41 protein-coding genes and 1 pseudogene are annotated in these 56,435 nt (G+C 56.6%); 22 read left to right on the top strand and 20 right to left on the bottom strand.

Features of this window, described 5'->3' with window-relative positions; all coding sequences use genetic code 11:
* Window positions 1-491 (top strand): annotated as a pseudogene (locus tag RBH20_RS17945) (hypothetical protein); the annotation flags it as partial.
* 201 nt (window positions 492-692) lie between these two features.
* Window positions 693-1,244, top strand: coding sequence for a hypothetical protein (locus tag RBH20_RS17940; RefSeq protein WP_306711209.1), 552 nt, complete (start codon window positions 693-695; stop codon window positions 1,242-1,244).
* Window positions 1,245-1,250: 6 nt separating this feature from the next.
* Here RBH20_RS17940 and RBH20_RS17935 read toward each other — a convergent pair whose 3' ends face one another.
* Entirely contained in the window at window positions 1,251-1,754 is a 504-nt protein-coding gene (locus tag RBH20_RS17935) for a GbsR/MarR family transcriptional regulator (RefSeq protein ID WP_306711207.1), read from the bottom strand.
* A 146-nt stretch (window positions 1,755-1,900) separates the two neighbouring features.
* Between RBH20_RS17935 and RBH20_RS17930 the strand changes: the two genes are divergently transcribed.
* Window positions 1,901-2,254, top strand: a complete 354-nt coding sequence (locus tag RBH20_RS17930) for a transcriptional regulator (RefSeq protein ID WP_306711205.1) — start codon at window positions 1,901-1,903, stop codon at window positions 2,252-2,254.
* A 121-nt stretch (window positions 2,255-2,375) separates the two neighbouring features.
* The gene (locus tag RBH20_RS17925; RefSeq protein ID WP_306711203.1) at window positions 2,376-3,251 is read left to right on the top strand and encodes a fructosamine kinase family protein; all 876 of its coding nucleotides are present in this window, start codon (window positions 2,376-2,378) and stop codon (window positions 3,249-3,251) included.
* 42 nt (window positions 3,252-3,293) lie between these two features.
* Here RBH20_RS17925 and RBH20_RS17920 read toward each other — a convergent pair whose 3' ends face one another.
* The 4 genes from RBH20_RS17920 to RBH20_RS17905 form a co-directional block, all read right to left on the bottom strand.
* Window positions 3,294-4,673: a sugar porter family MFS transporter gene (locus RBH20_RS17920; protein WP_306711201.1), complete on the bottom strand. Its 1,380-nt coding sequence runs from the start codon at window positions 4,671-4,673 to the stop codon at window positions 3,294-3,296.
* Window positions 4,674-4,782: 109 nt separating this feature from the next.
* Window positions 4,783-5,988 (bottom strand): ABC transporter substrate-binding protein, encoded by a 1,206-nt coding sequence (locus RBH20_RS17915; protein ID WP_306711199.1) that lies wholly within the window; start codon window positions 5,986-5,988, stop codon window positions 4,783-4,785.
* Entirely contained in the window at window positions 5,985-7,166 is a 1,182-nt protein-coding gene (locus RBH20_RS17910) for an ABC transporter substrate-binding protein (protein ID WP_306711197.1), read from the bottom strand. The genes RBH20_RS17915 and RBH20_RS17910 overlap by 4 nt, the downstream gene beginning before the upstream one ends.
* Window positions 7,163-8,203 (bottom strand): ABC transporter substrate-binding protein, encoded by a 1,041-nt coding sequence (locus RBH20_RS17905; protein WP_306711242.1) that lies wholly within the window; start codon window positions 8,201-8,203, stop codon window positions 7,163-7,165. Before RBH20_RS17905 ends, RBH20_RS17910 begins: the two co-directional genes overlap by 4 nt.
* Window positions 8,204-8,708: 505 nt before the next feature.
* On the opposite strand from RBH20_RS17905, the gene RBH20_RS17900 reads away from it, so the two are divergent.
* From RBH20_RS17900 to RBH20_RS17890, 3 genes are all read left to right on the top strand, one after another.
* On the top strand, window positions 8,709-9,182 hold the full coding sequence (locus RBH20_RS17900; RefSeq protein WP_306711195.1) for an Lrp/AsnC family transcriptional regulator: 474 nt from the start codon (window positions 8,709-8,711) through the stop codon (window positions 9,180-9,182).
* A gap of 423 nt (window positions 9,183-9,605) precedes the next feature.
* Window positions 9,606-11,093 (top strand): proton-conducting transporter membrane subunit, encoded by a 1,488-nt coding sequence (locus RBH20_RS17895; protein WP_306711193.1) that lies wholly within the window; start codon window positions 9,606-9,608, stop codon window positions 11,091-11,093.
* Window positions 11,083-13,488 carry a DUF2309 domain-containing protein gene (locus RBH20_RS17890; RefSeq protein WP_306711191.1) on the top strand — a complete coding sequence of 802 codons (2,406 nt, stop codon included), beginning with the start codon at window positions 11,083-11,085 and terminating at the stop codon, window positions 13,486-13,488. The genes RBH20_RS17895 and RBH20_RS17890 overlap by 11 nt, the downstream gene beginning before the upstream one ends.
* Window positions 13,489-13,773: 285 nt before the next feature.
* On the opposite strand, the gene RBH20_RS17885 is transcribed toward RBH20_RS17890, so the two are convergent.
* From RBH20_RS17885 to dgoD, 3 genes are all read right to left on the bottom strand, one after another.
* Window positions 13,774-14,802, bottom strand: a complete 1,029-nt coding sequence (locus tag RBH20_RS17885; protein ID WP_306711189.1) for an LLM class flavin-dependent oxidoreductase — start codon at window positions 14,800-14,802, stop codon at window positions 13,774-13,776.
* A gap of 429 nt (window positions 14,803-15,231) precedes the next feature.
* Window positions 15,232-16,263: an NAD(P)-dependent alcohol dehydrogenase gene (locus RBH20_RS17880; RefSeq protein ID WP_306711187.1), complete on the bottom strand. Its 1,032-nt coding sequence runs from the start codon at window positions 16,261-16,263 to the stop codon at window positions 15,232-15,234.
* A gap of 69 nt (window positions 16,264-16,332) precedes the next feature.
* Entirely contained in the window at window positions 16,333-17,484 is a 1,152-nt protein-coding gene (gene dgoD, locus RBH20_RS17875; protein ID WP_306711185.1) for a galactonate dehydratase, read from the bottom strand.
* Between the two features lie 120 nt (window positions 17,485-17,604).
* Here dgoD and RBH20_RS17870 point away from each other — a divergent pair, with 120 nt between their 5' ends.
* Window positions 17,605-18,378: an SDR family NAD(P)-dependent oxidoreductase gene (locus RBH20_RS17870; RefSeq protein ID WP_306711183.1), complete on the top strand. Its 774-nt coding sequence runs from the start codon at window positions 17,605-17,607 to the stop codon at window positions 18,376-18,378.
* Between the two features lie 5 nt (window positions 18,379-18,383).
* On the opposite strand, the gene RBH20_RS17865 is transcribed toward RBH20_RS17870, so the two are convergent.
* The 6 genes from RBH20_RS17865 to RBH20_RS17840 form a co-directional block, all read right to left on the bottom strand.
* Window positions 18,384-19,859, bottom strand: coding sequence for a rhamnulokinase family protein (locus RBH20_RS17865; RefSeq protein WP_306711181.1), 1,476 nt, complete (start codon window positions 19,857-19,859; stop codon window positions 18,384-18,386).
* Window positions 19,860-19,885: 26 nt separating this feature from the next.
* A complete protein-coding gene (locus RBH20_RS17860) occupies window positions 19,886-20,539 on the bottom strand; it encodes a class II aldolase/adducin family protein (protein ID WP_306711179.1) in 654 nt (217 codons plus the stop codon).
* Between the two features lie 60 nt (window positions 20,540-20,599).
* On the bottom strand, window positions 20,600-21,760 hold the full coding sequence (locus RBH20_RS17855) for an ABC transporter ATP-binding protein (RefSeq protein ID WP_306711177.1): 1,161 nt from the start codon (window positions 21,758-21,760) through the stop codon (window positions 20,600-20,602).
* A 91-nt stretch (window positions 21,761-21,851) separates the two neighbouring features.
* The gene (locus RBH20_RS17850; RefSeq protein ID WP_306711175.1) at window positions 21,852-22,730 is read right to left on the bottom strand and encodes a carbohydrate ABC transporter permease; all 879 of its coding nucleotides are present in this window, start codon (window positions 22,728-22,730) and stop codon (window positions 21,852-21,854) included.
* Window positions 22,730-23,662, bottom strand: coding sequence for a carbohydrate ABC transporter permease (locus tag RBH20_RS17845; protein ID WP_306711173.1), 933 nt, complete (start codon window positions 23,660-23,662; stop codon window positions 22,730-22,732). The genes RBH20_RS17850 and RBH20_RS17845 overlap by 1 nt, the downstream gene beginning before the upstream one ends.
* A 36-nt stretch (window positions 23,663-23,698) precedes the next feature.
* Entirely contained in the window at window positions 23,699-25,141 is a 1,443-nt protein-coding gene (locus RBH20_RS17840; RefSeq protein WP_306711171.1) for a sugar ABC transporter substrate-binding protein, read from the bottom strand.
* 342 nt (window positions 25,142-25,483) lie between these two features.
* Here RBH20_RS17840 and RBH20_RS17835 point away from each other — a divergent pair, with 342 nt between their 5' ends.
* Both RBH20_RS17835 and RBH20_RS17830 read left to right on the top strand, forming a co-directional pair.
* A complete protein-coding gene (locus tag RBH20_RS17835) occupies window positions 25,484-26,518 on the top strand; it encodes a galactitol-1-phosphate 5-dehydrogenase (protein ID WP_306711169.1) in 1,035 nt (344 codons plus the stop codon).
* A 365-nt stretch (window positions 26,519-26,883) separates the two neighbouring features.
* Window positions 26,884-27,651 (top strand): IclR family transcriptional regulator, encoded by a 768-nt coding sequence (locus RBH20_RS17830; protein ID WP_306711167.1) that lies wholly within the window; start codon window positions 26,884-26,886, stop codon window positions 27,649-27,651.
* 592 nt (window positions 27,652-28,243) lie between these two features.
* Here RBH20_RS17830 and RBH20_RS17825 read toward each other — a convergent pair.
* Window positions 28,244-29,248 (bottom strand): hypothetical protein, encoded by a 1,005-nt coding sequence (locus tag RBH20_RS17825; protein ID WP_306711163.1) that lies wholly within the window; start codon window positions 29,246-29,248, stop codon window positions 28,244-28,246.
* Between the two features lie 352 nt (window positions 29,249-29,600).
* On the opposite strand from RBH20_RS17825, the gene RBH20_RS17820 reads away from it, so the two are divergent.
* Together RBH20_RS17820 and RBH20_RS17815 are read left to right on the top strand one after the other, a co-directional pair.
* Window positions 29,601-30,122, top strand: a complete 522-nt coding sequence (locus tag RBH20_RS17820; RefSeq protein ID WP_306711161.1) for an LUD domain-containing protein — start codon at window positions 29,601-29,603, stop codon at window positions 30,120-30,122.
* Between the two features lie 2 nt (window positions 30,123-30,124).
* Window positions 30,125-32,305 (top strand): LUD domain-containing protein, encoded by a 2,181-nt coding sequence (locus RBH20_RS17815; protein WP_306711159.1) that lies wholly within the window; start codon window positions 30,125-30,127, stop codon window positions 32,303-32,305.
* Between the two features lie 213 nt (window positions 32,306-32,518).
* On the opposite strand, the gene RBH20_RS17810 is transcribed toward RBH20_RS17815, so the two are convergent.
* From RBH20_RS17810 to RBH20_RS17800, 3 genes are all read right to left on the bottom strand, one after another.
* Window positions 32,519-33,868 (bottom strand): DUF362 domain-containing protein, encoded by a 1,350-nt coding sequence (locus RBH20_RS17810; RefSeq protein WP_306711157.1) that lies wholly within the window; start codon window positions 33,866-33,868, stop codon window positions 32,519-32,521.
* A gap of 127 nt (window positions 33,869-33,995) precedes the next feature.
* The gene (locus RBH20_RS17805) at window positions 33,996-35,330 is read right to left on the bottom strand and encodes a glycerate kinase (RefSeq protein ID WP_306711155.1); all 1,335 of its coding nucleotides are present in this window, start codon (window positions 35,328-35,330) and stop codon (window positions 33,996-33,998) included.
* Between the two features lie 926 nt (window positions 35,331-36,256).
* Window positions 36,257-37,186, bottom strand: coding sequence for an NAD-dependent epimerase/dehydratase family protein (locus tag RBH20_RS17800; RefSeq protein WP_306711153.1), 930 nt, complete (start codon window positions 37,184-37,186; stop codon window positions 36,257-36,259).
* 349 nt (window positions 37,187-37,535) lie between these two features.
* On the opposite strand from RBH20_RS17800, the gene RBH20_RS17795 reads away from it, so the two are divergent.
* The 6 genes from RBH20_RS17795 to RBH20_RS17770 all read left to right on the top strand — a co-directional run bounded on the left by RBH20_RS17795 (window position 37,536) and on the right by RBH20_RS17770 (window position 45,812).
* Window positions 37,536-38,855, top strand: a complete 1,320-nt coding sequence (locus RBH20_RS17795) for a glycosyltransferase family 2 protein (protein WP_306711151.1) — start codon at window positions 37,536-37,538, stop codon at window positions 38,853-38,855.
* A 219-nt stretch (window positions 38,856-39,074) separates the two neighbouring features.
* Window positions 39,075-40,355 (top strand): nucleotide sugar dehydrogenase, encoded by a 1,281-nt coding sequence (locus RBH20_RS17790; RefSeq protein ID WP_306711149.1) that lies wholly within the window; start codon window positions 39,075-39,077, stop codon window positions 40,353-40,355.
* A gap of 170 nt (window positions 40,356-40,525) precedes the next feature.
* Complete coding sequence (gene wecB, locus RBH20_RS17785) at window positions 40,526-41,641, top strand: non-hydrolyzing UDP-N-acetylglucosamine 2-epimerase (RefSeq protein WP_306711147.1); 1,116 nt, start codon at window positions 40,526-40,528, stop codon at window positions 41,639-41,641.
* A gap of 300 nt (window positions 41,642-41,941) precedes the next feature.
* Window positions 41,942-42,919, top strand: coding sequence for a DUF1616 domain-containing protein (locus tag RBH20_RS17780; RefSeq protein WP_306711145.1), 978 nt, complete (start codon window positions 41,942-41,944; stop codon window positions 42,917-42,919).
* 646 nt (window positions 42,920-43,565) lie between these two features.
* Window positions 43,566-44,534 carry a glycosyltransferase family A protein gene (locus RBH20_RS17775; RefSeq protein WP_306711143.1) on the top strand — a complete coding sequence of 323 codons (969 nt, stop codon included), beginning with the start codon at window positions 43,566-43,568 and terminating at the stop codon, window positions 44,532-44,534.
* 69 nt (window positions 44,535-44,603) lie between these two features.
* Entirely contained in the window at window positions 44,604-45,812 is a 1,209-nt protein-coding gene (locus RBH20_RS17770; protein ID WP_306711141.1) for a glycosyltransferase, read from the top strand.
* 17 nt (window positions 45,813-45,829) lie between these two features.
* Here the strand turns inward: RBH20_RS17770 and RBH20_RS17765 are convergent, their stop codons facing one another.
* Entirely contained in the window at window positions 45,830-47,047 is a 1,218-nt protein-coding gene (locus tag RBH20_RS17765) for a glycosyltransferase family 4 protein (protein ID WP_306711139.1), read from the bottom strand.
* Between the two features lie 350 nt (window positions 47,048-47,397).
* Between RBH20_RS17765 and RBH20_RS17760 the strand changes: the two genes are divergently transcribed.
* From RBH20_RS17760 to RBH20_RS17745, 4 genes are all read left to right on the top strand, one after another.
* A complete protein-coding gene (locus RBH20_RS17760) occupies window positions 47,398-48,258 on the top strand; it encodes a hypothetical protein (protein ID WP_306711137.1) in 861 nt (286 codons plus the stop codon).
* 239 nt (window positions 48,259-48,497) lie between these two features.
* On the top strand, window positions 48,498-48,704 hold the full coding sequence (locus tag RBH20_RS17755) for a hypothetical protein (protein ID WP_306711135.1): 207 nt from the start codon (window positions 48,498-48,500) through the stop codon (window positions 48,702-48,704).
* On the top strand, window positions 48,701-51,568 hold the full coding sequence (locus tag RBH20_RS17750; protein ID WP_306711133.1) for an Ig-like domain-containing protein: 2,868 nt from the start codon (window positions 48,701-48,703) through the stop codon (window positions 51,566-51,568). The genes RBH20_RS17755 and RBH20_RS17750 overlap by 4 nt, the downstream gene beginning before the upstream one ends.
* A gap of 256 nt (window positions 51,569-51,824) precedes the next feature.
* Entirely contained in the window at window positions 51,825-53,633 is a 1,809-nt protein-coding gene (locus RBH20_RS17745) for a hypothetical protein (RefSeq protein ID WP_306711131.1), read from the top strand.
* A gap of 132 nt (window positions 53,634-53,765) precedes the next feature.
* Here RBH20_RS17745 and RBH20_RS17740 read toward each other — a convergent pair whose 3' ends face one another.
* On the bottom strand, window positions 53,766-55,244 hold the full coding sequence (locus tag RBH20_RS17740; protein WP_306711129.1) for a chitin-binding protein: 1,479 nt from the start codon (window positions 55,242-55,244) through the stop codon (window positions 53,766-53,768).
* Window positions 55,245-56,435: the final 1,191 nt, after the last annotated feature.

The following is a 56,435-nucleotide window of genomic DNA, read 5'->3' as shown; positions in this document are numbered from 1 at the left end:
AGCAGATCCAGAGCGATACTGAGTGGGAACTCCTCCAAGAGGACCAGACTGAGGGGGGCGTCACGTTCATTGTCAAACAGGATACAAACGATCTGGCGGACAAGGTCTCGGGAGCGGCGTCGGTCGTTGTCAGGAGCCTATATGTCAGTAGATACGAGCGGGAAGCCGACACCTCTCAAGACGTGACCGTCTACAAGCCGAAAAACGGCTGGTACGAAGGAGTGGAACCGTACCACATCACCGGGACTACGGGGACAGTGCGAACAGTCGGTGACACGACTGCCGTTCGCTCCGCGACGGTTACGTGGGACCAGACGAGGCCCGCGGGGACGTATGCAGAACTCGCTCTGGTCAGGCTGACAGGCGATGCCCCGAAAACGTTCGACATCTCTTTCGAGTTCAAGTCGGGCGAGACGACAGTGACTCGGCCGGCGTGGGTCACCAAGGTCCGAACCGGACCGGAGGCCGGACAGTCACGGAACGCATCGTAACGGGAAGGCTATCTTGTACGGTCTGTGTAGAGCCGTCACCCCCTACGAACTGTCCGAGAGTGACGACGAGGCGTCGAGACTGGAGATGCAGGCAGCAGGGTGGCAAACTGTGCTTCGGCGTTCGCTCCACGGGCTGAAAGTGTCCTGTCTGCTGTCTGTATGGTCGGTTTTTATTTCTCTCCCTGTGAACGCTCCGATAGAATGGCATCCTACGACGCGTTTGACCCGGCCGTCGAAGTTAACGGGCAAACGGTACTCACGATAGTTGAGGCGGCGATGGGGAAGTTCTCAGACGAGTACCGAGACCGGGCGCTAACGGCGCTCGCTTCGGAGGGGATCACCGAACCGGCGGCTGATGAGTGGTACCCACAGCAGGCCTGGCTGAACGCGTTCGAGACGATTGCCGATGACCTGCAACCGCACGTTCTTGACCGACTCGGCGAACAGATACCCCGCGTCGCGGACTGGCCGAACGACTTTGATACTGTTCCGGCGGGCCTCCAGTCGATAGACGAGGCTTACCAGCGGAATCACCGCGGCGGGGACATCGGGCAGTATCGCTTCGAATCCGTTGGCGACCGGACCGGCGAGGTGACCTGTGAGAACCCGTATCCATGTCCGTTCGACCGTGGTCTCATCCGTGGGGTTGCCCAGCAGTACGCGCCGGTCGACGCGTTCGTGTTCCTCGAAGAAACGGGCGAGACGTGTCGCCGGCACGGGGACGATGCGTGTACCTACACGGTCTACTGGTAGCGGTGACTACTGCTCGTACGCTTCAAGCGCCTCGCGGAGTTCGGCGGCCGAGTACTCTGATGCGAGCTGTACAATCTCTTCCAGGTCTTCGTACGTCTCGCGGAGATTTCGAACGCGCTCTTGCTCGCGAGTATCTGCCGACATCTGCTCTTCCGCCCGGCAGATGGTCCTGAGCGTCGTCTGAACTTCCCGCTGGATGTATTGCTGGAACACGTCCTGCAGGATGAACCAGATCTCGCGTTCGGCCTCAAACCGGACTCGTCTCCCGCCCCCTGTAGACGACCTGCGGTGGATGAGTCCGACACGCGACAGTGTCCGCGTGACGTTACTGACCGTTGATTTCGCATAGCCAGTTTCATCGACCAGTTCCGGAATAGAGAGCGGCGCTGCAGCGAAGTACAGCACGCCGTAGATGCGCCCGGCACTTCGGCTGAGGCCGTACACCTCTGCCGACTGTTCCATCGATTCGATGATACGTTCCCGTGCGACCGAATTGTCATCATCACTCATGAATCCGAACTGGCTGCCCTGTTTGCCGCGTGTCCTGCTGTATCATATTTCTGGCTATTACTTCCGTAAGTATTAAATTGTTTGATTGGTTTGTTCGGATTGAGCCGAACAAACAGAAACGATCGCCGATACCCTCCCTACAACTCATGGCAAGCACTTTCCCACACCACCCACCGGTTGACTATGCACCTCGAGAGCAGACGAACGTCGTAGTCAACGGTACCGAACCGACTGATGTCCTTCAGATCCTCTCGTCCGATGCCGCCCAGGAGATATTGGGGGCGGTCAGAGACGAACCGCGGACCGCATCGGATATCGCGGACACAGTCGACCGCTCACTCCAGAGCGTCTCCTATCATCTCGACCGTCTCTGTGAAGCTGACCTTATCGAACCCGCCGAAACGTGGTACTCGGAGAAGGGGACGGAGATGACAGTGTACGCCCTCGCTACGGAACGACTTGTCGTGCAGTTCGGTGACAGCGCTGACCGGTCCGTGTAGCGTCACAGCTGTTTCGAGCACTGCCTGTTCCCAGAAATTTCCAGTCAGGGTCGGGCAGATCTGTTTTCGCTGCCGAAACAGAGACAAACAGACATATTCGACCGCTTCTCGTACGCCGAATATGGATGACGGGACGGGCGCGGAACGAACGAAGGCGACAGTGTTACAGCGGGTTTCGAGCGTACTAGACGCCGACGCTCACGACGCGACGGAGCTCGACGGCGGGGAAGTCGGGTCGGTCTACCGTGTGGCCTTTCGCGACCGTCCTGATTTGGCGGTGAAAGTCGACGACTCGCCGCTCGGAATCGAGGCAGCAATGCTTCAGTACCTCGACCGTGACACGCCCCTCCCCGTTCCGGACGTCCTCCACGTCGAACCGGAACTGCTCGTACTGTCGTTTATTCGCGGCGACGGCCGATTCGACAAGCGGGCCGAACGCGACCTTGCGCGACACGTCGCGGCTCTCCACGACATCTCGGCTGACGCGTTCGGTTTTCCGTTCGATACCCTCTCGGGCCCGTTCAGTCAGTCGAATCCATGGACCGAGTCGTGGATCGATTTCTTCCGCGAGCGACGGCTCCTCCCTTTTGCAGAGGCCGCGCGGAACGATGGAACCTTGCCAGCCGCCGAGTTCGACCGGATACAGCGACTGGCGGAAACGCTCGATGCTCGCCTCGTCGAGCCAGCCACGCCATCGTTGTTGCACGGCGATATCCATCCCGGAAACGCTGTCGTGGCTGACGGAACCGTTCGAGCCGTCCTCGATCCAGCGATCTATTTCGGCCACGCTGAAGTTGACCTAGCGTACGTCGATCGACTGGATTCGATTGGAGCTGCCTTCTACGACGAATACCGACAACACCGCGACATTTCCACAGGGTACTTCGAAGACCGACGCGACGTGTATGTCGCCTTTCACGCGCTGGAGAACGTGCGGTTTCTCGGCGAAGACGGACTCCCGAGACTCGATAGTGCGTTAGACCGTCTCGGGGTGTAAACAGCGAGAGCGGTGGATTCGCCCGCCGTTCCGATGGCTGGCTCAGTCAGCCAACGAGATGTTCTGCCGGAGGTCGTCTTCGATTGCCTCAAGCGTCCGGCCCTTGGTTTCGGGGACGTAACGGTAGACGAACACCAGTCCCAGGAGACTGCAGAGACCGAACAGCCAGAACGTCGCAGAGGTTCCGACGCCGTCAGTGAGGACGGGGAACGTCAGCGACACGAGGAGATTCGCACCCCAGTTGGCGACAGTAACGACGCCCATCGCCGACCCGCGAACGGAAAGCGGGTATATCTCAGATATCAGGAGCCAGAAGACCGGGCCGAGACCGATTGCAAAAAAGGACACGAACAGCATCAGGCTGATCGTGGCGATAATACCGAGGCCGCCTTCGAGCCCGGGAAGGTAAAATACGGTACCGAGGACGGCGAGGGTCGCAACCATCCCGCCGACACCGACAAGCAAGAGCCGGCGACGACCGACGCGGTCGACAAGCATGATTGCCACGACCGTCATCACTACGTTGATCGTCCCGATGCCGACTGTCGCGAGGATCGAGGCCACACTTCCAAGGCCGGTGGACTCGAGAATTGTCGGGGCGTAGTAGATGACCGCGTTGATACCGGTAATCTGCTGGAAGACAGCGAGTCCAAGCCCGACCACGAGCGCGGGACGGAGCCACGGAGCCAGCAGGTCCCGAACGCCGGTTTCGGACTGTGTTTCGACGGTCTCTTCGATCTCGTCGAGTTCCTGCTCGACACCGTCGGACCGCGTTCGCTTGAGCACGGCTCTGGCCTCGTCTTTCTGCCCATGCTCGAAGAGCCAACGTGGGCTCTCAGGCATCTTCAGAATGCCAATAGCAAGAACGACGGCCGGGACTATCCCGGCACCGAGCATCCAGCGCCACGCGCCAGCGTCGGCGAACGCGTAGTTGACGAAATACGAGAGCAGGATTCCGGTAGTCACCATGAGCTGATTGAGCGAGGTGAGTCCGCCACGGATCTCTGGTGGTGCGATTTCAGAGATGTACAGCGGGCCGACAATCGACGCGAAGCCGATAGCGACGCCGTCGATAAGCCGACCGGCGACGAGGACGGGGACGGTCGGCGCGACGGCCATCGTGAACGATCCGACGAAGAACACGATAGCCGCGATGAGGATGAGGCGACGGCGACCGAGGCGGTCGGCCAACTGGCCACCCACAGCCGCGCCGGCCGCGGCCCCTGCCATCGCGCCACTGACAATGATCCCCTCGACGAGCGGCGACATGACGAACGAGTCCTGAATGAACAGGAACGCGCCCGAGATGATCCCGGTGTCGAACCCGAACAACAGTCCGTTCAGCGCGGCTAACGCGGAGACGACGTAGACGAACCGGTCGCCGCCACCGCTGAGGACATCGCGTATGGTAGCTGTGGACATCTGTATAAATGTGAACTCGAATCTGTGTAAAAGTCTTTCCAAGTCTATTCGCACGACAGCGGAGCCGCTGGAAAGTGCCTGTGGCAGGCTGTGCTGGAAAACGGTGTCGTTATTCGTCTCTACCGTCGTTGATAATTGTCGCGAGGTGCTCCCGGTCGAACAGGTGCGCCTCTGTGAACTCCTCGGGGAAGTACCGCTTCGCGTACCGTTCGATCATGAATAGGTTATGCAACGGGCCGGTGTAGATCGGGCCGCCGCGAAACACCCTGTCATTCTGGACGGCCCGCAACCGACTGCCCACTTCGTGGTCTTTCATATAGGCGAGTACTGAGTTCTCGAACTCCTCACGGGTCTTCCCTTCGCGATGGTATCGCAGAAGGAGTGAGTCCGGATCTATCTCAAGCAACGTCTCGTAATCGAGTAATTCTGAGCCGGAGTATCCTTCGACGCCGGTATCAGCAAAGGCGTCGGAAATTCCGAGCGTCTGGAAGTGTTCCTTGTTGGCTCCGCTCCCGCTGATCCGATACGGCGTGAACGCTTCCGGCTCCTCGCCGGCGAACATGAGCGCGGCGTTCGGTCGCTGCTCCGGTGCTGGGAGCCGAGCCTGCACCGTTTCGACCAGTTCGTTGTGGAGTGAACGGATCGCCTCGAAGCGCGCCCGTTCCTGAACCATCTCAGCCACTTTCTCGAACGCCTCGTACAGGCTGTAGTACCGGTAGTCGTGCCAGTCATCGGTCCGCCGGAAGATGAGGTTCCCGAGAAACGGTGCGACGTTCTCCCGAATCTCTGCGAGGTCCGACTGATTCCACGCCCCAAGCCAGTCGATAAGTGCGTTGGGATCGATGAGGTGCAGGTCTGCGTCCATCTCGTAGAACGGTTCTTTCGAGACGCCATCGTTCCAGAGCTGTGTGAGCCCGTCGAGGCCAATAGACACTCCATCGAGTTCCTCATAGTGCAGCGTCTTGTACCGTCCACGGTACCAGATCGACTGTACTGCGTCGCCGTGACCGAGCGCGACCAGCATATCGATATAGTCCGCGGTGAACGGGGCGATTGTCTCGGGCACAGTTTCGAATTCGACGGTTCCGACTGGCTCCATCGTCACTGAATACGCCCCGCCGGAAGTCGCTGGATCGGTCTCAGTAGCGCTCGCTCCGGTATCTGTGGTCATGTCGCTGGTCTCGGCCACTGAAGACTCCTGACTACTATCGCCCGAACATCCGGCGAGCAATCCACCGAGAGCGAGTGCCCCGCTGCCTTTGACAATTTCTCTCCGTGTCAGTCGTTCGAACGTCGCTCCGTCCGAGCCAGTCATTCGAACTCACCCGTGACGATATCGGCGATTTGCTGTCGGTCGAACAGTTCAGTGTCGGCGGTCACGTCGCCGAAGATGTCGGGATAGAGTTGTTGGGCCGCCCGTTCGGTCAAAAAGAAATTATGAATTGGCCCCTGTCGGAGGTAGCCACCGCGATACACGCGTCCGTTCTGTACTGCGGTCAGTTGACTGCCGACGGTGTGGTCCTGCATGAACTGCAGGACAGTCTCCCGGAACTCGGTCGCCGATTTCCGCTCGTGGCCGCGGATGAGAATAACGTCTGGATCGACCGATAGAAGCGTTTCGTAGTCGTATTCGCCCCGATTGGTCGTGCTGAGGTTCTCAATATCCGTCCCGGCGAGCGCATCGGTAACCCTGAGGTCACGCCACTGCTTCTTACTCGTCCCCTTGTCAGTCAATCGATAGGGGGAGAATGACTCCGGTTCGTCGGAGCCCTCGTAGGTAAGGAGGACGTTCGGACGCTCCTCGGCCGGCGGGAGTTGGCTCTGGAGGTCCGCAATGTAGTCGTCGTGTAGCTGTTTGAACGCTTCGTACCGGGCCTGTTCCTGGAAGACCTCTGCGACCTTCTCGAAGGCCTGATAGAGCGTGTAATACCGGTAGTCGTGCCATTCATCGGAGCGACGGAAGATCAGATTCCCGATGAACGGAGCGACGTTCTCGGTGATTTCGTCGACGTCCGACTGCGACCAGTCGAACCAGTTGACGAGCATCTGTGGGTCATAGAGGTGCACGTCGCTGTCGAGTTCGTAAAACTCCTCTTTCGTTCGGACCTCCGGATTCGCGTCAATCGTCTCTTGGTCGACGGAAACACCGGAAAGCTCATCGTAGACGTACGTGTAGTAGCGATCCGCCCCGCCGATACCTGTGAGACCATCGGCCTGTCCGAGGGCCACGCCCATATCGGCGTAGGCGCCACCGTAAGGGAGCCATCGCTCGGGAACCGTCTGGAACGTAACGTCGCCCACCGGCTCCATGGAGACGGTATACGATCTCGTCCCGGTCGCCGTGGGTGTCTCTCGATTCTCTCTTGGGGTGGATTCTGAGACAGCATCGCCGGCACACCCGGCGAGTAAACTGCCGCCTGCAATTATCCCAGCATCCCTGATATAGTCCCTACGTGTAGGCCGTCCACGCGGCGTCTTCTCGGCGTCAGTCACTGTCCCGCACCCGTGATTATGTCGGCGACCCGCTGGCGGTCGAACAGTTGTTCCCCGGCGGGAATTTCGGGGTACGGATCGCCCTCGGCGTAGCCTGGCCACTCACCGAACTGGTCGGGGTACAACTGTTTCGCGGTCATCTCCGTCTGGAACAGGTTCAGAATCGGACCCTGCCGACGCGCACCTTGCGCGTATATCTGTCCCTCTTGGACAGCAGTGATTTTTCTTGTCACCTCGTTGTCCTCCAGCTGTGACCGGATATCGTCGAGATTGTGGGACCCCGCCATTGGCCCGAGAACGAGTAGCACGTATGGATCGGATTCGAGAAGCAGTTCGGTGTCGAGCGTGATGTTCCGTCCGTCGTCGCCGTACCCGTCACCGACAGCATCGGCTAACGCATCGGTCGCACCCAGCGGGCGGGTGTGAGCAGCGTAGTAGCCCGGATGGTTCATCTTGTAGCCCCAGATTTTCTCGCCGGATGTAGAGAACAGGACCAGTGCCGCACTCAGCTGTTCACTTTCTGACGGAAGGCCCGCGCTGATAGTTTCCATCATCGATTCGCGGACAGATACGAATGCCTCGTATCGTTCCCTTTCCCGAAAGACCTCCGCGATCTTTCCGAAGATTTCCCAGAGCGTATAGTAGTCGTACGCATCGGGCCAGCCTGATGGCGGCTCCTGCTGCGTGCCGCTGAGCGTGTTTCCGAACCACGGGCCAACGTTTGTGCCTATCTCTTGGAGGCTGTCGTTGTCCCATCCCTCGGCTGTCGCAACCTTCGCTGGATCAGCTATGTGGACATCGCTGTTCAGTTCGTAGAGTTTCTCTTTTGACGGTGGCCACGAAGCATACAGGCCCTCCCAGTCGATTGAGACGCCTTCCAGTCGGTGGAGGAACTTCTGATAGAGCGATTGGTGATATTCAGGCGCGTGCATCGCGTTGATCGCATCCCCCCGACCGAGTGCGACCAGCATATCCACGTGGTGGCCCAGTATCGTGAACACACTCTGGGGAACCGATTCGAACTCGACGGTTCCCATGGGAGACATTGTAACAGTGTATCCATCGTCAGCCGTTGTTGGTTCAGTCACTGAGGATGACTGGCCTCCTGTGCCTGTCTGGGTCGGGGCTGCTTCTGATCCGGACTGACCTGTACACCCCGCTAGCAAGCCGCCACCCACCACCGCACTGCCGTATTTCATGTAGTCACGTCTCGTCGGGCCCTCGCAATTCGTGTCATCTCTCGACATAAATGTTAGGCCTGCCTAAAAATATATAACTGCTTCGGAGTTTAGGCGCACCTGAAAACGAAATCCTGCGGTAGACTTAGCCCAGTCATCCCAACTGCTGGGTGCGTGATGGCTTTCACCGCAGCCTTGCTCATGAACAGGATCATCTCAGTGCTGTCCTCCCAAAATCAGATCTGGCCCATCGATTGACAACTGTATCAAGAGCCGTCGAAATCCCCTCCCATTGGTAACAGCTACAGCAGCGCTATCGGCGGAACGTACAACAGTAAAGTGTCCTTGCTGTGGACACACTAGTATGGCCGACGAGGAAATCGACGACGTGGACAGAGCAATCCTGTACGCATTACAGGAAGATGCTCGAAATATGTCGTCCGGGGACATCGCAGAACGAACCGATACGTCCGACAGCACCGTCCGGAAGCGCATTAACCATCTCGAGTCCAGCGAGATCGTCAAAGGCTACAGCGCTGATGTCGACTATCAGCAGGCGGGCTACCCGCTCCGGATGTTGCTCTACTGCACAGCGTCGATTCCCGAGCGAGGCGATTTAATCCCCAAAATCCTCGACATAGACGGCGTGGTATCGGTTCAGGAACTGGTCACCGGCGAGGAGAATCTCCTCGTGACGGCCGTCGGTAAATCGGATAGCGACATCACACCCGTCGCCCAGGCACTTCTCGATATGGGACTGACGGTGGCCGATGAAGTACTCGTCCGGAGCCATGAGACGACGCCCTTCGGTAAGTTCGATTCTGGGAACGAGAGCTAGCTGCGGGACTGCTGTTGCGGAGCTGTATGCCAACGATTGCGCACCCGGGAACATACGGCTGGCCACGTCATCAAAGTGACCGACGCAGCCTCCATCACGATCTGATTTTCGAGTTCCCTCAACGAACAGTCTGGTAACATCACCACCGCTCAATACGCAATCAGTCTCTGATTGTCGAATCTGTGTGCCTGTGTACCGGAGACTCGCCTTCCAAGAAGTTTGCCGGCACAGGCTGTGAAGGACCCGGTTAATACCCTGGCAGTGCTTTTGGCTGGACCTTTGCCGGAAAACATAATGTTCTATAATGCACTTCTTTAGGAACAAATTGGTAGTATAGAAGGATTTAATAACCAGTCCGTTCGCACTATGGGTGAAGACAACTAGAACCGGTCAATCACAGTCTGTGATTGGTCACGAACAACGATGTCAGGACACAACTCACCGAAGACGGTTGGATCACTCCCGGACACGACGGCTGACTCGCCGCTCGTGCCTGTCGCACTCACATGGCTCGTATGGTCGATGCTTGCCGCGAGCATTGCTGTGCTTGCCGTCCGAATCCGAACCGAGTTCGTGTGGGAGATACCCGGGATTGTCGCCGTCGACGGTCTGACAGTTCTGATGTGGGTAGTTGTCACCTTCTTCAGCGGTATCGTTCACAGCTACTCGCGTCGCTATCTGGCTGGGAGTCGCCTCAAAACGTCCTTTTTCGCCACCGTGTTCGGTTTCACGGTGGTTGTGATGGGGCTGGTCGCGGCTGACCACCTCGCTCTCTTCGGGGCGCTGTGGCTCGCGATGGGGCTGCTGATGGCGAAACTCATCGGTATCGTCAGCGGCTGGGATCAGGCACAGGCAGCTGCCGCGGTCGCCCGCAAGTACTTCATTGCCAGCAGCGCGCTTCTCGGTGTCGCGCTGGCGGCACTGTGGTGGGTGACCGGTGCGACCACGGTCTCCGGAATTACTGCAGCCTCCGACTCACTCGGTGGCCCGGTGTGGCTGGTCGCCGCAGGCGCACTCGTACTCGCGGCGATGATTCAATCCGCGCTTGTTCCGTTCCACGGCTGGCTCCTCTCTTCGATGACCGCGCCGACGCCTGCCTCCGCGCTGATGCACGCTGGGTTCGTCAACGCGGGTGGCATTCTGTTGACTCGTTTCGCGCCGGTCATCACCGTCGACCCTGCGCTCATGCTCGCAATCGTCGGCGTCGGTGGTGCCAGTGCCATTGGCGGGAAACTCCTGAAATCTGTTCAGACGGATATCAAGGGCAAACTCGGCTGTTCGACGGTTGGCCAGATGGGATTCATGATCATGCAGGCCGGCCTCGGATTTTTCGGGGCTGCTATCACCCACCTCATCCTGCACGGCTTCTACAAGGCCTACCAGTTCCTCAGTGCCGGCGGACAGGTCGAACACACGACCCCGAGCGAGGAGACACCACACACGATTGGAATGACGACGAGCGTCGTCGGCGGCGTCGTCACACTGCTGACCGGGCTCGCCGGCGGCGCGGTGTTTACAGTGCTGACAGGGAAGGGAGGGCATGTCGACAGTGGTCTTCTGCTGACCTTCTTCGTGGTGTTCACGACGCTCCATGCGGCCCGCAACGCTGTCCAGCATACTTCGCTTCCGACGGCGGCCCGCTACGGGGCCGTCCCGATAGTCTTCTTCCCCGCCATCGTCATCTACGCCGCGGTCTACACGAGGGTCTCGGGGCTCATATCTGTCAGCCCCGCAACGACCGAACTGACATTGCTCCACGGCATCATCGCCGTCTTCTTCGTCGGTATCTACATCGGCATCGAGACCGGGATCCACGAGCGTAGCCAGCGTCTCTACGTGGCGCTGCTGAACGCCGGCCAGCCGTCGGCCGACACTGTGCTGACCACGACGGAGGACTACAATGAGTACTGAATCCACCATCCACGACAGTATCGACAGCGCAGCGACCACCGTCGGCTCCCTCTGGCCCATCCACTCGTTCGTGACGGCAAACCCCCTCGCGGGGTTCGAGGACCAGCCGTTCAGTGAGGCGGTCACGCAGGCAGCCGACCTGTTGGGCGGCCGTGGCTACCCAAGTCCGGAGACGTTCCGTGCGGCGCTGCAGCGCGGCCAGATAGACACGGAAGTTCTCGACGCGGAACTCTCCGAGGCCGGCTACGAGAACGACCCCGAGATACTGCTTGACCAGATGGCCGAAGCGACCGATGCCACGGACAGTGACTCCGACACTGCCTCGGAACGCGTCGATCAGGTCCTGACGAAATGGCTGTCAGCGTTCCTTGATGAGGGGAGCGCCCACTGGTCGATGCCGAACCGCGAAGCGGGGTTTTACACCGCCTTCCGCGGCGTGGCCGAACACGACGGCGATATCCCCGATGAAGGGATCATCACCGACCTACCGGAGACGCCGACCGAGACCATCGAAACAGTGCTTGCGTCGTACCCGGAGAGCCAGTGGGTGGCCATCATCGAGGAGCAACTGGCCGCTCTCCCGGGCTGGACGGGACTCATCAAGCAGCGTGCCGATGACGAGGGCGCGTGGCAGTCGACGTACCCGATTTCGCTGGCTGGATACCTCGCGGCCCGTCTGGCCCTGCTAGATGCCGTCGGTGCTGATATCGTTCCCTCGAACGATAGCATCAACCCGGGCCCAGCTGCCGAACTCGCTGGGGCGTTCCTGCGCGCCTGGGAGGAGACCTATCGCGGCGACCTGGTCGAGACAGTTGCCACGGAGAGCCAATCGCTGGCCGACAGCGACAACTCGGGCCGCCCGGACGCGCAGATGGTCTTCTGTATCGATACCCGTTCGGAGATCATCCGCCGCCACATCGAGGCTGCAGGCGACTACGAGACCCACGGCTACGCTGGATTCTTCGGTATTCCGATGGAGTATCAAGGCTATGATACTGACGTGTCGGTCGACGCCTGCCCCCCGATTCTCGACCCACAGCATCACGTCACCGACGTGCCAACCGACGACGACACCCAGGAGAGCCATGATCGTTGGTCGGGTATTCGTGAAACCGCCGACGAAATTATCGAAACGCTAGAGGCGAACGCCGCCACGGCCTACGGCTTCGTCGAAACTGCAGGGAGTGGGTACGGCCTCGCACTCGCTGCCCGCACGCTTGTCCCCGGTCGCGTGCACGGCCTATTCGATGCGGCTGACGGCTCGGTTCCCGACGAACACGAGTTCTGTGACCCGCTCGTCCACCACCAGCACACCTATACCGGTGATCTGCCGGTGGGGCTGACCACCGGTGAGAAAGTCGAGTACGCCGCCACCGCGTTCGACCTGATGGGCTGGGAGACGTTCAGTCGCCTCGTCGTCTTCACCGGGCACGCCAGTGAGACGACAAACAACCCCTACGATTCGAGTCTTGACTGTGGTGCCTGCGCCGGCAACCCCGGCGGCCCGAACGCCCGTGTGCTGGCGGCGATTTGCAACGACACCGAAGTCCGGTCCGCGCTCCGCGACCGCGGCTTCGAGATTCCCGACGACACCGTCTTCGTCGCCGGTGAACACAACACGACGACCGACGAGGTGGAGCTATACGACAGCGACGTGCCCGAGAGCCACGCTGACGACCTCGGCCAGTTGCGCGCCGACCTCGCCACCGCTCGCGAGAACGCGACTGCAGAGCGTGCCGAATCGATGGGATCTGACGCGTCGGCAGGGGTCAGCGAAACGGAGCGCCGCGCCGCCGACTGGGCCGAGACCCGTCCTGAATGGGGCCTGGCCGGTAACGCTGGCTTCGTTATCGCCCCCCGCGAACTGACGAGCGGTGTTGACCTCGACGGCCGCGCCTTCCTCCACTCGTACGACTGGTCGACCGACCCTGACGGCGAGGCGCTGGAGGCGATTCTCACCGGACCGATGGTCGTCACACAGTGGATCAACACCCAGTACTACTTCTCGACGGTCGACAACGCTGTCTACGGTAGCGGGTCGAAGGTGACCCACAATCCTGTCGGCAACATCGGCGTCTACCAAGGCAACGGCGGCGACCTGATGACCGGCCTCCCGCTGCAGTCACTCATGGCTGCCGACGACGACCTCTACCACCAGCCGCTCCGCCTCTCGACGGTTATCCACGCGCCGGTCGACCGCGTCACCAATGTACTTGCTGACCACCCGGAGGTGGCGAACCTGCTGGATAACAACTGGCTCTCGCTAACGGTCATCGACCCCACGCAGGACCACCATGCCTTCGAGTACGAGCGTGATTTGGAGTGGTCGCCCGTGTCTGAGCTGTCCGAAGCCGACCTTGCGGAACCGACCGCCACTGCGGCCGCGGACGACTGAGTTGATCCGAATAGGCCGTATCTGAAACCGCTGGAGGCCAGTGCCTTTCCGAAAAAACGCCATCGTAGCGTTTTACATCTGTATATTAAATACGCGCTCTAGAAAACAACACTATAGAACTATAAATTCAACTATGGCCTCAAAATAGGCATCTATATGATCAAATTTAACAAGACAAGCATAGGAAATCCAAATAAAGACTTCGAATAGGACTTTACTAGCATAAAATGGGCCTCAAAGATTGTAACGCAGTGACCTGCTCCCAATCCACTCCAGTAGGAGGGTCTACTGCGGTGTGAGGCCGACGCCGTCTGCGAGCAACTCGTGGGAGCGGAGCGCGTCAGCGTGGTCGCTGACAACATGTTGAATCATCACCTCATCGACGCCAACCCGATCAGCCAGCTGTTCGAGTAGGTCATTGAGTGTCTCTGGACTGCCGGAAATCGCCCGCGGCCACTCACCGGTATCCAGCGTGGCAGGCGTCGGTTCGGGTACGGCTCCAAGCTCGTCGATTGCTTCCTCGATAGATGGTGTCGTACCGATGACTCCTCGCTCCATCCGCTTGAACGAGGCTTCGGCCACGGCACGGAGCCGCGCCGCTTCCTCGTCGGTTTCGGCACAGACTGCGTTTACCGCAACCATTCCTTCTGGCTCGCCCACACTGCCGGCCAACTGCGACGACTGGAAGTGGTTTCGGTATTCCTCGAACGAACGGACAGCCAGATTCGGTCGAATGAACGCAGCGAAACAGTAGCGCAGACCGAGCTTGCCAGCCAGTGCGGCGCTCGACGGGCTTGAGCCGAGAACCCACGGAACAGGTGTGTCCCCACCTGAACTGGGAATCTCGATATCGCTGTACGCGTGTCCGTCCGGGTAGCTATCGTAGAGATGCGAGACGACAGCCTCGATTTTTTCGGCGTGGTCTTCGTCAGGGTTCCGGACACGTCTGTCCGTCCCGAGTGCCCGGTCGACAGCCGGAGAGCCGTTGGCCCGCCCAAGCCCCGCGTCAATGCGTCCTGGCGCGAGCGCGTCAAGAGAGCCGAACAGTTCTGCGACTTTGAACGGACTGTAGTGATTGAGCAGGACCGCCCCCGATCCGAGCCGGATCGAGTCGGTTTCGGCGGCGAGGTTGCCCAGCAGTACCTCGGGTGTTGTTCCTGCAAGTTTCTTTCCCATCCCGTGGTGTTCCGCCACCCAAAAGCGGGAGTAGCCGAGGCGTTCGGCCTGCTGGGCAGCATCGATGGTGTTCGCATACGCGTCAGTTGCAGTGCCCTCATCCGGGACCGGAGAGAGGTCAACGATTGAAAGGTCCATATCCGCCCACAACGGTTGTGGGGTATAACCGTTCGGCTACTCACAGTGCGTGGGTATCTCACTCTGGCACACCACTCTGATAGATCGTCATACCTAAGCACAACTAAATCATAGAAAACCAATCGGACTGTGAAATTACGTTTTAAACAGAATATTTTATTTTGCTGTAATGGCTATCTCTGGGAAGTGTGATGGTTGTAGAGTAGATATCTCGGGTATCTACCGAAACCCCTCAGGATCCCAAATAATGGGACTCAAGCGCTATCTGACTGTCCATTTAGATAATATACCGCCTCATTGATTGTTTCAGAGTCGCGTCATGAGGTCGTGCGTACAACGGGCATGCTGAAATTACTACCAATACTCAGTACCATCTGTATATCTATCATATTGTGCTTTTTCAGGACAGTCTTCTCAATGCAGTGCCGGTTACGAATCAAGTGATATCATGCCCTTGACCACGGTCGGCTCCATCGCTTGGCGGAACGCATCGTCGATGTCTTCGAGTTCTGATTCGAAGTCAATGATACCCTCGACGTCGACTTCGCCGTCGGCCAACAGGTCGACAGCCGCACGATAGGTGTTCTTGTACCGGAACGAACCGTGGACATCGACTTCGTTGTCGATGAGTTCCAGCACGTCGATTGGGACCTCCGCTTCGCTAGCGAGTCCGACTAGAACGACCGTGCCGCCCCGACTAACCACGTCGACCGTCGACTTGATCGACGGCTCCGCACCGGAGGCTTCGATGACCACATCAGCACCGACGCCGTCCGTGTACTGGGCGACCGCCGTATCGAGATCCGTTTCGGTAACGTTGACTGTCAGATCTGCTCCACGTTTTTCAGCGAACTCTAGTTTTTCGTCAACGACGTCGGTCAACATTACCTCCGTCGCGCCTGCGGCGCGCGCGGCCTCCATCACCATCAGCCCGATCGGTCCGGCTCCGGTTATGAGCACTGTATCGCCAGTTCCAACGTTACCGCGTCGGCAGGCGTGTATTCCGACCGAAAGCGGTTCGCACAGCGCCCCCTCGGCGGTGGAGACCGATTCCGGGAGCGTGTAGGCGAAGTCGGCCGGCCACGAGACGTATTCCGTGAACGCGCCGTCGTGTGGCGGCGTCGCCATGAACCGCACGGATTCACAGAGGTGATAGTCGCCGCGCTTGCAGTGGGCACAGCGCCGGCAGGGAACGCCGGGTTCAAGCGCGACGCGGTCGCCCGTTTCGTGGTCAGTAACGTTCTCGCCGACTTCGACGACTTCACCCGCACTCTCGTGCCCGAGGACGAGCGGGTCTTCGACGACGTAGTCGCCGATACGACCGTGTCTGTAGTAGTGGATGTCGGAGCCACAGATGCCGACGTCGCGCACGGCAACAAGTACGTCGTCGGGCCCGGGCGACGGTCTGGGACGGTCCTGTAGTTCGAACTCAGTTGGTTCTACCAGTACAGCAGTTCGCATACCTGTTCGAACGGAACAGAGCCATAAAAATACACAGGGTGGTCGGATTGATTCGGTCGCCGCGGCCAGTTACCACTCCGCGACGCTCCCGTCCTCATGGTGCCAGACCGGGTTGTACCAGTTGACCTCTGTCTGTGCCAGTTCTCGAATGAGGGCCTCGTCGATGTCGATACCGAGTCCGGGGCCGGTTGGTCGTTTGACGTAGCCGTCTTCGAACTGGAACGTCTCCGGGTCCTCTAGGACCTTGAGTCGCGGGCTCGTCGCTGGGTCGTGTAGATCGAGGTCCTGTTCGTGCAGCACGACGTTCTGGGCGCAAAACCCGACCTGTAGGCTCGCCGCGAACGCGACGGGACCGAGCGGGCAGTGCGGAACGACGGCCACGTCGAACGCTTCCGCCATCGATGCGACCTTGCGCATCTCGCTGATGCCACCGACGTGGGTCACATCAGGCTGGAGTATCGACACCCCGTCGTCGACGAGGAGGCGCTTGCAGTCATAGCGCGAATAGAATCGTTCGCCAGTCGCTATCGGGACAGTCGTCCGCTTGGAGATACTGGCAAACGAGTCGTCGTGTTCGGGGAGCAACGGCTGGTCGATGAACATCAGATCGAACTGTTCGAGCCGTTCGACGAGATCCGCAGCCATCGGTTTCGAGACGCGGCCGTGAAAGTCGACGCCGACGAGGGCGTCGTCACCGACGGCGTCACGGATTGCGGCTACGCGCTCAACCGCATGATCGACAGCGCTCGGCGTTTCAATCGGCCGAAACTCCCGGGCAAAATTGAATTTGAACGCTCTGTAGCCGCGTTTCCGGTCCTCTCTTGCCGCGACAGCCACGTCTTCGGGATCGTCACCACCGAGCCACTGGTAGACGAGTAGTTTATCGCGAACGTGTCCGCCGAGTAGCTCGTGCACTGGTGCGTCGTAGTGTCGCCCCTTGATGTCCCAGAGCGCGTGATCAATGCCGGCGAGCGCGCTCATGAGTATCGGCCCGCCGCGGAAGTAGCCGCTCTGGTAGAGCTTCCGCCAGTGATACTCGGTTCGGAGCGGGTCGGCCCCGAGGAGATACGCCTCGATGAGTTCAGTGACTGCGGCCCGAACCGTCTCTAACCGACCTTGAACAATCGGCTCACCCCAGCCGACGATCCCTTCGTCAGTCTCCAGCTTCAGAAGCAACCACCGCGGCGGCACGGCGAACAGTTCGAAGTCGGTGATTTGCATAGCTGTGTTATCTGCAAGGGAGTACTTGTAATGACTGGCTGCCGATATCGGTCCAACAAGGACTGTGATAGAGATAGGCGTACATTTATGCTGGAGGCTACCGGAGCACCAAGCGTACGCATGAGTGTACTTGACAGTTTCTCCCTCGACGGAGAGACAGCTATCGTCACCGGTGCTGCGCAGGGTCTCGGCAAGCAAATGGCGACCGGTCTCACGGAGATGGGGGCCGACGTGGCTATCGCGGACGTGAACCTCGAGAAAGCGGAACGGACGGCCTCGGAACTCGACGGCGAAACGGACGTTATTGCGACTGAGGTCGACGTGACGGACGAAGCCTCCGTTGAGGCGATGGTCGAGGACGTGACCGACCGCCTCGGACCAATTGATGTACTGGTCAACAACGCCGGCATCGTCGAAAACTCGCCTGCGGAGGAGACGAGCATCGAGTCATGGCGGCGTGTCGTGTCAGTCAATCTCGACGGCGTCTTCCTCTGTGCCAAACATGTCGGCCAGCAGATGCTCGAACGGGGTGAGGGCCGCATCGTCAATATCTCCTCGATGTCGGGCTTCGACGTGAACGTCCCACAGAAACAGGCCAGTTACAACACGACGAAAGCTGGCGTCAGAATGCTGACCCAGTCACTGGCGGTCGAGTGGGGCGATCAGGGCGTCCGCGTCAACGCCATCGCGCCCGGGTACATGCGGACCGAACTCGTCGACGAAGTGCTCGAAGAGAACCCGGAGATGGAGGAAACCTGGCTGGAGAATACGCCGATGGGCCGTCTCGGTCGACCAGAGGAACTGAAAGAACTGGTTGTCTATCTCGCATCGGACGCCTCGTCGTACATGACGGGGTCGACCGTCGTGATGGACGGCGGCTACACCTCGCAGTGAAAGCGTCAGGCTCCGGACAGCGATTCGTCGGTCAGTGCAGCCAACCGATCTTTTGACTCGGCCAACTCACCACCAGCCTGTGGTTCGTAGGTCGTCGTCTCGAACGCCGACTCGATCAACTGCCGACCAGTCTCGATGTCCGGCACGCGCCCCGCCGCAACGGCCTGTGTGAGGATGTTGCCGACAGCCGTTGCCTCGACTGGCCCAGTCGACACTGGGCGGTCGGTGATGTCGGCCAGTAACTGACAGAACAGTTCGTTTCTCACACCGCCGCCACCGAGAACGATACGTGACGGTGGGTCGTCGACGACTGCCGCGAGCGCATCGAGTTCTAGCGCCACTTTCGCTGCCAGACTGTCGAGCAGACAGCGGACGAGACTACCCTGTCCCGTCGGAACGGGCTGGTCCGTTCGGCGGCAGTAGGCCCGAATCTGGTCGGGCATCGGTTCGTCGATGCTGAAAGTTTCAGCATCCGTATCAACGAGCGCGGTCCGTGGCTTTGCCTCTTCTGCGGCCGACAGAAGCGTCTCGTAATCGGCCGGTTCGTCCGCCTCGCGCCACGCTTTGCGACATTCTTCGAGCAGAAAGAACCCGTTGATGTTCTTCAGGAGCCGAACGGTCCCGTTGACGCCGAGTTCGTTCGAGACGGCGTGCTCGAAGGCGGCATCTGTCCGTACTGGTTCGTCTCGCTCGACGCCAAGGATGAACCACGACCCCGTGTTGAGAAACGCGGCGTCCTCGGCGAGCGGAAGGCCGGCGACGGCCGCCGCCGTGTCGTGGCTCGCCGGCACCACGACCTCCGGCGTCGAAGACAGGCCCGAAACGACGGTGTCGTCGACGGTACCGAGGCGCTGACCGGGTTCGGACAGGTCCGGGAGCAGGTCCGTCGGAAGCGACAGCTCGTCGAGCAGGTCGGTGGCCCACGTCCGTGCCTTGGGATCGACCATCTGCGTGGTCGAGGCAATCGTCACGTCGCCCGCCGGTTGTCCCCCTATCCGTGCCGAGAGGAGCTGTGGCATCATGAGCAAGCCGTCGCTTTCTTCGAGAAGTTCGGGCTCGCGTTCGGCGATAGTGTGGAGTTGCCACAGCGTGTTCGGTGTGTTCCAGTTCGCGATGCCGGTCGCGTCGAACAGCCGCCGCTTCCCGACAGCCTCGAAAACTTGCTCGCGTGTGGCTGTCGACTTGGGGTCGCGGTAAGAGACCGGGTCTCGGAGCAGTTCGCCGTCGGCCAAGAGTCCGAAGTCAAGCCCCCACGTGTCGATACCGACCGTATCGAGGCTGTCGGCGTGGTCGTCGGCAGCCCGGATTCCGTCGCCGATGTGATCAACCAGCGCGCCGACGTCCCAGACGTAGCGGCCGTCCCGTTCGACGGGTCGGTTATCGAACCGGTGGACTTCTCGTACGGAGAACGACGACTGGGTCACCTCGCCGAGGAACACTGTCCCGCCGCTCGCGCCGACGTCGATAGCGACGTGGTTCATGGATCAGTTGGGAGAGGCATGCGTGGTCACTGCCCGTAACTGTCGAGCTTGTCGGCCAGCCGGTCGATCTCCTCGTCCGGAAGGATTTCCGGCTCGCCGATAGCCCGGGCCTGATGATGGATACGTGCGCAGTACTCAACCATTAGCGCGACCGTGTAGGCGTCGGCCAGCGTTTCGTCAGCTGTCAGGACGCCGTGGTTGCGCAACAGCGTGGCGTTGAACGATTCGCCCAGCGCGTCGACGGCGGCCTCGCCGAGTTTCTCGGTCGCGTGCGTTTCGTATTCGGCCACGGGCACCTCTGTTCCGGTGAACGAGAGGAGGTAGTGCGATGCCGGTATCGCCTCCCCAAGCGAGGCGAACGTCGTCGCATACGGCGAGTGGGTGTGGACGACGCCGCCGACCGCCGGTCGCTCGCGGTAGACGGCCAGATGCATCGGAAGCTCCGTCGACGGCTCAACGTCACCCTCAATCACAGTGCCGTCCATCTGTACAACCGGAACGTCTTCGGGTTCGATCTCTCCGTAGGGGATTCCTGACGGACTGATCGCGATGTGGTTCTCGTCGAGTCGGGCACTGAGGTTTCCGCCAGTCCCGGTGGTCAAGTCGTCTTCGAGCAGGCTCCGGCCGTACTCGCAGATAGCGGTACGCGTCTCGTAATGTGAACTGTCTTGATCTGCCATGTGTGGTCTGTCGATAACTGTCGGTTGATTACAGCCGTGAGGCGGTGACGGGTATCGCCGTCACTCGGCGGGCTTTATTTGCTCTTCGAGCGCCATCTCCGCGTCATCACCGAGTTGGCGCTGGTGGATCGTCTCGCCGCTGGCGGCGTCGAACAAGTGTACGTCCCGATCTGGGATCTCGACGTAGACGTGTTGGCCCTCGCTGATCGGGCGCTGCCCGTCTGTCTCGACAATGAACGTCTGCTCGTGGCTCTGTGCCCGCGCCTGGAGATAGACGTAGGAGATACTCCCCATCGGTTCGACGACGTCGACGATGGCCTCGAACTCGTGGCCCGAGTTCGCCCGGTCGTGGAGCGTCATGTCTTCCGGCCGGATACCGAGGGCGAGTTCGTTTCGACTTCCAACGGCTGACTGCATCCGTTCGGTCAGGTCGAAGTCGAACCCGTCCGCGCGGAGGGTTCCGCCCTCGACCTTGCCCTCGAAGAAGTTCATCGATGGCGAGCCGAGGAAGCCAGCGACGAACTGGTTGGCCGGGCGGTAGAAACACTCTAGCGGCGTCCCGACCTGCTGGAGCTCCCCATAGTTGAGGACGACGAGCCGGTCGCCCATCGTCATTGCCTCTGTCTGGTCGTGGGTAACGTACAGCGTCGTCACATCGAGGTCGTTTTGGAGCCGGTTGATTTCGGTGCGCATCTCCGCCCGAAGCTTGGCGTCTAGGTTCGACAGCGGCTCGTCCATCAGGAAGACGTTCGGGTCACGGACGATAGCACGGCCGAGTGCGACGCGCTGTTGTTGTCCCCCGGAGAGTTCGCCGGGCTTGTCGTCCAACAGCATATCGATGTCCATCATTTCGGCGGCGGAGGTGACGGCTTCCTCGATCTCGTCGGCGGACATATCCGTCGACATCTTCAGCCCGAAAGACATGTTTTCCTCGACGGTCATGTTGGGGTACAGCGCGTAGTTCTGGAACACCATCGCGATGTCCCGGGCGCGCGGTCCAAGTTGATTGACCACGTTATCGCCGATGCGGATATCGCCCTCGGATTGCGTTTCCAGCCCTGCGACAATGCGCATGAGCGTCGACTTCCCGCTCCCAGACGGACCGACGAAGACAATGAACTCGCCATCGCGGATGTCTAGCGAGACGTCGTCGACCGCGATGATTGACTCATCTCCTTCACCGAATCGCTTCGTAACGTCGTCGATTGTGATCTTTGCCATTATTTTGCCTCCAATGTGCGGCTAAGTGAAGCTACCGCCGCCGCAGGGGCGTAGTTCGCGAGCGATACCTGTCGTGGTGTGGACAGCGTCGTCATTCTTTGATCACCACGCCGAAGCTGAGCCCGGCCGCGAGGTATTTGTTGACCGCGATGAGGAAGATGACGACCGGAACGATCATCGCCGTCGAGGCGGCTGCGAGCATCCCCCACTCGATCGAGCGGGAGCCGATGAACGAGTAGACAAACAGCGTCACCGGCACTGCCTCGAAGCTCGTCAGCACGAGTCCGAACAGTAGCTCTATCCACGCGAAGATGAAGCTGATGATGGCGACCGAGAAGATGCCGGGCTTGGCCGCCGGCAGGACGACTTTCCTGAAGCCCTGGAACTGTGTTGCACCGTCGACGCGGGCGGCCTCCTCTAAGGTCTCGGGAATGCCGTCGAAGAATGCCTTCATCACCCAGACCACCAGCGAGAGGTTGATGCTGACGTACATCAGCACCATCCCGACGCGGGTGTCGAACAGATTGAGCTCCCGGAAGATGATGAAGAAGGGGAGCACGACGGCAATGGGTGGGAGCATCCGTGAAGAGAGTATCCACACGAGCACGTCCCGCTCCATCGGGATGTCATATCGCGAGAGCACGTAGGCGGCGGGAACGCCGATCAATAGCACGAGGACGACCGACGCGGACACCATGACGAGGCTGTTGGCGAACGCCGCGACGAACCCGGAGTCCTGGAACAACTGGATGTAGTTGTACACCGTCGGCAGGAAGATCCAGTCGGGTGGCAGCGAGTTCGCTTGGCCCGGGGGCTTCAGCGACATCGAAGCGAGCCAGTACAGCGGGAACAGTACAATGAACGACCACGTCAGCAGAATTGTGTGTCGAACCACCGTGACGAGCTTCTCCCGCGTGTCCTTGTCGAGTCGCTGTGACGCGGTCGCGGAGTCGCCATCCGTTGTCGCCATCAGTCCCACACCCCCTCGAAGCCGACCTTCGCAATGATGACGTTACACAGTGCAACGACGAGGACGAGGTAGACGATGGCGATCGCTGCGGCCACGGTGATCTGGTTGTTGATGAACATCTGTTCGTAGATATTGATGCTCACGAGCTGGGTCGCCGTCCCCGGCCCGCCGCCAGTGAGCCCGTACACCACGCCGAACGTCCGGAATAAGTCGATCAACCGGATGAGCGTCGCAACGAACACGACTGGCTTCATGTAGGGGATGATGACGTGGACGTAGCGCCGCCACATCGGCGCACCGTCGACGCGCGACGCCTCAATGAGTGTCTTCGGTACCGACGAGAGGCCGGCGTAGAAGATGATGAACATGAACGGCGTCCAGTTCCACGCATCTAGCAGGATCACCGTCAGCAGCGGGACATCAGAGAGGAAACTCGGCGCTGCGAACGGTGTGCCGGTGTTTATGACGTACGGAATGATGCCGATTTCGCTGTTCAGCATGATCCGGCCGATGGTCGCGAGCGAGACGGGGGCAACGGCCATCGGAATGATGAACAACACCCGGTAGAACGACTTCGCCCGGTCGGAGCCGACGCCGGCGACGAGCGCGGCCAGAACGAACCCGAGGACCGTTTCGAGGAGCAGCGCGCTGACGACGACAGTAATCGTGATGATGAACGAGTGGATCGCGCCGCCGCGGGTGAACGCCGTCTCGAAGTTGCGGAGCCCCACGAAATCAGCTGCGAATACATCGAGTGTCGGCTCCGCGACTAGGCTGAGATACAGGTCGTAGGCACCGGGGAAGAAGGTGATCATCACCATCACCGCCACCATTGGTGCCATGAACCAGTACGGGAGGTAGTCGTTCCACAGGTCCCGCAGCCTGGCGAAGGTCGATTGAGGTGTCGTTTCCGTTTGCGTTGGTGTACTCATTTGTGGGATGTGTTGTGGCGCAGGTGTGGCTTAGATTTAATTGCTGTAGATGTCTTCTGCGATGGACGCCGCTTGGGTCATCGCCTCCTCGGCGGACTTCTGGCCGGCGATGGCGCGCTGCAGTTCCTCGGAGTACCGCTGGCCCCATTCGGGGTACTTCCGGTCGAACGGGTCCGGCGCTGCTTCCTGCAGGGATTCGAGCGTGACCTGTGCGAAGTTCTCGCCGACGCGAGAACGGAACTCGTCGTTCTCCCAGACGGACTGCCGGACGGAGAAGGCGGCGTCGCCCTCGACGTGCATCCAGGTGTTGGTCGGCTGCGAGGACGCCCACACCATGAACAGGAACGCCTGCTCGGAGTTCTGGGCGTTCTTCGACGTGGAGATCTGCCAGTTGAACGCGTTCGGCGAGAACTGGCCGTCGGCCGGGCTGGGAACCTTCGCGATGCCGACCTTGTCCGCAACTGAGGAGTCAGAGCCGGTAAGACCGGGCCAGAACAGGTTCGCGTCGGAGACGATGTGACCGGCGCGACCCTCCTGCATCGTCGAGAGCACGTCTGACCAGGTCTGGGTCGAGGCCCCTTCGGGACCGTAGTCCTGCAACAGGCTGACGTACCACTCCGCGGCGTCGATTACGCCGTCCGAATCGAGGCCGGAATCGTCCGGGAAGCTGTCCCAGAGTTCCGCACCGTTCTGGCGCAGGAACGTGTTCAGGATGTAGATGTTCATCCCATAGCCCTTGTCGCCACGGCCGACGGTGCCGACGACGTCGGACTCGTTCTCGTGGATAGTCTTGGCGTTCTGGCGGAACTGTTCGAGCGTCTCCGCGACTTCCAGACCGTGCTTTTCGTAGAGGTCTTTGCGGTAGAACTGTGTCTGGACTTCGACGGTAATCGGCATCCCAGTCCATGTGTCACTGTAGCCACCACCGTGAGCCTGCCACCGCGACGCCTCGAAGAGGTCGTCGGGCTCGTACCAGTCTTCGTCGAAGAGACTGTCGTCGTCAAAGAACGGGTCGAGCGGCTGTATCCAGCCCTCTTCACGGAACTGGTTGACGACCTGATCCATGTAGAAGACGTCGAACTGCCCGGCGCCGGTACTGACGTCCGTCTGGCGCTTGGTCCTGAACTGCTGTTCGGGCAGGACGTTCCAAACGACGTCGATTCCGGTCAGTTCCTCGAAGACGGGGACTGCGGGCTTGATGGCTGAAACCCAGGGGTGCTGGACGGCTCCGATGTTGATCGAGGACCCCTCGAACTGTCGCCAGTCGATATCGGCGTCCTCGTACTCGCTGAGAGGAACCGCGAGTTCACCGTCGCTTCCAGCGGTGCTGGTTCCGCCATCGGAACCACCGCTACCATCACTTGAGCCGTCACTCCCACTTCCGTCTGAGCCATCGCCGCCTCGTGTGCAGCCAGCGAGGCCGCCGAGTAGTCCGACACCTGTCGCTTTCAGAAACGTCCGCCTGTTGGAGTTGGTCATGCCAGTTTACCTCGTCACTATCGAAATACCGATGCATAATAAAGGTAATCATCTGTAAGGTAGAATACCCATCACACTGGGCGAGAACAGACGGCATACAGTACGGAAGCCCCCATCCACGAACTCATCTGCCTCCGGAGTACGGGTAACCGTGGCAAGATTTTAATACGCAGTCCAAAAACATCGAGAGTACGGATCGTAGCCGAGTCCGCTGTGTGTCCAGCTCAGCCGGACTAGTGACAACGGGCTACGGCCCAAACCACCCATGACCCGACCCACACCAACGCACGAAAGAGGTACTGCTGCAGTGACGACCGCGAGCCGACCGTTGGAGGACGACTGATGCGCGCTAGCATGTTGACCGATGTCGGCGAAATTACCGTCGAAGACCGTGACCGACCGGACCCTGCGGATGACGAGGTTCTCGTTCAGGTTGGCGCCTGTAGCGTCTGCATGACCGACTATCATATGTATCACGGCACCTTCGCCGCCGAAACACCACTGATTCTGGGCCACGAGGGTGCCGGGACTATTGCGGAAGTCGGTGCCGACGTTGCGGGCTTTGCGGTCGGAGACCGCGTCGCAATCAATCCCACCGTCCCCTGTAACGCCTGTTCGTACTGCAAGAGGGGGGAGACGCACCTCTGTGAGAACAACACGAGCATCGGTGGTGCCGGTGACACCATCCTTGACGGGGCCTTCGCCGAGTACGTCCGCGTCCCGGCTATCAACGTTGAGGACATCGGCGAGATGTCCTTCGAACGGGCCGCACTCGCCGAACCGCTCGCCTGTTGTGTCCACGGTGTCGAACAGGCTGACATCAAACCGGGAGACAGTGTCGGTATTATCGGCGCTGGCCCGATCGGCCTGCTACTCTTGCAAGCGTTCCGCAACGCGGGCGCTGCCCCAATCGTGGTTTCCGAACTCGATGACGAACGGCGAGAGCTGGCCGCCGACCTCGGCGCAGATGCCGTCATCGACCCCAACGAAGAAGATCCCGAGGAAGCGATCCCGGCGGCGGCCGGTGGACCGGTCGACGTCGGCGCTGAGGCTATCGGGCTCGTCCCGACAATCAAGCAGGCCAACGCTGTGACCGCGCCCGGCGGCTCGACACTCATCTTTGGCGTCCCGGACCAGGAAGCGACGATGGAAATCAGTCCGTTCGATGTCTTCTTTGACGAGGTTGACTACCGCGGTTCGTTCTCTCTGACGACTGAGGACTTCGAGCGAGCGATAACACTGCTCGAACACGAACGTATCGACGCCGAGCCGCTTATCACCGAACGTATCGGGCTTGACGACCTTCCGACAGCGTTTGAACGGATGGGCAACGCTGAGGGACTAAAGAAAGTCGTCATTCCAGACGGCTCTGAGTAAGCAAGTGCGATCTCCTGATACCGTTCGGAAACGCCGCTGTCGAGCGGCCTTACAACGGTATGGGAGCAATTGGGGTCGAAGACCTAAGCCACAGTCGACACGGTGCTTAGGTGAGAGCGATTCCGACGCAGTCAAAATGGCCGTGCCAGCCTGACGCGGGTATTTTCTACACGCTGAGGATCTGCACTGTTCTGAGCACACTCGTTCTGGAGAGAAGAACGAGTAAATTTCGGTATCGAGGCATCGTAGCAATCTAGTTATGGGCAATAAATAATGTGTATCACTCTGTGTTACTAGCTTGCATCACTCTAACTGTTCTGCTCTAGTGAACAGAATTTTAAGGCGAGGTATTGAAATGACGTTCAATGACCGAAGAACCACAGTATGCGGTCGAAGCGACCCAGACCTCGGTGGCTATTCTGGAGGCGCTTGTCGCCGAGGGCGGACCTGTCGGGGTGACAGAGCTTGCGAACACAGTGGGGGTTTCTAAGAGCGTCGCTCACAACCATCTCTCGACGTTGCGTGCGGCCGGATACGTGGTCAAGCACGCAGAAACGTATGCTGCGTCGCTCCGTCCGCTAGCGCTCGGTGAGAGAACGCGAGATAATCTCAGTTTCTATCAGGCGGCGAAACAGCAACTGGATAATCTGGCGGCAGCAACAGGGGAAACAGCGACACTGTTCGTTCTCGAAGAAACGGCCGGCGTCCCAGTGTCAATTTCCGAACCCGAAGACGGCTGGTCGGTCCCGTTCTATGCGGGCGAACGGTTGCCACTCCATGTCAACGCTCCGGGAAAGGCACTGCTATCGTCGCTCTCGAGTAGTCGCGTCAAATCGATTCTGGATGAAAGAGAGCTTGTCGCACCGACTGACGCGACAATCGTTGCCCCAGACGAACTTACCGAAGAACTGCGCCGGATCCGCGATGACGGTATTGCGTTCTGTAGAGGTGAACAGTACGAAGGGATTGTCGGTGTTGCCGCCCCGCTGCCTGACGTTGGCGGCAATCGGATCGCCGCGCTGGGCATTTGTGGCCCCGTTGAGCGCTTGAACGGCCGATACCTCAGGGAAGATATCACCGGGCAAGTCCTCAGCACGACAAAATCCATTCAGGTGGCCCTTACATCGAATTGATTGGATACTAAATAACGGACGTACCACTGTTATTCACTGGGCCGATTGCCGCTGTCAAAGTGACAAATGTCTCTCCCACGCACCGCTAACGGGACACCTGACTTTCATGCATTCAAACGATAGCCTGCGGGTGACCTAGCATCAGAAGTGCCCTCGTGATGGTATCGCGGATCACTCTACCGTCCGCTTCCTGACTGTGAGAGTAGGTACCTTCGTGTGACTGCTACTGATGCAAATTGTACTGTTCTTCAAAGCAGAACAAAAAGTAGGGTTACCGAGCAAGAAGTAACTGTGGTGACAGTTGGACGGCTACGGGAGCGGCTATTGACCCGTGCTTCAGGTATATTGTCCAATATAATCCTGTAATAGCCCCATTTCGATTTATATTCCCAAAATTGGATGTAGATATACTAGATACACACTCCATCTTGTCTAGGATGGAATGTCTCACCAGTACTATCCGATCCCCACAGAAGTAGATACATATGAGAGGTATCGGTACGAGATGACGCAGCGCTAGGTAATCGACTGCAACCGTAGTCCTATTAGAAGTGGACCGTGCTGTGAGCACTGTCGGTAAACCGCTGTTCTTTCACAGTGGGGTGCCACAGCCCGGGCACAGCGGGGGACCGGATTCGGGGAGTGAAAGCCCGCAGTGTGGGCATCCGCCATCTCCTTCCGGCGTCCGGATTTCCGAGACAATATCGGCTGTCTGCGTGCGGATTGCATCTCTCGTGCCTATGCCTGTGAATCCATCAGCAGGCTCCGTCCCGCGATGCCGAGACAGGGCGAATTGTGCTCGTCTTGCAACAAACGCCTCGTCTACGGTGAGACTGTCGAGCTGTGCTTGCGGAAACGATTCCATGCTAGCAGTGCCGGCAAGCAAACCTAGCGCCTCGGCCGCCCGCCCACGGACGTATCTGTTTTCGTCTTCGAGGCACGAGACAAGTACTTCCTTGGCGTCTGCAAGCCGTTCGGGACACGCAGAACCGATAACGACGAGTGTTGTGCTCAGGTGATATCGGACTAATTCGCTGTCTGCTTGAAGATGCTCGGCGAGTGAGTCGACTTGATAGCGGAGTCTGTCGGGACTACCCAGGGCCACATGGACCAGCGCCTTCGCCAATTTCTCTGTTACTTCTGGTTCGTCGAACTTCAGACCGATACGCAGGTCTGCCACGACCTCAGGTGAGACAACGGCGTCGGGATGATCGACGGCGACGTAGCCCAGCGCCTCTGCACACCGGGCACGGACGTAGTAGAACTCCGCCTCATCCGCCAGTCGATCAGCAAGCGTCGGAACAACCGGAACCACGCTACCCGGCGCGCTCTCACTGATCGTAACGAATAATTTCGCTGTCGTGAGCCGTACAGGGCGCTCACTGTCCTGCAAAAAATCGGTGAGTGATGGTAGGACGCCGTCGAACAGTTCTGGCTGGTCGTTGGCAGCCGCTTTGAGTGACCGCAAGCACGCCTGTTGGGTAGCTGGTCCGGCTGTCGAAAGCCGCTCAAGTGCTGCCAGTGCGTCAGCCTCTTTCCCTTGTTCAAGCAATGTTGCAATCTCTGTGTCTGGAGATCCACTGGGTCGGTCGTCCATCGGTCCGTTGTCGGTGTTTCTTCGAGAACCCACAAAACCCCTTCCTCTCAGTCATTGCTTGATCTGAAAACAACTGCTTAGCGTTGAATCTGCGATACCGTGAGTACTGTATCATCTGGTAGTGGATTTTTCATTGACATATCTATCTATCGAATATATCGATACGGAATACCAGGATTTGGTTATGTTGTGGGTGTCGCTTCTATGAACACTGATCGTGATGTGCCCAAGTTCACAACATTGCAGCCACTGTAGGATACCTTCTGAGTCACATTTTAGTATGAACTTGTCGGACGTCCATTCGTTTCAGACAAAAACTAAATGATGATGTAGGTTTACGGTTCGCGTATAGATGGAAAGCAAACGCGCGTCGTTCGAGGGAGCTCTCGAAGCCTTGGGTGTGACAGTTGCCAGCACTACTGAGTCCGAACTCGAAGCCGCTGTCACCGAGGCGGTCACGGAGCCTGCCGTTGGGGTTCCGCCTGATGAGGCGGTTGCGGACGAGGCGTTTTCGCTCACAGAGACGCCGGTAACAGTTGACCCGACACCGGTCGCGCTTCGAGAGGCGACCACTGGCGTAACCGAGGCCGAACTCGGTATCGGCGACTACGGCTCACTTGTCCTCTCGATGACCGATCAGGCCAGCGAACTCGTGAGCCTGTTTGTCGAGCGCCACGTGGCCATTCTTTACGAGGAAGACATCCAGCCCGATATGGACGCAGCAGTGGCAGAGTTGGACGAGCGGTTCAACGAAACCGGCGAGAGTGCAATCATCGCAACAGGACCGAGTGCGACAGCCGATATGGGCGCGTTGGTCAAGGGTGCACATGGACCCAAAGAGGTCCACGTCATCATCGTCGAGGAGGAGGCCTGACAATGGCGACTGCCGACGAAATCCGCGAACTGATGCGGACCGAGGGAGCGGCAATCGCGGAGAATACGCAGGGGTTCAACACGGGACGGTACGACTCTGTCTCGGACCTAGAGGACTACGAGGACCTCAAGCGAGCGGCCCGCAGTATCAAGGAGGACGCTATCGCGGAGCTTCCAGATCTACTTGACCAGCTAACGGAGACCGTCGAAGCGAACGGTGGGTCGGTGTACATCGCCGACGACGCCGCTGACGCAAACGAGTACATTCGTGACGTGGCCGACGAGCGAGCAGCTGACCGAGCCGTCAAGAGTAAGTCGATGACCAGCGAGGAAATCGAGGTCAACGAGGCACTTGAAGCCGACGGCGTGGACGTGGTCGAGACGGACCTTGGCGAGTGGGTGTTACAAGTCGCTGATGAAGCCCCCTCCCACATCGTTGCCCCCGCGATTCACAAGTCTCGTGAGAGCATCGCCGAGCTATTTAACGAGCGGTTTGACCCTGATGAGCCACTGGAGACGGCCGAGGAACTGACTCATTTCGCTCGCGAGAAACTCGGCGAGCAGATCATCGACGCGGAAGTCGGCATTACTGGCGCGAACTTTATCGCGGCCGACACTGGAACGATGGCGCTGGTCACCAGCGAGGGCAACGCCCGCAAAACGGTGGCTGCGACGGACACACACGTCGCCGTCGCTGGCGTCGAAAAAGTCATCCCGACAGTTGCAGACCTCCATCCGTTCATCGAACTCATCGGTCGGTCGGGCACTGGGCAGGACATTACGTCGTATGTCTCGCTACTGACCCCACCGGTCGACACGCCGGTCGTCGATTTCACCGACGACGAAACACCGCTGTCTGAATTCGACTCCGACCGCGACTTCCATCTCGTGCTGATCGATAACGGCCGACTAGAGATGCGGGACGACGAGCAGCTCCGGGAGACGCTGTACTGCATCCGGTGCTCCGCCTGTTCGAACTCGTGTGCGAACTTCCAGAGCGTCGGCGGCCACGCCTTCGGCGGGGAGACGTATTCGGGCGGTATTGCGACGGGATGGGAAGCCGGTATTGAGGGGTTAGACGTGGCTGAGGAGTTCAACGACCTCTGTACCGGATGTACGCGCTGCGTGAACGCCTGCCCGGTCGGTATCGACATCCCCTGGATCAACACCGTCGTCCGGGACCGCATCAACCGCGACAAAGATGCCCCCGGGGAGTGGCTCGTCGATGGCCTCACTCCCGACGAAGAGGACGATGGTGCCCCACTGCAGAAACGCTTCTTCGGAAACTTCGAGACCGTTGCGAAACTGGGTAGTGCCACCGCACCGGTGTCAAACTGGCTAGCCGAGACAACACTCGCTCGGCAAACGATGGCCCGAGTTCTGGGCATCGACCCGAGGCGAGATCTGCCGACGTTCGAGCGACAAACGCTTGTCGACTGGGCTGCCGCCCGTGACTCACAGATCACAAATCCTGAGCGTCGGGCGGTGCTGTACCCGGACCTGTACACGAACCACGTGCAGGTTGAGCGCGGCAAAGCCGCGGTAAGGGTACTTGAGTCGCTGGGTGTCGACGTGGTAGTGCCGCCGGCTCCGTCCAGCGGCCGCGCGCCACTGTCACAGGGGATGGTTTCGACGGCGACCGACCACGCCGAACGGGTCACAGAGATCCTCGAACCACATATCGAAGACGGCCGCGACGTGGTCGTTATCGAGCCGAGCGACCACGCGATGTTCACCCGTGAATACGAGCGACTTCTTGACGAGCCGGCGTTTACCGACATCGCGGCGAACAGCTACGAAGTGTTCGAATACCTCTTCGGCTTACTCGACAATGGCGCGTCCACCGATTCACTCTCGACCGTCACCGGCGCAGAAATCGCGTATCACAGCCACTGCCAGCAGCGGACGCTCGGACTCGAAGCCCATACCGTCGCTGTCCTCGAAGCGTGTGGCTACGACGTTGTCACATCTGACGTGGAGTGCTGTGGCATGGCTGGAAGCTTCGGGTACAAGTCCGATTACTACGAACTGAGCATGGACGTTGGCGACCGGCTTCGGACACAATTGCGAGACGACGGCGTACAGGACCGTCCCGTCGTCGCCAGCGGGACCTCTTGTCTCGAACAGATTGACGCCCTACTGGAGCGGCAGCCGCGCCATCCGATCGAGCTATTGGCAACCTAGACAACCGCTTCGGCTTGGAATTTGCTCTCGCACGGGAAGCGTCATACCTAACGTATGTACGCCCGTTATTTATTATCCATCCAGATGTTGGGGGGACACGTCGCGTTGGATTCGGGATCTGAGATGTCGCGTGTGTGCTGCGACGACTTTTAGGAATCGTTGCCTGCTCTGTCTGCAGTCCGCAGTGTGAGTATACAGATTCGCTACCGGCAGCTACTCGCGGAGCGACGGCGCGACAAGCTGTCCGTTATCAAACTTAATCGGCGACGGCTCTTCGATGACACGGAGGTCGTCACGGTCGCGTGCGGCCTCGACCAGCGCCGGCGACGCGTAGAGCTGGTGGAGATGCATCGTGTCGGCTGCACGGAGTACCCGAACGGTGTCGGTGTTGACGACCCCTATCGTCGACAGCGCCGCGACGATGCCGGCACGGTCGGTTTCAACTACCGGCGGTAGTTTCACGCCGCGAATCGTGCTCGCGGTGAGCGCGTTGATCAGCGACGTCTCCGCGTCAAGTTCCGCAACAATATCAGCATGGATGATATCAGCCGAGCCGACACCCATCGCGTTCCCGTGGGTCTTCTCCGTCAGCCCGCGTGTGAAGATGCGCTTGATGTCCGGTGTCTCTGGGGCCGGCTCGTTAATCGAGAACGGTCGGCGGCCGATGACATTAGTATCGAGTCCCTGGCCGCTGATCTCCTTCCCTTGCCGGTCGAACACCACGAGATCAAGTTCCTCGAACGGGAGCTTCGGCATCAGCTCGTAGGCGGTCTCTAACAGTTCCTCCTCGCGGTCGAGGAAGCCACTCGGCGGCACACCTTCTATCAGGGTCGTGTCGTCGTGTTGGTCCTCGATGATTGCGACGCCGCCGACGATGGGGAGCTCTTCGAGCAGCTGGCCAGTAATTTCGGGAATCATCCGGCGGAACGACCAGTCGACGGCCCACTTGTGTGCAATCTGTGCGCCGCGCTGCTTGCCCATGCCGATGACGAGCATCTTCGAGAGCCCGCTCTCGACTGCCCCGCCGAAGTCCGTGTGTGGCTTAACTCGGTTGATAGGGATGATTGCATCAGCCGCCACAGCGTTGTCGTCGGCGACGACAGGCACGTCCCGATCCGGCGTTCGTCCGACCTCGTCCACATCCATAGTCGACCGGATTTCACAGCCGATGGCCGACTCGGTCACCCCCAGTTCGTTCAGCATCGTTCGCTGTCCCTCGCCGGTCGCGCCACCGTGGCTCCCCATAGCCGGGAAGACGAATGGCTCGTAGCCGGCGTCGGAAACTGCGCCGACGACACCGGCGACAATAGTGGGCAGGTTCGCAATACCGCGACTGCCGACACCCAGCGCGACTTCGCCGCCGGCAGGCACGTCCGCAAAGGACAGGGATTCGGCCGCTCGGGCTGCATGTGTTGCGACATCGTCTGGCGCTATCGGGTCTGTCTCCCAGCCCTGTTCGATGATACCGAACTCGGGGAGTGGCGGGTCGCCACAGGCGTCGACGATCGTCTCTTCCGGGACCGAGAGTGCGTCCGCCGCGACCGCCTGATCTGATGCGTTCATACGCGGCATATCAGCCCGTCTGTTGATAAACGTGATCCACGGATCGAACGGTAGCTACCACCTCAATCGTGATGTGGCGGTCCGGTAGTACCACCTGAGAATAGCCACCGTGTATCGGTAGCCGGGATTACTCGCTTGGGTCTGGGACAACGAGCACGGCCACGTCGTTGACGTTCGTCCCGGTCGGTCCGGTTTCGACTGTCGCCTCAATTTCCGAGAGGTACGAGCCGGCATCGTTTGCGAGCAACGCATCGCGGGCTCGTTCGCGGTCGCCGATGACGGCCCCATCGGCGATTGCACCGGCCACATTGGAGCTTCCGTCTTCACCGTCAGTGTCGACGGCTGCGATGACCGCGTCGCCGTCGTGGGCCAGTGCGCTGGAGAGAACAAATTCCTGATTAGGCCCTCCCTGCCCACCGTCCGCTGTTACGGTGACGGTCGTCTCGCCACCGGCAAGGAGAACGGCCGGTGGTTCGACCGGTGTTCCCGTCGCTGTTGTCTCCTCGGCGATAGCAACGAGTGGTTTCGCCACTTCGCGGGCTTCGCCGCGCAGCCGAGACGTGAGCACGAGCGGTTCGTAGCCGGCCTCCCGTGCGACAGCAGCGGCGGCGTCAAGCGCGGTTGCGTTGTCCCCGATGAGGTGGTTCGTAACACGGTCAAAGACCGAATCATCGGGAAACGGTGTCTCCGATAGTCGGCCATCCTGCCCCGCTTCGAGGTGGTCGTGAACGGCTGACGGCGGGCTAAGGTCGTATCGTTCGAACACGCCAAGGGCATCTTCGTACGTGGTCTCGTCCGGAACTGAGGGACCGCTACCGATGGTCGAAAGGTCGTTTCCGACAACGTCGCTGATCAGTACCCCGGCGACAGTGGCGGGAGCCGCGCGCCGTGCTATTTGTCCACCTTTCAGGTCCGAGAGGTGCTTCCGGACCGCGTTGATCTCTTCAATCGGAACACCACCATTGAGCAGCCTGTCGGTCGTCGTCTGGAGGTCATCCAGTGTCAGGTCCCCGGCCGGAGCAGATAGAAGCGCACTGGCCCCGCCTGTCAGGACGAACAAGATGAGCGTCTCCGCATCGGCCTCGTCAACGGTTTCGAGAATATCGGTGGTCGCTACAACGTTTCGGTTCGACGGTAACGGGTGATCTCCGACAGACCTCTGGACAGTTTCGGTGTCAGTAGCCTGCTTGACGACGATGTGGCCGCCGTTGAGGGTGTCCCCGAGAACAGACTCGAGCGCCCGTGTCACACCGTCTGCGGCTTTCCCGCCACCGACGATGACGACATCAGTGTAGTTGTCAAGATAGTACGTTGTCTCGCCGACTGTCAGCGTCTTGCCGTCACGGTTGACGGCTGCCCTTGTGGCGCCCTCTGGTGCGGCCGTGGCCACGGCGGCCTCGATACAATCGAGTGCCACCTCGTGTGCAACGCTGGCAGCCAGCTCGCTTCGGTTGTGAATCATACGACTGCTTCCATCCGAGCCAGTAAAAATCCCCCTCGGTAACAATTACCCGTGGTGCTGTCAGAAGTCGCTGCTACTCTGCAGCGAGTGCAGGCTTTTGCAGTGGCCTTTGAGATGAGGACTCAGCGTACACACTGTACCAATCTGCCGGCAGCTGATTGAGGATTTAGATAGTTGCGACAGCGCGTCCGTGTCTAACGCACGCTTGCAGTATGATCCGGCCCATCGATCCAGACGGAGGCTCTGCTCAAATACGAGGATAAATACATGATTCCGGTTTTACACACCCGATAACAGTGTTCAACAACGTCGGTGAGTTCGTAGAACTCAGACATAGACGCAAATGCTACTACGGTGTGGATTTTTCGCTCGCTCCTGTCTCCATGTCACACGAATATACATCGATATAGCTAGTTTATTGTTCGATACCCTGATTGTATAACTGTTATTTTAACACTGCCCAATATGCCTCACCCTCAATAGACTTGCGGTCGGATGTATCCCAGAGCACGGGACTGTGAACGAAGGGATGCACCAGTAAAACTAGGTGGAACCCGAATAATAAGAAACCCATCACTTACTCATCAAGATGATGTGTGGTGGATTTCTTGTGATGATTGTTGCCGATGTACAACTAAACTCTAATGCTACTATCACTTATGTCACAACTCTACTAGGGGTTCTAAATGCCAACCCTCTGTGTGTTGAATCTGGCTGATGATACAAATTAAATGATTGTGGTCTGGATCAGTGTTAGACGCTGTTTTATATTATCATATGTAGGCTATCTTTATTTTACATAGGGACGATTGCTGACCCCGTGCGATAAATAGATAGCCTCTTCGGTGATATTACGACGAGAGACTGGCCCAAATGTGATGTTTTCCTTGCAATTGTACAGACGTTCTATCAGCAACAGAAGGGGCTTATTCCGCTTCAGCACTGAGCGTTGTTTCTAGCCCTTTTGCGAGGGACACTGTTGGTTCATATCCAAGCAGTGTGCGTGCGTCACTGAGATCTGCTTCGCTCTCTCTGATATCATTCGTGCGTTCGGGGACGTGTTTTATTTCCACATTCGCTCCAACGACATCTCGGACGGTTTCGGCAAGTTCCTTGATACTGATACTTTGTCCAGTTCCGACGTTGAACGGCTTGCCGATAGCATCTGTCGTGGCTGCAAGCAGGTTGGCACGGACAATGTCATCAACGTGTACGAAATCCCGAGTCTGTTTTCCGTCACCTTCGACTGTGAGCGGATTGCCGGCCTGTGCCTGACGAATGAATGTGCCGATGACACCGGCGTACTCCCCGTCAAGCCCACGCGGTCCATAGACATTGAAGTATCGTAACGGGACTGTGGGTAGGCCGTACCGCTCTGTATAAAACTGTGCATACTGTTCACCGAGATGCTTTTCAATCCCATACGGCGTGCGTGGATCGGCCGGTTCTTCTTCTTTAATCGGCATCGTATCAGGATTGCCGTATACGGCGGCACTGGAGGCGAGTACGACCCGTGCATCCTGCCGTCGAGCGCAGTCGAACACGGTGACGGTTGCCGACCCATTAAGCTCGTGACAGTCGACCGGGTGCTCGATTGACTTCGGGACACTAACCATCGCGGCCTGATGAAAAACTATGTCAATGTCGTCCATCGCTTCGTCGACTGTTCCTTTATCGCGTATATCGCCCTCAATGACAGTCACGTCTTTTGGGAGGTTTGCACGCCGTCCCGTCGAGAAGTCATCGAGGACTCGCACCTCGTTCTCCACCGCTAGCGCTGATGTCAGATGACTTCCAATGAACCCACCCCCTCCGGTAACTAGTACCCGACAGTTGCGAATATCGTTTGTCGACATATCATTCGAAAACGAGGTTTTGATGCTTTAAGTTATTCATAGACATACATCTCATCTCCTAGTTGAGTAATCTTGGTATCGTAAGGGATGGGCCGAACTAAACTCCTCTCAGACCGTAGTGGCCACGCGCTGTATTCCTACGCCAGACTATACTTTGTTACCTGCTTTTTGCGGATAATACAGGGTTGGGACAATCTCGGAAAGCTGGGGATAACAATATGATAACTCGTTCACAGCAGAGCACAACGGAGTCCACTACTCGCCACAATGATGCCATTATACGTACCGGAGCGTGTGGACGACCACACCGAACGACCGCCATCGAGAGCGGTTCCGGAGTGGGACTGAGATGTCGGATAGAATCCAGCAATCACCCGCCGGTGACGGTATCCGAGAGGTTTCGAAGAACTTGCCGGCGGTGGGACTAGTCGCGACCGAGTCGAACGCCGAATGGATCGCGGCTGAGATTCTTCGTATCCACTCACGGGCACACCAGGCAATCGTTACAGCTGCCGTTGATGCTGACCTTCAGGCACTCACTTTTGCCCGGTGGCTTGATGCAGAGGTGGTTCCCCCTTCTGGAAACTGGGCTGAAGCCGATGCCCCTCGCGAGCGGTTGCGGATGTTTGCTAAGCAGGCAGGGTATCCGGGACTCCTGTATCATGGTGAAGAGAATGGGTCAGTTAACCTCCCGGCAAGCCGCCAAGCACTGAAGAGTACAGAGAAGTTCACTGTCGATGCCCGTCTTGAACCCGTCACCGAGCCGGATCCGACTGTCATGGTCGGAATTCCTGCGTACAACGAGGCAGCGACGATCGGGGCGGTAGTGGAGTCGGCCAAGCACTATGCAGACACTGTTCTGGTTGTTGACGACGGGAGTACCGACGACACTGTCGAGGTCGCAGCGGCGGCTGGCGCGACAGTGTATGAGCACGACCGTAACGTCGGGTATGGTGGTGCCCTCAACAGTATTTTTGAGCAAGCTGACCGTGGTGACGCGGACTACCTAGTCATTCTTGACGCCGACGGGCAGCATGATCCCAGTGATATCCCAGAATTAATTGAACAGCAAAAGGAGTCGGGGGCGGAGGTCGTCATCGGTAATCGGTTCGATGAGGATGCGGACACAAAGATGCCGCTGTACAGGCGATTTGGGCTGTTCACGGTGAACCTCATGACTAACCTCAGCCTTGGAATCCTCAAGCCAGCCAATCAAATCAACGACACACAGAGTGGTTTCCGTGCGTATAGTACAGAGGCCATAACCTCACTTGCTGAAGACAACTCAATTGGCGACCAAATGGATGCAAGCACCAATATACTGTACCACGCCCACTCAAACGGCTACCAGATCGTCGAGGTTCCGACGACGATAGATTACGATGTGGAGGCTTCTAACAACCTTGGCCCAGTTGAGCACGGGCTTACGCTTGTTGGAAACATTATTCGAACGGTTGAGCGAGAACATCCTATCATGTTGCTCGGCGTGCCTGGTGTCTCCTGCGTTCTACTGGGATTTATATTCACTTACCTCACGATGTTCAACTATCTTCAGTCCGGAAGCTTTCCACTCGGATATGCCCTGACTAGCACTACTTTTACAATTATTGGCATCCTCGCATCATTCACCGGGATCATTCTGCACTCCTTAGAACTGTACCGTCAATAAGTGGCGATCGTCCTCATTGATCGGTCGTATTAGACGGCGTACCCCACTTCTCAGGTCTGGGTTTACCATAGTGTCGATTCTCTTACTTGAGACAACTTCTGCATAACAAAGGGTAATCTATATCATTCGTAGGTCAATGCGGAACGAGTCAGCGTCAGACTATTTCGAACGGCGACAGCGTTGCGAGTCAATAACAAAACTATCGAGGGCACAGAAAGCATGACTATCTGCGTCCACGGGCTAGGCTATATCGGGCTCACGACCGCATCGCTGTTCGCCAATTCAGGCATCGATGTCATTGGTTTCGATGTCAACGAGGATGTAATCAATCACCTCAACGAGGGTGATCCGAAAGTTAGCGAACCAGAACTTGAGTCGTACATTCAGGATGCGCTGGAGTGCAATCTAACGCCGAGTCATCATCCCCAATCCGCTGATGTACACATAATCTGTGTCCCAACGCCGTACGACGATATGAACGACGAGGCGGATCTGACATACGTGAAGGATGCTGGACGAAACGTGGCGGGCGTTCTCAGGTCGGACGACACCGTGGTGTTGGAGTCAACAGTGCCGCCGGGAACAACGACTGGAATGTTGGCCCCGATCATTTCGAGAGGCAATCTCGACATCGGTGAAGATGTACACTTGGGGTACACGCCGGAGACGGTGATGCCAGGGAATACGCTCACAGAACTCCGAACCAACGATCGAATCGTCGGCGGTGTCGATGAGGCCTCGGTTAACGCCATCAAATCCCTTTATGAACCGCTCACGACCGGAGACATTCATGTCGCCGCTGACCCTACGACCGCCGAGTTCGTGAAACTTGCACAAAACGCCGAGCGAAACGTCAGTATCGCGTATGCCAATACGCTCGCACTCCTCGCAGAGAACTACGGCATTGATGTACGGTCTGCGATCAATCTCGCGAACAACCATCCACGGGTTGATATTTTGAGCCCAGGTCCAGGAGTAGGCGGGCATTGCCTTCCTGTCGATCCGCATTTCCTGAGCGATGGGTCTGGTGTAACAGAGCTAATCGATATCGCGAACCGAGTCAACGACAGGATGCCCGAACACGTTATCAGGCTACTCGAGGACGCTATCGACTCGCTCGAAAATAAGACTGTAGCTGTTCTTGGGATTACGTACAAAGGTAACGTCAGCGACACTCGCAATAGTCCAGGTTTGGAAATAGCCAAACTGCTCGGGACTGTCACGGTGGACACTCGCCCAGCTATGGATGGGGGTTGGGACGAGGGATCAGTCACTATTCACGACCCACGGGCGACGGACTCCAGATTACAGCTTGAAACCCTTGAGACGGCAGTAAGAGATGCTGATGCGGTGATATTCGGGGCAGCACACGATGAGTTTGTAGATCTCAACCCGGAAGCCATCAGGTCAAAGATGGCGGGCCGAACTGTGATCGACCCGGTTGATGTCATCGACGCGAATCGGTGGGCTGAGCACGGGTTTGATGTCCGGACAATTTGATCCAGCGTTACAGATGATTTTCTGACAGCACCAATTTGACTCGCGGACGACTGGCCATGATCAATGGCGTAGGAAGCCTATAACAAATCCTGCGGCTACTCACGGAACCGGTATGAAATTGACTGGCTGGAGCTATCACCGGCTGTTCGACTTACGGATCAGGGCCAACAATGACTAACAGCACTGTGGGGTTCGTTCTTGGGACGCGTCCCGAGATTATCAAGCTAGCCCCGGTAATTCAGGAGTGCCATCGGCGTGGTGTCAACACACACATTGTCCATACTGGTCAGCATTATTCAGACTCGCTGGATACTGTCTTTTTCCGACAACTCGGGTTATCACCCCCAGATACGAACCTCGAAGTCGGATCTGACGATCACGGGGCACAAACTGGTGCGATGCTCGCTGGCATTGAAGAAGAACTTCAGGATACCGAGCCCACAGTGGTATTTGTCCAAGGGGATACGAACTCGACTCTCGCGGGTGCACTCGCAGGGAGTAAGATGGATGTCGACGTGGCTCACGTCGAAGCCGGGCTTCGAAGTTTCGATGACGATATGCCTGAAGAGACGAACCGCGTCATCATTGATCACATCTCTGATTACCTTTTCCCACCGACCGCCGAGACAGCAGCGTTACTCCGCGACGAAGGGATCCCTGCGGACCGTATCACTGTTACTGGGAATACGATCGTCGATGCAGTTGAAATCTATGATGATGAGGCTGCAAACAAAAGTCGGATTCTGAGTGAACTCGGCGTTTCCGACGGCCAGTTCGACCTCTTGACCGCTCACCGGGCGGAAACAGTTGACGACCGGGAAGCGTTCGAGCGGATTCTCAGCGGCGTTGCACGGGCAAGCGTTCAAGCGGAACAGGAAGCCATCTACCCGATCCATCCCCGAGCGGAGGACCGTCTCGAAGAGTTCGGTATTGCAGTCCCCGATCAAGTTCGCCTCATCGAACCACTGGGCTTCTTCGATTTTCTCCGGCTAGAGAGTACAGCGGACCTAGTGTTCACCGACTCAGGTGGTGTCCAGGAGGAAACAAGCATCCTCGGGACACCGTGTGTGACGCTCAGGTATGGCACTGAACGTCCTGAGACGGCATTTGTCGGTGCAAACTGCGTTGCCGGCCGGGAGCCGAGTAGTATCACTGCGGCGGCGACACAAATGCGTGGAAAGGCTGGAGAGTGGGAAACGCCTTTCGGCGATGGAACAGCCGCCGTTCAAATTCTCGATGCGGTTCCGGAACTCCCTGCCAGAGAAACAGTCACAGCCCCTGAGTGACCAGCGCCGGTACCCACTGTCCGCACGGCGCCGACTCACGTGTCTTCCTGAGGGCGAATTGACCGTACGCTCAACGATCTGTTTGACAGAGATAGGGGACCAACGACCCAGTCATGTACAACTGGATGAGGGTGTTGTGAATAGCTACTTTGTCAGCGGAAACTTGCCAAGTGGAGACAGCGTGCTCTCAACCCAGACAGACTTTTCGAAGAGATTGCGGACGACTCCGTTTGACACTGATCAGTTACATGCACTGGTAGTAACTGTCTAATTTTACTACTACGCTCTCATCGAGTGATAATGGCTACTGACGCAGATGCGAACATTGAGACGGAGACGCTCCCGATCGATCTTCTGCTAGTCGGGCTCCTCGGCCTCTGGCATCTCGCTGCTGCCCAAGGGTATGTCAAAGACTCATCTGTAGGGGCCTTTCTGGGGTTGGTAGCGATACTTATTGCACCAGGATACGCTCTCGTTGCGCTTTTATTCCCACGCAGTTCTACTGAGACCGATGGATCATCTGATGGCCAAGTGGGACGAATTTCTGTCGGTGAACGACTCGTCCTTGCAGTCGGGAGTAGTGTCTGTATAGTTCCACTACTGGGGCTCGGACTAGTCTTGCTTTCGCCTGGTTCGACCACCGGACCGTACCAACTCTCTATCGGAATAACGACTGCCATCTTCACGATTGCCGCAACGATCCGACGGATGCGGGTGCCATCAGATGAGCGTTTCAGTCCCTTGCGGTGGGGGACAACTGTACAGAGCCGAGTGTCTCTGAACCCTTCTGGAAGTGTCTCGACACTATACATCCTGCTTATACTGGGTCTTCTTGTCTCTGGTTCCGGGATCGGCTACGCGGCCATATCGGCGGAACGGGGTGAACAGTTCACTGAGTTCGCGCTGGTAACGGAATCCGCCAACGGAGAACCTGTTGCCGCTGAGTATCCGTCACAGATTCCGCTCGGCAGTTCGCGGACTGTTCAGGTCACTATCGGCAATCATGAAGGCCAAGAGCTGAATTACACAATTGTTGTCGTTGCTCAGAAAATCGAGAACGGCACTGTCCTAGCCACCGCACGAATTGATCGGTTCAAGAACCGTGTCGCGGCAGGTGAAACGCTCAAGCGCTCGCACGAAATCACCCCCACGCTAGTCGGTGAGAACATTCGAATCTCATATCTGCTCTACCGCAACGACGCACCAGTCGGGGCGAATCCCCGTCCTGAGAACGCGTACCGCCGCACGCATCTCTGGGTTACTGTCACCAATGGCTGACAGCATTGGCTCACACCCCATATAAAGCTGTTATCAAACCCCCCTGTCACGTCTCGCTTCAGAAACTCGAAAGGGGTTAGACCACTGCACTGACCCGCTTAAATAGGAGAGAAAGAGTAATAAGCCAACCGACGAGTTTGACGAGCTGTAGCCCACGCCACCACTGCTTGTCTGCCAACGGCGGGAACACCTCACTGGTTACCAGCAGAGTCAGAAACAGTCCGACAAAGTATACTCGAATGCTAGTAATATTAGCGGCCCAGAGGGTGACTAGCGAGATGGTTCCAAGAGTCACGAACGAGATGAGAAACCACTGGAACCGACTCTGGTTAGGTCCTGAAATCGACATGGATGAAACCCACTTCGTCATTGACATATGGATTGCGTGCTACGACATAATGGGACCTGCCAAATAGTAATTCCCCTGAAACGGTATGGCTTTGGCCGATAAGACACCGACTACCGATACGTTGTTTCGTTGACTACGTAGCATCTATCCCGTAACTGGGTCAAAATGTTCTCTGTATAATCTCAAATCAGATCTACCACCTTGGGATGTAGCACTCTGTCCAGAAATCTCTTCTATCTGTCCGGTAGCAATGTTGTACTTAAATATGATGGCACACGAGGTATAATTAAAATTAATATGCCCGTGGAACGTCACACGGACGGCGAGAATCCGCTTGTGAGTGTCGTAATACCCACCTATGGAAGAGATGAACACCTGCCAGCCGCAATTAACAGTGTGCTTAATCAACAGTATGAGCGGATCGAACTACTCGTCATTGATGACGGATCACCGACACCGGTAGCGACGACACTACCCGAAGATATTTTGAAGGACAAGCGTACGGAAGTAGTCCGACACGAAGAAAACAGGGGGGCAAATGCCGCCCGAAATACAGGTATCAGGGCTTCAAACGGCGATTATGTTGCGTTTCTCGACGATGATGACCGGTGGAAAGAGACAAAGCTCAGGAAGCAGGTGGATCGGTTCAGCGAATCATCACCCGAAACCGGAGTCATTTACACATGGGTCAAACGAGAAAGCGCGGCTGGAACAACGATTTCAACCCCGACTGCGGCGGGACATGTGGTTACCGACTTGTTGACTGGCACAAACTTCGGACAGTTTTCTTCGGTTCTAGTCGACACTGAGGCAATTTCCGATGCCGGACTCCCCGACGAGAGATTTCCGGCGTGGCAGGATCGTGAGTGGTTCTTCCGGCTCGCACAGTCTTGCGAGTTCCAACCGGTCACAGAGACGCTTACGTATCGCCAAACTGGACGAGAGGATAGCATCACAGCGAACTTCGAACAGAAGCGAGATATCGCCTATCCCCTATTTATCGAGAAGCATGGTGGCCTTGCAGCGGAGCACGGGAAATACTACGAACGGACCTTTCTCGCGTCCATGCGACGCTCGTTGGCACGGTCAGCGATACGTGCAGGGCGATACGGCGAAGCCCGTAAGTATTTCTTACTGGCCTTCTTTGCTAACCCACTCTACCGCCCTGTCCACCCTCACCTACTCCCCTCCTTGGGAGGAGAGCGGACCTACGAGATGGCTGCGTCCTTACGTCGGAAGCTGACAGAGACCGTCCCTTCAAAATGATAACGTGTTTCGGTGTCAAGTTTGGAACCCAGTGACTAACAAAGACTATCTGACGGGTCCAACATCATAATGGACGAGCCGACGCTTTCAGATGGTGATGGTTCTACAGTCTCACCCGTAGCTGAACAAAATATTTCGGTTGCGACGGACGGTGACCGACCACTGCTGGCGTTCTTTATTCCGGACCTCTCCGTCGGTGGCGCAGAGCAAGTCGCAATCACTATCGCAAACGGACTGGCCGACCGAGGTTATAATATTGACCTTCTGCTGTCACGAGCGAGCGGTGAGCTCCGGTCGGAGCTTTCCGAACAGGTCTCTATCGTTGAGCTTCCACCATCGAAGACGCCAGTTGTCGGGGTAGCCGCACATCTGCCGTTTCTAGTTACATACCTAAATAAGCACAAGCCGGCAGCGCTGTTTCCCCATCTTGAACACCCAAGCATTGTGTCGCTCGCTATCAATAGGTTCCTTGACGTCGATACTACGGTGATTCCGACACAGCACTCTGCATTCGGACATGAGGTTGAGGCGACACCGAAGGACCAGATTGTCAGACGAATCGTTCCCCGGCTTTACCCCGCCTCGGATCAAATCGTCAGTGTTTCCGAGGGCGTCGCGGACAGCCTCGCTGACAGAACTCCAGTCGAACGATCGGATATTTCAGTCCTCTACAACCCGGTGGACGTCGAACAGATTCGTGAGCGGGCCGGCCAAACAGTTGAGCACGAGTGGGTAGAAAGTAATGACCGGGATGTCGTCCTATTCGTTGGGCGACACGCAGGTCAAAAGAATCTGGATGGATGGGTTCGTGCGTTCGAGACGGTAGCCAATAGAAACTCGAATGCACGTGCCATCATTGCGGGAAAAGGACCGTGCCGAGAGAAAGTCCAGGCGACAGTCGAGCGACTGGGGCTGTCAGATGTGGTGTCTCTTCCCGGATTCGTCGATAATCCGTATCGGTATATGGCAAAATCAGATGCTTTTCTCCTCTCATCTCGGTATGAAGGGCTACCGACAGTCCTGATCGAGTGTTTGGCGGTTGGCTGTCCAATCGTGTCAACGGACTGTCCGAGCGGCCCCAGAGAGATTCTCTCCGATGGAAAGTATGGGACACTTGTCCCAGTGGATAATATGAATGGGTTGGCCAATGCAGTTTGTGATACGCTTGCTGACCCTCCTGATGCTGATCGGTTGCGCTCTCGCGCCGACGACTTCTCCCCGCGACCTGTGTTTAATGAGTACGAGCGGTTCCTCGGAGAACACGTCTTCACAGCCTAACAGCTACCTGCCGGGCACTAGTCCAGGACTTCAGCCGAGGGGAGCTGGCCGTTATCGATGATCGATTCGTGGAGGTCTGCAAGTTGCTTCCCGTGTGCTTCCCACGTCCATCCCTTCGATACCAGTCGTTTCTTACCGTTTGTTCCCATCCGCTCTCGCTCTGAAGGGTTGTTGATGAGGCTGTTCAGAGCGGTGGCAAGCCCATTGGAGTCTTTCTTTGGGATCAAGAGGCCTGTTTCACCGTCTACAACCTGCTCCGGGATACCGGATACATCGGAGGCGACAACCGCGGTTTCGCTTGCCATTGACTCGTATATCGTGTTGGGTCGACCTTCTGCGTGGCTTGGGAGCATAAAAATGTCGGCAACAGCGAACCATCGCCGGAGACCCAGCGGCGGGACTTCCCAGAGGACCCGATAGTTCTCGTGGTGGCTAGCTTTGAGTTCACTGATGAGGTCTGTACGAAGGTCACCGTAATGACCGACAAAAACAAACGCTACGTCATCGCTATGAATCTCATCCAGAGCTTCACAAATCTCGTTGATTCCTTTCCGTTCCGTGTACCCGCCACAGAACATGATTAGTGTAGTATCTCGATCAATTCCCAGTTCTTGTCGAATCGCTTCCTCGTTGTCCGTCGGATACCGCGTTGGATTCGCGCCGTTTGGGAGTACAGTAGCTTTCGGTGTTTCGGTGATACCGTTAGCGATACGTGCGAGCGATTCACTTACACAAAAGATACCCTCCGCGTAATTGAGAGTCTCTCTGATTTTTCTTCGGCTGACCTGCGAAAGATCATAGAAGTTATTCAAAATCTTTCCACGCCCCATGACTGTCAGCGGAATCTCGTTGCTCCGACAGTATGGCACTAACCCGTAACCATCGTAATGAATGTGACCAGCATGGCAGATATCCGGCGTCTCGAAGTTCGATGAGATATACTCCGGAAGCATTTCCGAAAACGATCGTGACGACAGCGTATATTTGAATATTTTCTGTGGTAATAAGTAGAGAAATCTGGGATAATGGACCTCATGAGAGCTGTAATCATGTTGGCTCGGTATGTCACCGAACTCGGAGTAGGGACCCACCGGAGGCGCTCTGGGACGAGGAGTAACTACATCTATACCAGTACCGGTCATACTGAGTGCCCTGATGGAGCGGAAATTGAACAGCCCCATGTATGGATTGAAGGGGTCTGGGTGGTTCATTGCGCTTACGACCGCATCGTACATAAATACTAACTGGCAGTAAGTCTCAATAAGTATGCATCCGGTACTGGCTGTCCTGTTTGGTATCTCATATGTTGAAAGCAGATAAGTAAAAATAAAATACAGTTTACTATCTATTTACCAGATGGATATTACCTGCGTAACTATATCTGGAGTAGTCCACTCACGGTACTGCAGGTAGAAGAATTATAACTATACTATCTACTGCGAAAGTCCGTACTGTGAGGACGAATATACGCGAGTGGCTACGTACCCTTACGGGAGGTCAGGTAGATGGGGGGGAGGAGGGTCTCCGGTATTTTCTAGGTGGTGCTTATAATGGACTATACTTCTCACTGACCACTCAGTACCCTTTGGGTACGAACATTTATGAAGAGGAGTGGGATTTACTGATCGTACTGGACGCCTGTCGGGTAGATGCGTTGCGGGAAGTCGCACCTGAGTTCGAGTTCATTGACAGGGTTGATAGCGTGTGGTCCACAGGCAGCTCATCCCATGAGTGGTTATGTAAAACATTTACTCAGGAACACGCAGACGAGATCTCCGACACAGTATATATATCCACGAATCCGCATACACAGCCGACGTTTGAAGGGGGGAAACGGCCACCGCGAAAGTACGTTACGCCGGTTACTTGGGCAGATTGGAACGTAGTGGACGAAAGCCAGTTCAAGTTCTTGAAACAACTGTCTCGTCACCATAGGTACGAAGACTACTTCGACACGATCCCACCGAATATCGTGACTGACCAAGCAATCCTTGCGGGACGAAAGCTTGACTTCGAACAGATGATTCTGCACTACTATCAGCCACACCGTCCACACGTGGCATCCGCATACAGGGAGCAGCGGGATATTACTGATGCTGAGGATCATCCATGGGAAGCCATCGAGCGTGGGGAAATCTCAAAGCAAGAGGCCTGGGACAATTATCTGGATAACCTTCGACTAGTCCTTGGCTCAATTCGTCGCCTGCTCAGTAACATAGATGCGGAGCGGGTTGCTATCACTGCTGACCACGGTGAACTGTTTGGAGAGATGAACCAATATGGACATCCGGAAGGGATACCCCATCCCCATCTCAAAAAGGTCCCGTGGGCAGTTACGTCTGCCACAGACCACAAAACCAGCAGCCCGTGCGCAAGCGTTACAGAACAGGAAGAACCATCGAAATCAGACGTTGAAGATCGTCTGAAGCAACTTGGCTATATATGAGGTTTCTCTTCACCGATCAGTAAAAGGCGAATTACTCGCTCTGGCGACTTGCAATCGTACATCAGTGTTGAGACTATGAACTGGTACGTATGCCGTTCGCAAAGTTTTGTATCCAACAACCAGATATCAATATAAAGTAACAATCCATAATACCATAGTCGGGTCGAATCTGGTACAGCATGTTAAGAGCGAACTACTCTTCGAAAGAGGCTATTACCAGAGCAGGAGGTCAGTCTGAGGTGGGTAACACAAAATTGGCTAGAAACGTCTACACTGTTCCGAAAAAAGCAATTAGGAATCAATTTACCGAATGTGAAACGGTAAGGATGAACTCGGTTGTAAGCGATACACATGGAATGACTGCAACCACTACTGCCGGTGCATGGACGCCCTCTACCACCGGGGCAGATATATCTGCAGAGACTGACTGGAGCGGCCTCCAATGACTAGACCAGCCTACGTGCCTGACAGTGCCGAAGATGTCACCAACCACGGTATTGGTCGCGATTACAACCCGAACGATCCAAGCCTCTCAGACGCTCAAGAGGTTCTAAACGCGCTCCACAGTGCCATGGACGCTGCTGGGCCGAACGGGTCTATTTTTGTTCCGGAGGGAACCTACTACTTCGGTAGCGAGGATGTATACTCCCTGATAGAACTAGGGGGAAGTCAGCCACGCGGCATCTCAGTCTACGGTGAGGGGCCTGATAAGTCCACACTTGCAGTGACTGAGCACATGGATCCCGCAGTTATATCGAACCAGACAGCATTTATTTACGATGGGGACGCGGACCATGGCGATGTTGAGATTCGCGGCCTTACGCTGGACGTAAACGCTCCCAAGCTGGGTGACCTCAATCAGTACAGCGGCGGAGCAGATGGGTTCTCGCTCGCCGGTGACTCCTTGTCGTTCTCGCTGTACAACGTTCGGATTACGGACACCTATACGCGAGGTATTAGATGTAGACAGTACCTCTCATCCGCGAGATACTGTACCCTCGACCGGATTGGTATCGAATATCACAACGACAGCGGATCAAATACACACCCGTTTGACTCACTACAGACGCCAAAAGGCAGCACCACTGTCATCGAAAACTGTAAGATAAAGAACTGTCCAGGTAGTGCGATAAACATTCGATATGGTGACGGAACCTATCGTATCCGGAACGTGTACGCCGCTGGGACAGGTAGTCAGTTCCTCAAGCTCTCTGCCGGAGAGAGGGTTACACTGCGCCGTATCAACCACACAGCATACACAGCGGAACTGGAATCGCTGCTCCCAGACGAGCCAAACGATGGATTCCTGGGTCGACACTTCATCCAGAGTCTGGGTGATCGCGGGGACACCAGCGTGACGCTGGATATGGAACAAGTATCAACGAAGAACCACACTTCGTATGCATTCCAAGTCCGTGATTCCTTGGGCGGCCCATCCGATATCACGTGGATCGGTGATAGAATCGCGTTCGCCGGTTCGAACATGTACACTGATGATGAGGTCATCCGCGACCGACAGGGGGCAGCGTTCAAGAACGTTGATGTTGGCGAGTTATCGGTTCACGACACTGATGCAAAGGTGTTTGAAACTGAGGACTCGTACGGTTCTATTGCCACGCTATCAACGGGTAACGTCGGCAGCGTCGGAAGCACGGGAGGCATTAATGTTGGCAGTCATCTCTCTGGAGGGAACCCTCTGAATGTGGATGTCCCAAGCGAGGACGAGGTGGGTGCAAAGAGCCAGAGCAGTACAGAGGAAGAAACGACTACGACCGAAACTGCAGACGGCTCACAGAACAGCCTCCCAGACTGGACAGCGCGGTGGGACGGTGACTCCTCGGATTGGTCAGTTGTGTCGAGTGATTCAAACACAGGCAATGCATATATGGAGTTCAGTGCCAGCTCGGTCAACTCGCATGCACTGTCCTGGGACGATGTCGGAGAACATACGGATACCGAGGTACTCGGACTGGTTCGTGTCGGCTCGGAAGACAACGGCGGCGATGGCTGGTGCCGTTTGATCGGGCGGGGGGGCACTGATGCCAGCGGAAACATGGTCGGTTATTCGGCGTGGTTTGTTCGGAGCAATGGCAGCATCAAACTCCGAGTTGAGAAGGATTTCAATGGGTCACAGACCACAATCGGCGAAACTATGGCCAATTCAAATCCCCTTGATGAATGGAGCTACCTTCGGCTCCGCATCAATGGCTCATCTGTACAGGCCAAAAACTGGAGTTACGGGACAACCGAGCCCGATTCGTGGGACATAGACGTAACTGATGGGGATGTCACCGGTCCGGGATGGACTGGGATCGGGTCTTGGTCGAGTACCGTTCAAATGTTTGACTTCCTCAGCGTTGGCACCAGCGGTGAACCAGCCAGACTTGATGACGCCAGACCGGAGATTGCGTGGCAACAGCCCCAGTCTGGTGGGACGGTCGACGGGACAGTCACTCTGCAAATCAGTGCAACTGATGCCGAAGACGCTGCTGGCTCTCCCAACGTGAAGTACCGCACTGACGGTAATACGTGGTCATCTGCGTCGTTCAACGGAGACACGGGATACTATGAAGACACCTGGGATACCACGGAATTATCAGACGGAACCCACACGCTTGATGCCACGGTGACTGATTCAGCTGGGAACACCGACTCCAGTAGCATCAGCGTTACCACTGACAACAGTGGCACCAGCCCTGTTGTCAGCGGTCTATCGGTTTCAGAGATCGAGACCGACAGTACGGAAGCGGTCTTTGCGATCGACTGGGAAGTTAACGATTCTGACAGCGATCTCTCAACTGTCGACCTGGGCCTGTACGATGAAACTAACGACGAACAGGAAGATACGACGAGTCTTGATGTTTCGGGTGGCTCGGCTACCGGAACAACTGAGTTACAAGCGAGTGGGGACGCCGGTACCGGAAATGAGTATACCATTGTGCTGACCGCAACAGACAGTAGTGGAAACGGGACGTCTGCTACTGCGTCAGAGTCCGCATCGGGAGACGGATTGAAGCCACAAATCGGACGTTTCAGCGTCTCTGAATCGCAAAAAGGTGACGGTAGAGCTAATATCACTGTTGTGTGGGACGTGCACAGTAGTGATAGCGAACTCCGGTCGGTTGACATTGATGTCGCTGATTCAGATACTGTGGTAGAGAGCGTCCAGTGGGATGTCAGCGGAAATACAGCCTCGGATATCGATATGTTCAATCTTGATCAGGTTACCGGGAGTAACTACAGCATCGCACTCACAGTGGTCAATAGTAACGGGGCGTCTGTCTCTACAACGAAATCTGTGAGCGTCTAATAGCGGCACATACTGTCTTTCGTCTCGTCCGCAACGTAATCTGTGTGGGCCGTGGATATCTGTTTGTATCTTTTGAGAGGAGCAAATATAACGCTATAGTATGAGGTATGTGATCCAGAACGGGTTAGGAGCGCACTAACAATGATATAGACTATTCTATGGGCGTATAATCCAAATGATGTCTACGTTCTCGATGAATACTGGACCGGTCGTTAGGGATATCCATTCGTTGAGTAATGCCTGTAGGTGATAATTCATGAGTGAGAACTCTGAGCAGACCGTTTTCACTCATTCGCGAACTACGGAAGCCATTGCTGTCGTCGGCGTCCTGCTACTCTTGATATCAACGGCCATTGTGGTAATTTCCCCGCAGGCTACTGAGTACGAGATATCGCTCTATGACTCATATCCCGCTTCATTCTGGGGCTGTATCATTGGGTCTCTGTTTGCCGGCTCGCTGTTGATCTTTAGAAGTGTTGGGAACCCGAACGAACGGTCATGGGTCTTCGGTGCTTCGCTTATGCTGGCTACCGACGCGTTACTGCTGTTGATGCCCCTCATACGGGGATATGTAATGTACGGTGATGCCGACCCGCTGACGCATCTCGGATACGTACAGGACATCGTCAACACAGGCACTACGGGGGCTAACATCTATCCTCTGGCTCACCTGCTTGTACTCGCTACTGCCGACGCTACTGGACTGAAGGCTATGACATTAGCGATGCTAACACCAGTAATTTTCTCCGCAGTATATTTTGGAGGAATGGTTTCCCTTTTGTTTCAGGTGACCGATTCTAGAAGGGGTTTCCTTCTGGGGCTTCCTTTTGTCCTGTTACCGATACTTGGCTACAGCCATCTGCTGTTTCGTCCGTTCGATTTTAGCATCCTATTGATCCCGGTTGTTCTGTATCTCTTTTTTAAGAGTCAGCGGAATCCTGCTCCCGCAATTAGAGCGATTCTGGTACTTTCACTTGTGGGTATTCTCCTCTATCACCCGCTAACCGCTGTATTCGTTACAGGCATCTTTCTGCTGTATTACACTGTTCAGTATTCCCCAAAAATACAGACGATCTATCAGAGCCCGACAAGCGCTTTTGGCTTCTCGCTTGCGGTTATCGCGGGTTGGTACTCTAACTTCCCCGGAGTTATACTGCGGTTCGATACTATCTATCGTGTCCTCTTTGGATCAGGGAGCAACGATGCACCCGTTCAGGCGTATGCCCAGACCGCACAGGAGGCCACACCGTCCCTGATCGATATTGTTCAGTTCATTACGTTCAGGTTTGGGACCGAAATGGTACTGTTTGGTCTTGGCGGCGGCTTGTTCGGAGTAGCTCTCCTACTTGGTCTTAAAAAACGATACGCGCTGGACACGCGGACCGCCACAATGGGTACAGTTGTGTGCGTGTTCGGATCTGTTGGGCTCTTATTCCTTCTTCTCGACTTGATCGTCACCCAAGAGCGTCCTTGGCAGGTGGCCAAAATCGGTGCAGTGGTTCTGCTTGGACCTCTGTTCCATATAATTAAGAGTCGTCTTGGGCGACCCAATCAATCGTTGCTTGCCCACAGTGCAAAGCAAACAGTTACTCTTGCACTATTGATACTCGTCGTACTGTCCACACTCACACTGTTTCCTTCACCGCTGTCAGGAATGACTAACGATCAGGTCACAGCGATGGAAGTCGAGGGTAGCCAGTGGCTCACCGAACACGAGACCGGAAATAGGGAGCTCTATCACTTCGATATAGAATACCGACGGTTCCACCACGCAGAACACGGTGTGAGGAAAGGGTTGCCATTTTGGGAGGTATTCCTCCCTGCACATTTCAATTATACAACTACTAAGTACTTCGGTCAGAACTACGGTAGCGATAAGTACATAATGATCAACAGAAAAGGCCGCATCTTCTATCAGGAGACGTACCCGGATTACCCGCAGAGATGGAAATATACGTCACAGGATTTCCAGCGCTTTAATCGGGACAGAACAGTTGATCGATCCTACGATAACGGTGACGTCAGGATATATCTGGCTAACGGAACCAGAATACGAGGGGCATAGCAAGAAGGCACCATTGGCTGAGTTTCATAACTGGGTGTACCGACACTGGCTTTTCGTGGCTACTCTATGCTGGCTCTCTTGATCCAGTATACATCTGCATAAGCAATATAACGAACAGGAGTTGGATCTGTCCTACTTACTACCTACATCTGCCGTTACGTCGTCATCGGAGGTGATCGGCCCCACTCCTACCTCCTCTATGCCGGGAACCGCTGGACTGAACCGATCTTGGCCTTGGTTGTTTGCGTTGATGACAACATCTCCTGCATTCCCAACGCCATCTGTACTGGAGTGGCTGAACGTATCTATCGTGCCTTGAGAGTTCGTTAACATGAATGCCTTGGCCTCTGAATTGTGTATTGATAGTCGACCAATGTCGATGTTGGAGAACTCTCCAGCGCCATGGTCGCGAATGACTGCATCGTCCCGAGCGCGATTGGTGTTATAAATTGAAATCATATCTCCCTTCCATATCACGTCCATTGGACCATCTCCAATGGCATCCTGTGCTTGGAACGCGTAATCAGACATATCTCTGGAGAGTACGTTCTCCATGATGACGGTGGTCGGTGTCGTTCCTCGGTTTCCAAGGTTATTAATGAAAAACCGACCGTGGAAATCAGGCCCGATGTCCCGCTTATCCACTTTCTGTTCGAGAGAGGGGGTATTCGCTCTGTGGTAGATGTTCTTCAGCTCCACGATCTTACCCGCAGACATTTTACATAGACCTGACCCCGTACCGCTAATATAACAGTTGTGGAGCTTGGTGACTCCATCGCCAAATCTAATATTGACCGCATTTCCGGCACAGTCGATGAAGCAACTGTCCTCAACAGTAAACTCGTCGCCCGCTTGTGGTCGGACAGATATATGATGGGAGTTTGACGTTCCGTCGGTCGCGTTGTGGCGCCCGATTCCGTTGTCTTGGAACGTACAGTTCGTGACTGATCTGAGGACAGCACGACCACGGACCCCCGCTAAATGCCAGCCTCGAATCCACGCACCCTTGAGGTGGAACTCTCCACGTTCTGACATTTGGAGGCCCCAAGAGCCTCCATTGTTCTCTGCCAGTCCGCTGACGTTTTCGTAGTTACCGTCCAACTTAATGTCCGTGATCTCGACGGTCCCGTGATCGTATCCGTCGTACCAAATAAACCCGCTCTGATTCGGACGGTTCTCAGCAGAAGCGTGTCCGGTAATTGCCAGCGTTGACTTGTTTGCTCCCTCTCCGACAATAGAAATACCAGCAGGCACAGTTCCACCGAACTCCACGTACGGGCTATAGCCTGAATCGTCGCGGCCAAAATAGTATTCTCCTTCAGGAACAAATATTGTTCCACCCTGGCCGGCAGCCTTTGCAGCCTTGAGAATAGCGTTGAGGTTTCGCCTCGCTGCTGCCACGCTGGGATCATTCGGATTTGGCTCCGAACCGTAGTCACTGATATTCTCGGCATCTTGGGCTACGTCGAGTTCATCATCTGGTCGTGTTGGCGTTGTAGTCTGCTGAGCCGACGCTTTCGCAGGAGTTTTAGTTCTGTTACCGTCTGGTGGTCCATCACCCCTATCGAAACCTGGTAGCCAAGTGTAGAGGACGCCAAAGATGACAGCCACGATACTTCCGATGGAAGCGATAAGTCTGCGACGGCTGATCACCCCGGATCCACTTGTCATGACTGAGATACAAGAGTGGTAGTACCCGGTAGATTGGATCGAATGGAGTGGTACCAACGATGGAGGAACATGATCATTGCTCTCGTCTCATGGAGATATCCTCAGAACATTAGTATAAGCTTCCTACAGAGAAGCTTGAACGAAGCCCTCAATCCTATTTCTCTCAGTTCTTTTAGAGGGAGCCCAGCCACATTCTTTCAAACCTCAAATAATAATCTTAACCATGCCTCATTCGGTTGTCTGGAATGTCGAGGTATGCCGAACCCTGAACTATCCGACTCTTTCATGAAGCGAACTGAATAGCATAAGTCTGCTGTAATGATAAGCGAACGATATCCCTGTAGACGCCCTGAACTCTCCTGTTCGTTTGTGACTCACGCACCCGGGAAGTATTGTACTATCTTAAAACGCGAATTTGCCTCGCTCTGGGGACGGACTGACTAGTAAAATTAAGGGTCATTCCGTTTCTACTATACGTACTCACTAAAGTCCGTCGTGTGGGTGTTGCTCTCCTGACCGAATGAGGTACTTGCACCTAAACTTCCAACTCCAATGGCTGCGGTTATGGCTGTTAGCCCGAACTGGAAGAAAGAACGCCTGTTAAGATGTCCTTTCCCTCTTTTACTTGTGGTAAGAGTGCTTGAACGGCCTGTAGTCTTCTTGTCGCTAGCAGTCGGTTCGTGCTTATCGAACATACACATATGACTGAAGTAGGTATATGCTAATTAGCTGTTCTCGCATGGTATAGCCATATTACATGCACTTCGATTGCCCATTCAGTTGAAGTAATTACCAACTAATTCCCTAGAACATACCTTCTCAATACATAAGACAGTCAGATGGAATATGGTAATTATATCATACTTAGAGTAGAGTGTAATTACTTGATCGGGCAGAGCGAGTTAATGTAGTTTAGGGTGCTGCCCCGGCTGGATACCGATAGTTAACTGACTTACTCGAATCAAAGCCCTGCCACAGACCGAGATAGAGCAATTCCAAGTGGGCATATAACGGACTCATCGTCAGAATGTCTCAGGAGTATCGGACGTATACTAATACTCCCGTCAGAGATACAGTGGAACGATTGGATGTCGATGAGTATCGATAGGCCAGTTGACGCGGTACCATCAT

It is taken from the genome of Haloarcula sp. H-GB4 (genome assembly GCF_030848575.1).
In the GTDB taxonomy this organism is placed as follows: domain Archaea; phylum Halobacteriota; class Halobacteria; order Halobacteriales; family Haloarculaceae; genus Haloarcula.
The sequence above is the reverse complement of the archived record's forward strand: the minus strand, read 5'-3'. Positions and strand labels throughout refer to the sequence as shown.

What these genes read in the sequence shown, in the direction of transcription:
- RBH20_RS17745 (WP_306711131.1), top strand. Translation starts at nt 51,825, where the DNA reads ATGAGTGAGAACTCTGAGCAGACCGTTTTCACTCATTCGCGAACTACG.
- RBH20_RS17860 (WP_306711179.1), bottom strand. Translation starts at nt 20,539, where the DNA reads ATGGCAGATCAAGACAGTTCACATTACGAGACGCGTACCGCTATCTGC.
- RBH20_RS17930 (WP_306711205.1), top strand. Translation starts at nt 1,901, where the DNA reads ATGGCAAGCACTTTCCCACACCACCCACCGGTTGACTATGCACCTCGA.
- RBH20_RS17905 (WP_306711242.1), bottom strand. Translation starts at nt 8,203, where the DNA reads ATGGGAACCGTCGAGTTCGAATCGGTTCCCCAGAGTGTGTTCACGATA.
- RBH20_RS17795 (WP_306711151.1), top strand. Translation starts at nt 37,536, where the DNA reads ATGTCGGATAGAATCCAGCAATCACCCGCCGGTGACGGTATCCGAGAG.
- RBH20_RS17775 (WP_306711143.1), top strand. Translation starts at nt 43,566, where the DNA reads ATGCCCGTGGAACGTCACACGGACGGCGAGAATCCGCTTGTGAGTGTC.
- RBH20_RS17765 (WP_306711139.1), bottom strand. Translation starts at nt 47,047, where the DNA reads ATGTACGATGCGGTCGTAAGCGCAATGAACCACCCAGACCCCTTCAAT.
- RBH20_RS17870 (WP_306711183.1), top strand. Translation starts at nt 17,605, where the DNA reads ATGAGTGTACTTGACAGTTTCTCCCTCGACGGAGAGACAGCTATCGTC.
- RBH20_RS17845 (WP_306711173.1), bottom strand. Translation starts at nt 23,662, where the DNA reads ATGAGTACACCAACGCAAACGGAAACGACACCTCAATCGACCTTCGCC.
- RBH20_RS17810 (WP_306711157.1), bottom strand. Translation starts at nt 33,868, where the DNA reads ATGAACGCATCAGATCAGGCGGTCGCGGCGGACGCACTCTCGGTCCCG.
- RBH20_RS17820 (WP_306711161.1), top strand. Translation starts at nt 29,601, where the DNA reads ATGGAAAGCAAACGCGCGTCGTTCGAGGGAGCTCTCGAAGCCTTGGGT.
- RBH20_RS17915 (WP_306711199.1), bottom strand. Translation starts at nt 5,988, where the DNA reads ATGACTGGCTCGGACGGAGCGACGTTCGAACGACTGACACGGAGAGAA.
- RBH20_RS17780 (WP_306711145.1), top strand. Translation starts at nt 41,942, where the DNA reads ATGGCTACTGACGCAGATGCGAACATTGAGACGGAGACGCTCCCGATC.
- RBH20_RS17920 (WP_306711201.1), bottom strand. Translation starts at nt 4,673, where the DNA reads ATGTCCACAGCTACCATACGCGATGTCCTCAGCGGTGGCGGCGACCGG.
- RBH20_RS17900 (WP_306711195.1), top strand. Translation starts at nt 8,709, where the DNA reads ATGGCCGACGAGGAAATCGACGACGTGGACAGAGCAATCCTGTACGCA.
- RBH20_RS17840 (WP_306711171.1), bottom strand. Translation starts at nt 25,141, where the DNA reads ATGACCAACTCCAACAGGCGGACGTTTCTGAAAGCGACAGGTGTCGGA.
- RBH20_RS17800 (WP_306711153.1), bottom strand. Translation starts at nt 37,186, where the DNA reads ATGTCGACAAACGATATTCGCAACTGTCGGGTACTAGTTACCGGAGGG.
- RBH20_RS17815 (WP_306711159.1), top strand. Translation starts at nt 30,125, where the DNA reads ATGGCGACTGCCGACGAAATCCGCGAACTGATGCGGACCGAGGGAGCG.
- RBH20_RS17925 (WP_306711203.1), top strand. Translation starts at nt 2,376, where the DNA reads ATGGATGACGGGACGGGCGCGGAACGAACGAAGGCGACAGTGTTACAG.
- RBH20_RS17805 (WP_306711155.1), bottom strand. Translation starts at nt 35,330, where the DNA reads ATGATTCACAACCGAAGCGAGCTGGCTGCCAGCGTTGCACACGAGGTG.
- RBH20_RS17850 (WP_306711175.1), bottom strand. Translation starts at nt 22,730, where the DNA reads ATGGCGACAACGGATGGCGACTCCGCGACCGCGTCACAGCGACTCGAC.
- RBH20_RS17880 (WP_306711187.1), bottom strand. Translation starts at nt 16,263, where the DNA reads ATGCGAACTGCTGTACTGGTAGAACCAACTGAGTTCGAACTACAGGAC.
- RBH20_RS17830 (WP_306711167.1), top strand. Translation starts at nt 26,884, where the DNA reads ATGACCGAAGAACCACAGTATGCGGTCGAAGCGACCCAGACCTCGGTG.
- RBH20_RS17940 (WP_306711209.1), top strand. Translation starts at nt 693, where the DNA reads ATGGCATCCTACGACGCGTTTGACCCGGCCGTCGAAGTTAACGGGCAA.
- RBH20_RS17790 (WP_306711149.1), top strand. Translation starts at nt 39,075, where the DNA reads ATGACTATCTGCGTCCACGGGCTAGGCTATATCGGGCTCACGACCGCA.
- RBH20_RS17865 (WP_306711181.1), bottom strand. Translation starts at nt 19,859, where the DNA reads ATGAACCACGTCGCTATCGACGTCGGCGCGAGCGGCGGGACAGTGTTC.
- RBH20_RS17855 (WP_306711177.1), bottom strand. Translation starts at nt 21,760, where the DNA reads ATGGCAAAGATCACAATCGACGACGTTACGAAGCGATTCGGTGAAGGA.
- RBH20_RS17835 (WP_306711169.1), top strand. Translation starts at nt 25,484, where the DNA reads ATGCGCGCTAGCATGTTGACCGATGTCGGCGAAATTACCGTCGAAGAC.
- RBH20_RS17770 (WP_306711141.1), top strand. Translation starts at nt 44,604, where the DNA reads ATGGACGAGCCGACGCTTTCAGATGGTGATGGTTCTACAGTCTCACCC.
- RBH20_RS17890 (WP_306711191.1), top strand. Translation starts at nt 11,083, where the DNA reads ATGAGTACTGAATCCACCATCCACGACAGTATCGACAGCGCAGCGACC.
- RBH20_RS17885 (WP_306711189.1), bottom strand. Translation starts at nt 14,802, where the DNA reads ATGGACCTTTCAATCGTTGACCTCTCTCCGGTCCCGGATGAGGGCACT.
- RBH20_RS17750 (WP_306711133.1), top strand. Translation starts at nt 48,701, where the DNA reads ATGACTAGACCAGCCTACGTGCCTGACAGTGCCGAAGATGTCACCAAC.
- wecB (WP_306711147.1), top strand. Translation starts at nt 40,526, where the DNA reads ATGACTAACAGCACTGTGGGGTTCGTTCTTGGGACGCGTCCCGAGATT.
- RBH20_RS17935 (WP_306711207.1), bottom strand. Translation starts at nt 1,754, where the DNA reads ATGAGTGATGATGACAATTCGGTCGCACGGGAACGTATCATCGAATCG.
- RBH20_RS17895 (WP_306711193.1), top strand. Translation starts at nt 9,606, where the DNA reads ATGTCAGGACACAACTCACCGAAGACGGTTGGATCACTCCCGGACACG.
- RBH20_RS17825 (WP_306711163.1), bottom strand. Translation starts at nt 29,248, where the DNA reads ATGGACGACCGACCCAGTGGATCTCCAGACACAGAGATTGCAACATTG.
- dgoD (WP_306711185.1), bottom strand. Translation starts at nt 17,484, where the DNA reads ATGCAAATCACCGACTTCGAACTGTTCGCCGTGCCGCCGCGGTGGTTG.